At 70.9% G+C, this 53,119-nt stretch carries 64 protein-coding genes (2 of these 64 running past the window's edge); 36 read left to right on the top strand and 28 right to left on the bottom strand.

The genetic code is table 11. The features are described from left to right. Positions 1–268: the 3' portion of an MOSC domain-containing protein gene (locus tag E4K62_RS11940; RefSeq protein ID WP_135067713.1), read on the top strand. It extends 284 nt beyond the left edge of the window; only the last 268 of its 552 coding nucleotides appear in the window; the start codon falls outside the window, past its left edge; the stop codon is at positions 266–268. Positions 269–316: 48 nt separating this feature from the next. On the opposite strand, the gene fbaA is transcribed toward E4K62_RS11940, so the two are convergent. Further along, positions 317–1,348 carry a class II fructose-bisphosphate aldolase gene (gene fbaA / locus E4K62_RS11935; RefSeq protein WP_135067710.1) on the bottom strand — a complete coding sequence of 344 codons (1,032 nt, stop codon included), beginning with the start codon at positions 1,346–1,348 and terminating at the stop codon, positions 317–319. Positions 1,349–1,533: 185 nt separating this feature from the next. On the opposite strand from fbaA, the gene glpX reads away from it, so the two are divergent. Then, complete coding sequence (glpX, locus tag E4K62_RS11930) at positions 1,534–2,523, top strand: class II fructose-bisphosphatase (RefSeq protein ID WP_135067708.1); 990 nt, start codon at positions 1,534–1,536, stop codon at positions 2,521–2,523. A gap of 12 nt (positions 2,524–2,535) precedes the next feature. Here the strand turns inward: glpX and E4K62_RS11925 are convergent, their stop codons facing one another. After that, positions 2,536–3,858 carry an HNH endonuclease signature motif containing protein gene (locus tag E4K62_RS11925; protein WP_167747782.1) on the bottom strand — a complete coding sequence of 441 codons (1,323 nt, stop codon included), beginning with the start codon at positions 3,856–3,858 and terminating at the stop codon, positions 2,536–2,538. Positions 3,859–4,146: 288 nt separating this feature from the next. On the opposite strand from E4K62_RS11925, the gene E4K62_RS11920 reads away from it, so the two are divergent. Both E4K62_RS11920 and E4K62_RS11915 read left to right on the top strand, forming a co-directional pair. After that, positions 4,147–4,980 carry a CPBP family intramembrane glutamic endopeptidase gene (locus E4K62_RS11920; RefSeq protein ID WP_135067704.1) on the top strand — a complete coding sequence of 278 codons (834 nt, stop codon included), beginning with the start codon at positions 4,147–4,149 and terminating at the stop codon, positions 4,978–4,980. Between the two features lie 169 nt (positions 4,981–5,149). Next, positions 5,150–5,359 carry a UDP-N-acetylmuramyl pentapeptide phosphotransferase gene (locus tag E4K62_RS11915; RefSeq protein WP_135067702.1) on the top strand — a complete coding sequence of 70 codons (210 nt, stop codon included), beginning with the start codon at positions 5,150–5,152 and terminating at the stop codon, positions 5,357–5,359. Between the two features lie 20 nt (positions 5,360–5,379). Here the strand turns inward: E4K62_RS11915 and E4K62_RS11910 are convergent, their stop codons facing one another. Both E4K62_RS11910 and E4K62_RS11905 read right to left on the bottom strand, forming a co-directional pair. After that, a complete protein-coding gene (locus tag E4K62_RS11910) occupies positions 5,380–6,693 on the bottom strand; it encodes a DNA recombination protein RmuC (protein ID WP_187270459.1) in 1,314 nt (437 codons plus the stop codon). 34 nt (positions 6,694–6,727) lie between these two features. Beyond that, a complete protein-coding gene (locus E4K62_RS11905; protein ID WP_135067698.1) occupies positions 6,728–7,390 on the bottom strand; it encodes an exonuclease domain-containing protein in 663 nt (220 codons plus the stop codon). A 150-nt stretch (positions 7,391–7,540) separates the two neighbouring features. Here E4K62_RS11905 and E4K62_RS11900 point away from each other — a divergent pair, with 150 nt between their 5' ends. The 5 genes from E4K62_RS11900 to E4K62_RS11880 all read left to right on the top strand — a co-directional run bounded on the left by E4K62_RS11900 (position 7,541) and on the right by E4K62_RS11880 (position 11,380). Next, positions 7,541–8,290: a class I SAM-dependent methyltransferase gene (locus tag E4K62_RS11900; RefSeq protein WP_135067695.1), complete on the top strand. Its 750-nt coding sequence runs from the start codon at positions 7,541–7,543 to the stop codon at positions 8,288–8,290. Positions 8,291–8,473: 183 nt separating this feature from the next. Beyond that, on the top strand, positions 8,474–9,547 hold the full coding sequence (gene ychF, locus E4K62_RS11895; RefSeq protein ID WP_135067693.1) for a redox-regulated ATPase YchF: 1,074 nt from the start codon (positions 8,474–8,476) through the stop codon (positions 9,545–9,547). A 29-nt stretch (positions 9,548–9,576) separates the two neighbouring features. Next, complete coding sequence (locus tag E4K62_RS11890) at positions 9,577–10,026, top strand: AAA family ATPase (RefSeq protein WP_240742676.1); 450 nt, start codon at positions 9,577–9,579, stop codon at positions 10,024–10,026. A 162-nt stretch (positions 10,027–10,188) separates the two neighbouring features. After that, a complete protein-coding gene (locus E4K62_RS11885; RefSeq protein WP_135067691.1) occupies positions 10,189–10,791 on the top strand; it encodes a hypothetical protein in 603 nt (200 codons plus the stop codon). A gap of 235 nt (positions 10,792–11,026) precedes the next feature. After that, positions 11,027–11,380: a DUF1801 domain-containing protein gene (locus E4K62_RS11880; RefSeq protein WP_135067689.1), complete on the top strand. Its 354-nt coding sequence runs from the start codon at positions 11,027–11,029 to the stop codon at positions 11,378–11,380. A gap of 206 nt (positions 11,381–11,586) precedes the next feature. Here the strand turns inward: E4K62_RS11880 and E4K62_RS18720 are convergent, their stop codons facing one another. Together E4K62_RS18720 and E4K62_RS11875 are read right to left on the bottom strand one after the other, a co-directional pair. Beyond that, positions 11,587–11,727, bottom strand: a complete 141-nt coding sequence (locus E4K62_RS18720) for a hypothetical protein (protein WP_167747673.1) — start codon at positions 11,725–11,727, stop codon at positions 11,587–11,589. A 78-nt stretch (positions 11,728–11,805) separates the two neighbouring features. Continuing rightward, on the bottom strand, positions 11,806–12,447 hold the full coding sequence (locus tag E4K62_RS11875) for a DUF4386 domain-containing protein (protein WP_135067687.1): 642 nt from the start codon (positions 12,445–12,447) through the stop codon (positions 11,806–11,808). A gap of 68 nt (positions 12,448–12,515) precedes the next feature. Between E4K62_RS11875 and E4K62_RS11870 the strand changes: the two genes are divergently transcribed. Continuing rightward, the gene (locus E4K62_RS11870; RefSeq protein ID WP_135067685.1) at positions 12,516–13,184 is read left to right on the top strand and encodes a TetR/AcrR family transcriptional regulator C-terminal domain-containing protein; all 669 of its coding nucleotides are present in this window, start codon (positions 12,516–12,518) and stop codon (positions 13,182–13,184) included. Positions 13,185–13,195: 11 nt separating this feature from the next. Here the strand turns inward: E4K62_RS11870 and E4K62_RS11865 are convergent, their stop codons facing one another. Beyond that, positions 13,196–14,410, bottom strand: coding sequence for an MFS transporter (locus tag E4K62_RS11865; RefSeq protein WP_135067683.1), 1,215 nt, complete (start codon positions 14,408–14,410; stop codon positions 13,196–13,198). Positions 14,411–14,587: 177 nt separating this feature from the next. Between E4K62_RS11865 and E4K62_RS11860 the strand changes: the two genes are divergently transcribed. Beyond that, entirely contained in the window at positions 14,588–15,133 is a 546-nt protein-coding gene (locus E4K62_RS11860) for a hypothetical protein (RefSeq protein ID WP_135117358.1), read from the top strand. Positions 15,134–15,296: 163 nt separating this feature from the next. On the opposite strand, the gene E4K62_RS11855 is transcribed toward E4K62_RS11860, so the two are convergent. The 3 genes from E4K62_RS11855 to E4K62_RS11845 all read right to left on the bottom strand — a co-directional run bounded on the left by E4K62_RS11855 (position 15,297) and on the right by E4K62_RS11845 (position 17,639). Then, positions 15,297–15,980, bottom strand: coding sequence for an SDR family NAD(P)-dependent oxidoreductase (locus E4K62_RS11855; RefSeq protein ID WP_135067678.1), 684 nt, complete (start codon positions 15,978–15,980; stop codon positions 15,297–15,299). 133 nt (positions 15,981–16,113) lie between these two features. Continuing rightward, positions 16,114–16,719, bottom strand: coding sequence for a TetR/AcrR family transcriptional regulator (locus E4K62_RS11850; protein ID WP_135067676.1), 606 nt, complete (start codon positions 16,717–16,719; stop codon positions 16,114–16,116). Between the two features lie 101 nt (positions 16,720–16,820). Further along, positions 16,821–17,639: a GAP family protein gene (locus E4K62_RS11845; RefSeq protein WP_135067674.1), complete on the bottom strand. Its 819-nt coding sequence runs from the start codon at positions 17,637–17,639 to the stop codon at positions 16,821–16,823. A 119-nt stretch (positions 17,640–17,758) separates the two neighbouring features. Here E4K62_RS11845 and E4K62_RS11840 point away from each other — a divergent pair, with 119 nt between their 5' ends. The 5 genes from E4K62_RS11840 to E4K62_RS11820 all read left to right on the top strand — a co-directional run bounded on the left by E4K62_RS11840 (position 17,759) and on the right by E4K62_RS11820 (position 21,906). Continuing rightward, entirely contained in the window at positions 17,759–18,961 is a 1,203-nt protein-coding gene (locus E4K62_RS11840; RefSeq protein ID WP_240742675.1) for a sensor histidine kinase, read from the top strand. Then, a complete protein-coding gene (locus tag E4K62_RS11835) occupies positions 18,958–19,608 on the top strand; it encodes a response regulator (protein ID WP_135067672.1) in 651 nt (216 codons plus the stop codon). Before E4K62_RS11840 ends, E4K62_RS11835 begins: the two co-directional genes overlap by 4 nt. Before the next feature lie 18 nt (positions 19,609–19,626). Next, positions 19,627–20,316: an SDR family oxidoreductase gene (locus E4K62_RS11830; RefSeq protein WP_135067670.1), complete on the top strand. Its 690-nt coding sequence runs from the start codon at positions 19,627–19,629 to the stop codon at positions 20,314–20,316. Positions 20,317–20,364: 48 nt separating this feature from the next. Continuing rightward, entirely contained in the window at positions 20,365–20,955 is a 591-nt protein-coding gene (locus E4K62_RS11825; protein WP_135067668.1) for an IMPACT family protein, read from the top strand. Between the two features lie 84 nt (positions 20,956–21,039). Next, positions 21,040–21,906 carry an AraC family transcriptional regulator gene (locus tag E4K62_RS11820; RefSeq protein ID WP_205805755.1) on the top strand — a complete coding sequence of 289 codons (867 nt, stop codon included), beginning with the start codon at positions 21,040–21,042 and terminating at the stop codon, positions 21,904–21,906. A gap of 30 nt (positions 21,907–21,936) precedes the next feature. Here E4K62_RS11820 and E4K62_RS11815 read toward each other — a convergent pair whose 3' ends face one another. After that, on the bottom strand, positions 21,937–22,446 hold the full coding sequence (locus tag E4K62_RS11815) for a hypothetical protein (RefSeq protein WP_135067666.1): 510 nt from the start codon (positions 22,444–22,446) through the stop codon (positions 21,937–21,939). Positions 22,447–22,527: 81 nt separating this feature from the next. On the opposite strand from E4K62_RS11815, the gene E4K62_RS11810 reads away from it, so the two are divergent. The 9 genes from E4K62_RS11810 (at position 22,528) to E4K62_RS11775 (ending at position 30,077) form a co-directional block, all read left to right on the top strand. After that, positions 22,528–23,295, top strand: a complete 768-nt coding sequence (locus tag E4K62_RS11810) for an alpha/beta fold hydrolase (RefSeq protein WP_135067664.1) — start codon at positions 22,528–22,530, stop codon at positions 23,293–23,295. A 104-nt stretch (positions 23,296–23,399) separates the two neighbouring features. Further along, a complete protein-coding gene (locus E4K62_RS11805; protein WP_135067662.1) occupies positions 23,400–25,991 on the top strand; it encodes a helix-turn-helix transcriptional regulator in 2,592 nt (863 codons plus the stop codon). A gap of 205 nt (positions 25,992–26,196) precedes the next feature. Further along, on the top strand, positions 26,197–26,823 hold the full coding sequence (locus E4K62_RS11800) for a glycosyltransferase family 2 protein (RefSeq protein ID WP_135067660.1): 627 nt from the start codon (positions 26,197–26,199) through the stop codon (positions 26,821–26,823). Further along, on the top strand, positions 26,824–27,090 hold the full coding sequence (locus E4K62_RS11795) for a hypothetical protein (RefSeq protein WP_135067658.1): 267 nt from the start codon (positions 26,824–26,826) through the stop codon (positions 27,088–27,090). Positions 27,091–27,099: 9 nt separating this feature from the next. Beyond that, entirely contained in the window at positions 27,100–27,294 is a 195-nt protein-coding gene (locus E4K62_RS11790) for a hypothetical protein (protein WP_135067656.1), read from the top strand. A 29-nt stretch (positions 27,295–27,323) separates the two neighbouring features. Next, positions 27,324–27,491 (top strand): hypothetical protein, encoded by a 168-nt coding sequence (locus E4K62_RS18715; protein WP_167747781.1) that lies wholly within the window; start codon positions 27,324–27,326, stop codon positions 27,489–27,491. Positions 27,492–27,578: 87 nt separating this feature from the next. Continuing rightward, positions 27,579–27,797, top strand: a complete 219-nt coding sequence (locus E4K62_RS11785) for a PLDc N-terminal domain-containing protein (protein ID WP_135067654.1) — start codon at positions 27,579–27,581, stop codon at positions 27,795–27,797. 43 nt (positions 27,798–27,840) lie between these two features. Further along, positions 27,841–28,368, top strand: a complete 528-nt coding sequence (locus E4K62_RS11780; protein ID WP_135067652.1) for a hypothetical protein — start codon at positions 27,841–27,843, stop codon at positions 28,366–28,368. Positions 28,369–28,415: 47 nt separating this feature from the next. Beyond that, complete coding sequence (locus E4K62_RS11775; protein WP_135067650.1) at positions 28,416–30,077, top strand: ABC-F family ATP-binding cassette domain-containing protein; 1,662 nt, start codon at positions 28,416–28,418, stop codon at positions 30,075–30,077. Positions 30,078–30,093: 16 nt separating this feature from the next. On the opposite strand, the gene E4K62_RS11770 is transcribed toward E4K62_RS11775, so the two are convergent. Continuing rightward, complete coding sequence (locus E4K62_RS11770; protein ID WP_135067648.1) at positions 30,094–30,441, bottom strand: LysR family transcriptional regulator; 348 nt, start codon at positions 30,439–30,441, stop codon at positions 30,094–30,096. A gap of 155 nt (positions 30,442–30,596) precedes the next feature. Between E4K62_RS11770 and E4K62_RS11765 the strand changes: the two genes are divergently transcribed. The 3 genes from E4K62_RS11765 to E4K62_RS11755 all read left to right on the top strand — a co-directional run bounded on the left by E4K62_RS11765 (position 30,597) and on the right by E4K62_RS11755 (position 32,220). After that, positions 30,597–31,304: a hypothetical protein gene (locus E4K62_RS11765; RefSeq protein WP_135067646.1), complete on the top strand. Its 708-nt coding sequence runs from the start codon at positions 30,597–30,599 to the stop codon at positions 31,302–31,304. A 214-nt stretch (positions 31,305–31,518) separates the two neighbouring features. Then, a complete protein-coding gene (locus tag E4K62_RS11760; protein ID WP_135067644.1) occupies positions 31,519–31,767 on the top strand; it encodes a DUF2798 domain-containing protein in 249 nt (82 codons plus the stop codon). A 48-nt stretch (positions 31,768–31,815) separates the two neighbouring features. Beyond that, the gene (locus tag E4K62_RS11755; protein ID WP_135067642.1) at positions 31,816–32,220 is read left to right on the top strand and encodes a VOC family protein; all 405 of its coding nucleotides are present in this window, start codon (positions 31,816–31,818) and stop codon (positions 32,218–32,220) included. Here the strand turns inward: E4K62_RS11755 and E4K62_RS11750 are convergent, their stop codons facing one another. Continuing rightward, a complete protein-coding gene (locus E4K62_RS11750) occupies positions 32,221–32,439 on the bottom strand; it encodes a hypothetical protein (protein ID WP_135067640.1) in 219 nt (72 codons plus the stop codon). 187 nt (positions 32,440–32,626) lie between these two features. Further along, positions 32,627–34,018, bottom strand: a complete 1,392-nt coding sequence (locus tag E4K62_RS11745; protein WP_135067638.1) for an APC family permease — start codon at positions 34,016–34,018, stop codon at positions 32,627–32,629. 368 nt (positions 34,019–34,386) lie between these two features. Between E4K62_RS11745 and E4K62_RS11740 the strand changes: the two genes are divergently transcribed. The 3 genes from E4K62_RS11740 to E4K62_RS11730 all read left to right on the top strand — a co-directional run bounded on the left by E4K62_RS11740 (position 34,387) and on the right by E4K62_RS11730 (position 36,029). Continuing rightward, positions 34,387–34,848, top strand: a complete 462-nt coding sequence (locus tag E4K62_RS11740) for an Lrp/AsnC family transcriptional regulator (protein WP_135067636.1) — start codon at positions 34,387–34,389, stop codon at positions 34,846–34,848. Positions 34,849–35,015: 167 nt separating this feature from the next. Further along, entirely contained in the window at positions 35,016–35,606 is a 591-nt protein-coding gene (locus tag E4K62_RS11735) for a hypothetical protein (protein ID WP_308195157.1), read from the top strand. Between the two features lie 24 nt (positions 35,607–35,630). Further along, entirely contained in the window at positions 35,631–36,029 is a 399-nt protein-coding gene (locus E4K62_RS11730) for a VOC family protein (RefSeq protein WP_135067632.1), read from the top strand. Positions 36,030–36,039: 10 nt separating this feature from the next. On the opposite strand, the gene E4K62_RS11725 is transcribed toward E4K62_RS11730, so the two are convergent. From E4K62_RS11725 to E4K62_RS18710, 4 genes are all read right to left on the bottom strand, one after another. Then, complete coding sequence (locus tag E4K62_RS11725; RefSeq protein ID WP_135067630.1) at positions 36,040–37,836, bottom strand: thiamine pyrophosphate-requiring protein; 1,797 nt, start codon at positions 37,834–37,836, stop codon at positions 36,040–36,042. Continuing rightward, positions 37,833–38,021: a hypothetical protein gene (locus tag E4K62_RS11720; protein WP_135067628.1), complete on the bottom strand. Its 189-nt coding sequence runs from the start codon at positions 38,019–38,021 to the stop codon at positions 37,833–37,835. Before E4K62_RS11720 ends, E4K62_RS11725 begins: the two co-directional genes overlap by 4 nt. Then, complete coding sequence (locus tag E4K62_RS11715; protein ID WP_135067626.1) at positions 38,018–38,437, bottom strand: CBS domain-containing protein; 420 nt, start codon at positions 38,435–38,437, stop codon at positions 38,018–38,020. The genes E4K62_RS11720 and E4K62_RS11715 overlap by 4 nt, the downstream gene beginning before the upstream one ends. A 99-nt stretch (positions 38,438–38,536) precedes the next feature. Then, on the bottom strand, positions 38,537–38,713 hold the full coding sequence (locus E4K62_RS18710) for a hypothetical protein (protein WP_167747780.1): 177 nt from the start codon (positions 38,711–38,713) through the stop codon (positions 38,537–38,539). Positions 38,714–38,961: 248 nt separating this feature from the next. Between E4K62_RS18710 and E4K62_RS11710 the strand changes: the two genes are divergently transcribed. Both E4K62_RS11710 and E4K62_RS11705 read left to right on the top strand, forming a co-directional pair. Continuing rightward, complete coding sequence (locus E4K62_RS11710; protein ID WP_135067624.1) at positions 38,962–39,240, top strand: GlsB/YeaQ/YmgE family stress response membrane protein; 279 nt, start codon at positions 38,962–38,964, stop codon at positions 39,238–39,240. A 92-nt stretch (positions 39,241–39,332) separates the two neighbouring features. Beyond that, the gene (locus E4K62_RS11705; RefSeq protein WP_187270457.1) at positions 39,333–40,079 is read left to right on the top strand and encodes a formylglycine-generating enzyme family protein; all 747 of its coding nucleotides are present in this window, start codon (positions 39,333–39,335) and stop codon (positions 40,077–40,079) included. A 27-nt stretch (positions 40,080–40,106) separates the two neighbouring features. Here E4K62_RS11705 and E4K62_RS11700 read toward each other — a convergent pair whose 3' ends face one another. From E4K62_RS11700 to E4K62_RS11680, 5 genes are all read right to left on the bottom strand, one after another. Continuing rightward, positions 40,107–40,607, bottom strand: a complete 501-nt coding sequence (locus tag E4K62_RS11700) for a GNAT family N-acetyltransferase (protein ID WP_187270456.1) — start codon at positions 40,605–40,607, stop codon at positions 40,107–40,109. A gap of 9 nt (positions 40,608–40,616) precedes the next feature. Then, on the bottom strand, positions 40,617–41,087 hold the full coding sequence (locus E4K62_RS11695; protein WP_135067622.1) for a CinA family protein: 471 nt from the start codon (positions 41,085–41,087) through the stop codon (positions 40,617–40,619). Positions 41,088–41,166: 79 nt separating this feature from the next. Beyond that, positions 41,167–42,273 (bottom strand): hypothetical protein, encoded by a 1,107-nt coding sequence (locus E4K62_RS11690; RefSeq protein ID WP_135067620.1) that lies wholly within the window; start codon positions 42,271–42,273, stop codon positions 41,167–41,169. Positions 42,274–42,349: 76 nt separating this feature from the next. Then, positions 42,350–43,003, bottom strand: coding sequence for a response regulator transcription factor (locus E4K62_RS11685; RefSeq protein WP_135067618.1), 654 nt, complete (start codon positions 43,001–43,003; stop codon positions 42,350–42,352). Beyond that, the gene (locus E4K62_RS11680; RefSeq protein ID WP_167747779.1) at positions 43,000–44,202 is read right to left on the bottom strand and encodes a sensor histidine kinase; all 1,203 of its coding nucleotides are present in this window, start codon (positions 44,200–44,202) and stop codon (positions 43,000–43,002) included. Before E4K62_RS11680 ends, E4K62_RS11685 begins: the two co-directional genes overlap by 4 nt. A gap of 175 nt (positions 44,203–44,377) precedes the next feature. Between E4K62_RS11680 and E4K62_RS11675 the strand changes: the two genes are divergently transcribed. Continuing rightward, the gene (locus tag E4K62_RS11675; RefSeq protein WP_135067614.1) at positions 44,378–45,217 is read left to right on the top strand and encodes a DNA-formamidopyrimidine glycosylase family protein; all 840 of its coding nucleotides are present in this window, start codon (positions 44,378–44,380) and stop codon (positions 45,215–45,217) included. Between the two features lie 14 nt (positions 45,218–45,231). On the opposite strand, the gene E4K62_RS11670 is transcribed toward E4K62_RS11675, so the two are convergent. The 3 genes from E4K62_RS11670 to E4K62_RS11660 form a co-directional block, all read right to left on the bottom strand. Beyond that, on the bottom strand, positions 45,232–46,875 hold the full coding sequence (locus E4K62_RS11670; RefSeq protein WP_187270455.1) for an FAD-dependent oxidoreductase: 1,644 nt from the start codon (positions 46,873–46,875) through the stop codon (positions 45,232–45,234). Positions 46,876–46,919: 44 nt separating this feature from the next. After that, positions 46,920–47,471: a type 1 glutamine amidotransferase domain-containing protein gene (locus tag E4K62_RS11665; RefSeq protein ID WP_135067612.1), complete on the bottom strand. Its 552-nt coding sequence runs from the start codon at positions 47,469–47,471 to the stop codon at positions 46,920–46,922. A 100-nt stretch (positions 47,472–47,571) separates the two neighbouring features. Then, a complete protein-coding gene (locus E4K62_RS11660) occupies positions 47,572–49,071 on the bottom strand; it encodes an MDR family MFS transporter (protein ID WP_135067610.1) in 1,500 nt (499 codons plus the stop codon). Between the two features lie 188 nt (positions 49,072–49,259). Here E4K62_RS11660 and E4K62_RS11655 point away from each other — a divergent pair, with 188 nt between their 5' ends. Beyond that, a complete protein-coding gene (locus tag E4K62_RS11655; protein ID WP_135071289.1) occupies positions 49,260–51,158 on the top strand; it encodes an ABC transporter ATP-binding protein in 1,899 nt (632 codons plus the stop codon). A 105-nt stretch (positions 51,159–51,263) separates the two neighbouring features. Here the strand turns inward: E4K62_RS11655 and E4K62_RS11650 are convergent, their stop codons facing one another. Continuing rightward, entirely contained in the window at positions 51,264–51,857 is a 594-nt protein-coding gene (locus E4K62_RS11650) for a TetR family transcriptional regulator (protein ID WP_135067608.1), read from the bottom strand. A 94-nt stretch (positions 51,858–51,951) separates the two neighbouring features. Here E4K62_RS11650 and E4K62_RS11645 point away from each other — a divergent pair, with 94 nt between their 5' ends. After that, the gene (locus tag E4K62_RS11645; RefSeq protein WP_135067606.1) at positions 51,952–52,752 is read left to right on the top strand and encodes an SDR family NAD(P)-dependent oxidoreductase; all 801 of its coding nucleotides are present in this window, start codon (positions 51,952–51,954) and stop codon (positions 52,750–52,752) included. 81 nt (positions 52,753–52,833) lie between these two features. On the opposite strand, the gene E4K62_RS11640 is transcribed toward E4K62_RS11645, so the two are convergent. Beyond that, positions 52,834–53,119, bottom strand: partial view of a glycosyltransferase family 2 protein gene (locus tag E4K62_RS11640; protein WP_135067604.1) — the final stretch only. It continues 656 nt past the right edge of the window; only the last 286 of its 942 coding nucleotides appear in the window; the start codon falls outside the window, past its right edge — the gene reads right to left on this strand; its stop codon occupies positions 52,834–52,836.

Below are 53,119 nucleotides of genomic sequence, written 5' to 3'. Positions count from 1 at the left end.
CGCCGCCCGCATCGGCGAGGTGTGGCGCATCGGCGAGACCGTGGAGGTCGAGGTCACGATGCCGCGCACGCCGTGCGCGACGTTCGCCCGGTGGGTGGGCGGGGCCGAGGCGCGGGGATGGGTGCGCCGTTTCGCGCAGGAGCGCCGCCTGGGCCCGTACCTGCGGGTGCGCCGGGTCGGCGCCATCCGCGCCGGTGACCCGATCGAGGTGCTCTCGGTGCCCGAAGGCGCCCCCAGCATCCGCGACGTCTTCCGCGCCCCCGAGTGAAACGCCGGATGCCCCGACCGATCGGCCGGGGCGTCCGAGGTGCGGCGATTACGCGCCGAGCGACTTGCCGTGCGAGCCCAGCTGCTGCGTGGCTTCGACGACGCGCGCGGCCATCGCCGACTCGGCGACCTTGCCCCACGCGCGCGGGTCGTACTGCTTCTTGTTGCCGACCTCGCCGTCGACCTTCAGCACGCCGTCGTAGTTGCTGAACATGTAGCCGGCGATCGAGCGCGTGAAGGCGTACTGCGTGTCGGTGTCGATGTTCATCTTCACCACGCCGTTGCGCACGGCGAGGGCGATCTCCTCGTCGGTGGAGCCGCTGCCGCCGTGGAAGACGAGGTCGAGGGGCTTCGGGCCGGTGCCGAAGCGCTGCGCGATGCCCTCCTGGATCTCGCCGAGGAGCTCGGGGCGGAGCTTGACGTTGCCCGGCTTGTAGACGCCGTGCACGTTGCCGAAGGTCAGCGCGGAGATGTAGCGGCCGTTCTCGCCGAGTCCGAGCGCCTCGACGGCCTTGGTGACGTCGGCGACGGTGGTGTACAGGGCCTCGTTGGATCCTTCGTGCTGAACGCCGTCCTCCTCGCCGCCGACGACGCCGACCTCGATCTCGAGGATCGCGTTGATCGCCTTCATGCGGGGGAGGAGCTCTTGGGCGATCTGGATGTTCTCGTCCAGGGGCACCGCCGAGCCGTCCCACATGTGGGACTGGAAGATCGGGTTGCGGCCGGCCTTGACCTCCTCCTCGGAGGCTTCCAGCAGCGGCAGGACGAAGCCGGGGAGTGCGTCCTTCGGGCAGTGGTCGGTGTGCAGGGCGACGGTGATCGGGTAGTTCTTGGCGACCTCGGTGACGAACTTCGCGAACGCGATGGCACCGGTGGCGCGGCCCTTGACGGTGTGGCCGGCGAAGTAGTCGGCCCCGCCCGTGGTGACCTGCAGGATGCCGTCCGAACCCGCCTCGGTGAGGCCCTGCAGCACCGCGTTGATGGTCTGCGAGCTGGAGACGTTGATGGCGGGGTACGCGAAGCTGCCGGCCTTGGCGCGGTCGAGCATCTCGGCGTACTGGTCGGGCGTTGCGACGGGCATGGGGGCTCCTCTGTCGTGGAGTGGGGTTCTCGGTCACTCTAGCGAAGGGCCACGGTCGCCCGAGAGTCCCGGCGGCACCATCCGGGACCTGCGCTTCTTCCCAGCCGTAAAGAAACGCGAATCCTTCACGTCGGAACCGCAGTGATTCGCGCGGTTCGTGACAGCCTGCTGGATAGGCTGACCCCATGGTGAGTCTGACGGCCGACATGAGCCCCCTGCATCCCGACCGCAACCTCGCACTCGAGCTGGTGCGCGCGACGGAGGCGGCCGCCATCCGCGCGGTCCCGTTCATCGGACGCGGCGACAAGGAAGCCGCCGACGGCGCGGCCGTCGACGCCATGCGGGCGTTCTTCTCGACCGTCAACTTCGACGGCACGATCGTCATCGGGGAGGGCGAGAAGGACTCCGCCCCCATGCTCTACAACGGCGAGCGGGTCGGCAACGGGCGCGGGCCGCAGTGCGACGTGGCCGTGGACCCCATCGACGGCACGTCGCTCACGGCCGCCGGCCGCCAGAACGCCCTGTCGGTCATCGCGGTCTCGGACGCGGGGACGATGCTGGATGCCTCGACGGTGTTCTACATGGACAAGCTCGTCACCGGCCCCGCCGGCGTCGGGGTCGTCGACATCCGGCTGCCCATCGGCGAGAACATCCACCGCCTGGCCGCCGCGCTGGGCAAGCCCGTGGACGAGATCGTCGTATCGGTGCTGAACCGTCCCCGCCACGAGCAGCTGATCCGGGAGATCCGCGAGGCCGGTGCCGGTACCCGCCTCATGAGCGACGGCGACGTGGCCGGCGGCATCAACGCGGCACGCCACAACGCCCGCACCGACATGTGCGTCGGCATCGGCGGCAGCCCCGAGGGCATCGTGACCGCGTGCGCCATCAAGGCGCTGGGCGGCCACATCCAGGGCCGCCTGCGCCCGCAGAGCGACGACGAGAAGCAGAAGGGCATCGACGCCGGCTTGAAGTTCGACGACCACGTCTACGAGGCCGATGACCTGGTGAAGGGCAAGAACACGATCTTCGTGGCCACCGGCGTCACCGACGGCCAGCTCGTGGCGGGCGTGCGACGCGACGGCGACTGGGTCTACACCGAGAGCGTCGTGCTGCGCAGCGCCTCCGGCACGCTGCGGCGCGTCACCTCGGAGCACCTCACCTCGAAGTGGCTGTGACCGCCTGAGATCTCAGAAGGGCGGCGGGTCGCCGTCGCTGCGGAACACCACGCGCGGGGTCGGCTCATCGACATAGTCGCGCTGAAGCGGTGAGGTCCAGCGGATCGACCCGTCGGGCAGCTGCTCGGCCGTCCACTCCGTCTCGGTCTTGAGGGTGTGATGCCGTCGGCACAGGCACGCCATGTTGCAGACGTCGGTCGTTCCGCCCAGAGCCCAGTCGAGGTTGTGGTCGTGGTCGCACAAGCGCGCAGGCTGGCGACACCCCGGGAAGCGGCAGTGCACGTCGCGGGCGGCGAGGAAGCGTTCCATGGTGGCCCCGGCGCGGTAGCGATCGACAGCGAGAACCATGCCGGTCACCGGATGCGTGAGGATCCGATCCCACCCGGGGCATCCGGCCATCAGGCGCCGGGCCGTGTCGGCGTCGATGGGCGCCTTGCCTTCGATGCTGGCCCCCCGGTCGTCCTGGCCGGCGGCCGTGAGAACCGGGACGGTCACCTGGATCTCCGCGCGGATGGCACCCAGCCCACCGGGGAGGGTGTCTTTCGCCGGATCGATGGCCGGCTGGCCCGTCAGCAGCATGTCGCAGAAGAGATCGGCGCGGATCTGGTCGAGCGTGCGGGTGTCGCGCACCGTCGCGCTCTCTTCGGACGGCGATGAAGAGGTGTGCCCGTCCGGCTCCGTGGCGATCGCGCGGATGGCTCGGGCCTGCCTGGTCAAGCGGTCATGCACCGCGAACGCCTCCGCGGCCGGGAGGATGGCGCGGACCTCGGCCATCCCGTCGTCGATCTCGGCGACCGTGACTCTGCGCGTCTGGACCGCGCGCTGGAAGCGCACTGTGACGGACTCCGGCCGCATCCGCTCGGCCAGCGCCACGGCGAACGCCCTCGTACGCGCGGCCGTTTCCCGCTCCGCGCGGTCGAGCACGACGGTCTCGAAGGCAGCCCGCTCGCTCGGACCCTCGAGAACGGCACCGGCGTCGCAGATGGCCATCGCGTGCCGCAGGGTGATCCGCCCCGCCGAAAGGCCGTCGACGGTGGCGGGGAACTTCTCCGTCAACTCCAGCGCATCCCCCATGCGTCGCTGTACGGTGCGATCGTTCAGCCGCAGGGCCAGGCCGATCTCGGCGGCGACGGCTCGCAGCTCCATCTCGCGCGTCTGCTGCGGCCGCGGCCGGGTGGCCATCCGGTCGAGGGCGATGCGCATGCCCGCCGCGAAGTGCAGGACGGCCTCCGCTTCCAGTGCGGCGACGGCTTCCTGGTTCGCGCACAGCCCATCCACGATCCGGGCGAGTTCCACGCTATCGTTTCTATTTTCGCGAATGGCTGTGCTGGGCATGCATTGAGCCTCGCATATACCTCCGACATCGCGACCGGACGCACGAGTGCCGCTGCTGAACCCCGTCGTGATTTCGAGCTCCGTGCGCGCGGAGGTTGACCCTGTGCCGAGGACACGGTCTTCACTGGCGGGACGGGTGGGCACCCGGGTGCGCGAGAGACGCGACGCTGGCAGAAAGGTTGCTCCGATGAGCATGGAAACGACGGCTGTCGAGTACCACCGCGGGCTCGCGAACGGAAACGCCGTATCGGGCGAGGGATCCTCGCGATCGCTCTCCTCCTCGGCGGCATGCAGTTCTTCATCTTCGCGCTCGTGATCGTCGCCGCCCTCATCGACAGCGGCATCGGCACGGACGCGAGGGCGGGGTACACCCCGCTCGTCCACGCCGCCGGCGCGTTCTCGGTGGCCCTCCTCATCCCGTGGAGCATGCTGATCCAGCGGTGGCTCTACGGGGTGCGCGGCGGGTCGCTCTCGTCGGTGCTGTCCCGCTTCCGATTCGACATCCTCGGTCGCGCCCTCGTCGTCCTCCTGCCCGTGGTCGGCGTGTTCCAGATCGTGTACTACTGGACGCCGTTGCCGCAGACCGGCTGGGGATATCACGACACTCTTCTTCTCGTCGCGACGGCACTCGTCCTGACGCCGTTCCAGGCGGCGGGCGAGGAATACGGCTTCCGTGGTCTGATCCTCCGCGTCGTGGGCGGCTGGACGCGCAGCCCCCGCGCCGGACTCATCCTCGCCATCATCGTCTCGAGCGTGCTCTTCGCCCTGGTCCACTTCTCCACGAGCGGACTGCTGAACGTCTGGTACCTGGTCTTCGCGGTCGGCACCGCGTGGATCACGTGGCGCACGGGCGGGCTGGAGATCGCCGTCGTGCTCCACGCGGTGTTCAACGCCACGCAGTTCGTCATCGACGCGGCACTCCACGTCGACCCGGCCGCTGCGACGGACCGGTCCGCCGCGGCGGTGGATCCGAGTGCGCTCTTGCCGATCCCGCTCGTGATCGGCGCCGTCATCGTCGTGGCGATCCGAACGCGGCGGACGGGGACGGTGCTGACGCCTGGCACCGCTGCCGCCAACGCGGGCGTCGCCGGACGAACCGAGCGCGCCACCGCTACGACGTGACTCGCGGACGCGGAAGGGAGTCGAAGGCCCCGGTGATCACTGCGAATTCCGCAGCACATCGGCGCCGTGACCGAGTCGTGACGAACGCTTCCCAGGTTCGTCTGGCAAAATCGTGAGTGGTGTCGATGGGGATGCTGTTCTCAGAACCGATCATCGAGGGGTACGCCAGATGTCCGCCCAGACGAGCACGTCCGCGCCGAAGACCGGCGCCCAGGCCGTCATCGCCAACGCCGTCGACCCCGCACGTCGCCCCGACGTGCTCTTCCGTGTCCGGCGCGAAGAGGGCCAGCAGATCAGTGCCTGGTGGATGGTGGGCGCCTTCGTGCTCGTCTCCGGCGCCGTCATCACGCTGCTGAGTTTCGTCCCCGGCGGCGCCTGAGCGTTGACTCGAGGGGGCTCTCACTCCTTCGTATCGAGCTCGATGCGCTCCAGGTCGATGCGCTCGCGCACGTCGCCCAGGTCCGCGGCCAGAACAGCGTCGGTGGGTTCGGGGCTGACGAGCTCTGGTGCGCTCCAGCGCCGGACGGCCCGTTCGACGGGTGGGCGGGGGGCCACCGCATCCAGCTTCGTGTCGTCGATGCCCGGGAAACGCCGTGCGCTGGCGAGCACGCGCGTCTCCAGCGACCCGGCGAAGCGGTTGTAGCTGTCGACGGTGCGCTCGATTGCACGGCGCAGATCGTCCGCGTGCCCGGCGAGCGTGCCGATGCGCTCATACAGCTCACTGCCCAGGGCGAACAGCGCCCGGGCTTCCTCGGTGACGTCCTGCTGCGTCCACGTGTAGGCCACGGTCTTCAGCACGGCCCACAGGTTCACCGGTGAGGCCAGTGCCACGCGCTTGGAGAAGGCGAAGTCCAGCAGTACGGGATCTTCTTCGAGCGCGGCGGCCAGGAGCGACTCGCTGGGGATGAAGCACACCACGAACTCGGGGCTCGAGGGCAACCCGGCCCAGTACGTCTTCTTCGCGAGGGCCTCCACGTGGGCGCGGACGGCGCGCACGTGCTTGTCGAGCAGGACCTTCCGCCGCGCACCCTCCGCGCCGTCGGCGGTCAGCGGGATCGCGCTGGCTTCGAGGAAGGCATCAAGGGGCACCTTCGCGTCGACGGCGAGGGCCTTCCCACCCGGAAGGCGCACGACGAGGTCGGGCCTGGCCGTGCCGCCGGAGACGGTCGTGATAGTCGCCTGCGTGTCGAAGTCGACGTAGCGGAGCAGCCCCGCCGCCTCCACCACTCGCCGCAGCTGGGTCTCACCCCACACGCCGCGCGTGCTGCCCGAGCGCAGCGCCGACGCGAGCGATTCGGTCGTGGCCCGCAGCGACTCGTCGGCCTCGTGGGCGCGCCGCAGCTGCTCGCTGAGCGTGGCGAACTGACTGCCGCGGTCGCGCTCGAGCTCCTCCACCTTGCGCTGCATCGTGCCGAGGGTCTCGCGCACCGGCTCGAGGGCCCGCAGCACCGTCTGCTCCCGCCGTTCGCGCTCCTCGCGTGCGGCCTGCTCGGCCCGGGTCTGCCCCGCCAGCTCGCGGTACAGCAGCTGCTGGTGGTCCAGCTGCGCCTGGACGCCCGCGCGCGCCGCGTCGCTCGCGGCCAGGCGGGCGGTCAGTTCTGCGCGCTCGCCGATCCCGCGCGCCGCGGCACGCGCCGTGCCGACGGCGAACCCCGCCAGGGCGCCCACGAGCACGCAGGCGATCGCGACGAGGGGGAGTGCGAGTGCGTCCATACCGCTCATTGTGCGGGGAGCCGCCGACATCGCCTCACGCGACGGCGAGCATCGCCTCCGCGGCGGGGGCCGTGGCGGACGGGATGGCGGGCGCAGCGGGGATGGCGGGCGCGGCGGGGATGGCGGGCGCGGCGGGGATGGCGGACAGGCGCACGCCGGTCGTCTCGGCGAGGGCGGTCAGGTCATCGGCGGCGACGCGGCGGGCGGCGTCGATGACGATGTGCGCACAGGCCAGCGCATCCGCGAGGGCGTCGTGGTGGGCGAAGTCGGCGAAGCCGGCCGTGGTGGCCACGAGCGGCAGCCGGTAGGAGGGGAGTTCGTACGTACGCCGGGCGACCTGAAGGCTGCACAGGTAGCGGTAGGGCGGGCACACGTCGCCGGTGGCCTCGCACGCGCGACGCAGCACCGCCATGTCGAAGCCGGCGTTGTGCGCCACCAGGACGTCCGAGCCCGCGAACGCGGTGAGGCGATCCAGCTGCGCGCTCCATCCCGGGGCGTTCGCGACGTCTTCCGGGCGGATGCCGTGGATGCCGATGTTGAAGTCGTAGAACACGTCGTGCCCGGCCGGCGGGCGGATGAGCCATCCCGCCGTCGCCACGACCTGGCCGTCGCGCACGCGGGCCATTCCCACCGCGCACGCAGAGGCATTGCTGGAGTTCGCCGTCTCGAAGTCGATCGCGGTGAAATCCAGTGCCACGGTCCCAGGTTCTCCGTCGCTGTCCTCCGCGCCCGTCAGGCGCGCCGGGGGCGACGGTATCGCCGGGCGTGTCGAGGGCTCGCGGCGTAGGGGTCCCGGTGCCCTCCGCAACCCGTTCGTCCTGAGTTCTGCGCGGCGTAGGGTCGGGGAATGGCCAGCCGCGAAGAGATGTCCACGTCGTTCGGAGCCGCAGCCGACACCTACGAGGCCGGGCGCCCGTCCTATCCCGCGGAGGCGGTGGCGTGGATGCTGCAGCCCGTCCGCGGCGCGGGGCGCTCCCTGCGCGTGGCCGACGTGGGAGCGGGAACCGGCAAACTCACCCGCGCCATCGTCGAGCACGGGGCGGAGGTCGTGGCGATAGATCCCGACGCCGGCATGCTCGAGAATCTCCGTGCCAACGTCGCCGGCGTTCCCACGTTCGTCGGACGCGCCGAGTCCCTGCCGCTGCCGGATGCGGCGGTGGATGCGGTGCTCCTGGGTCAGGCGTGGCACTGGGTGGACGTGCCCGCCGCCTCGGCGGAGGCGGCCCGCGTGCTGCGGGCCGGGGGAGTGCTGGGCCTCGTGTGGAACGTCCGCGACGAACGCACCCCGTGGGTGCGGCGCATGACCGAAGCGATGCACGGCAGCCACGCGGAGGAGATGATGGCGGGCGGGGGGCCCGCCGTCGCGGCGCCGTTCGACGGGCTGGAAGACCGCACGTGGCGGTGGACGCGCCCCATGACCCGCGACGACCTGTTCGCCATGGCCCGCTCCCGCAGCTACGTCCTCACCGCCGAGCCGGCCGAGCGCGCCCGGATCGAGCAGGGGCTTGCGGCGGTGTGCGATGAGGTCGGAGCCGTCGGCGACGCCGTGGTCAACCTTCCCTACGTCACCCGTGCCTTCCGCAGCATCCGCCCCTGAGCCCCCGCCCCGCCCGCGCCCTTCCGGCCTCCCCACCGCCCGGCCGGCCGTCGAGACGCCACATCCCGTCCGAAACACCATGCGTCGCCGGGTGTCTCGGACGAATCGTGGTGTCTCGGCGCTGAGGGCGGGGAAGGAGCCGGACGCGGGGTCGCCGCATCCGCCCACGTAGACTGGACTCCCGTGGCTCTCACCATCGGAATCGTCGGTCTCCCGAATGTCGGCAAGTCGACCCTGTTCAACGCCCTGACCAAGAATCAGGTGCTCGCGGCGAACTACCCCTTCGCGACGATCGAGCCGAACATCGGTGTGGTGAATCTCCCCGACCCGCGGCTCGAGAAGCTCGCCGAGGTGTTCGGGTCGGAGCGGATCGTGCCCGCCGTGGTGTCGTTCGTCGACATCGCCGGCATCGTCCGCGGTGCGAGTGAGGGGGAGGGGCTGGGCAACCAGTTCCTCGCGAACATCCGCGAGGCGGATGCCATTGCGCAGGTCGTGCGCGGATTCGCCGACGATGACGTCGTCCACGTCGAGGGCGCCGTGAACCCCGCCAGCGACATGGAGACGATCAACGCCGAGCTGCAGTTGGCCGACCTCCAGACGCTGGAGAAGGCGATCACCCGGTACGAGAAGGAAGTGAAGGGCCGCAAGCTCGACCCGTCCGTCCTGGAGACCGCGCGTGCCGCTGAGGAGGCCCTGCAGAAGGGACAGCTCCTGTCGGCGTCGGGCATCGACATCACGCCGATCAAGGAACTGGGGCTGCTGACGGCCAAGCCGTTCATCTTCGTCTTCAACGTGGATGAGGCGGTGTTGACGGATGAGGCGCGCAAGGCCGAGCTCGCCGCCCTGGTCGCGCCCGCGCAGGCGGTGTTCCTGGACGCCAAGATCGAGTCGGAGCTCATCGACCTCGACCCCGAGGATGCCGCGGAGCTGCTCGCCTCGACCGGCCAGGAGGAGTCGGGTCTCGACCAGCTCGCACGGATCGGCTTCGACACCCTCGGCCTCCAGACCTACCTCACCGCCGGCCCCAAGGAAGCGCGTGCCTGGACGATCGGCAAGGGCTGGAAGGCTCCGCAGGCGGCCGGTGTCATCCACACCGACTTCGAGAAGGGCTTCATCAAGGCCGAGGTCATCTCCTTCGACGACCTCATCGAGGCCGGCTCGGTGCTCGAGGCGCGCGCGAAGGGCAAGGCGCGCCTGGAGGGCAAGGATTACGTCATGAAGGACGGCGACGTCGTGGAGTTCCGCTTCAACAACTGAATGGCCTTGTTCCTCCGGCAACGATCCCTATGCTGGCGCGCATGACACGCATCCTCGTCACCGGTATGTCGGGCGCCGGGAAGTCGACGTTGCTCGCCGAGTTGGCGCGGCGAGGACGCCTCACGGTGGACACCAACGACGACGGATGGGAATTGCCGGGCGGACTGTGGGACGAACGTCGTATGAGCGACCTCCTGGAGCGTTGCGACGACGTCGTGGTATCGGGGACGGTCGAGAACCAGGGGCGGTTCTACGACCGGTTCGATCACGTGGTGCTGCTGAGCGCGCCGGTGAATGTGCTGATCGAGCGCGTGGCTACGCGGACGAACAATCCCTATGGGCGTACGGCCGAGCAGCAGACGGAGATCCGCCGATATGCGACGGAGGTCGAACCATTGCTCCGTCGTGGCGCAACCATCGAGCTCGACGGGCGCCACGGCGTCGAAGAGCTGGCTGACGCGATCGAGGCGCTCGAATAGCGAGGTGAGCGCGCGGATCGTTCGATTTCTCCGCGCCGACTCTGGCCTCGCGGTGAGCGACGAGACGGCTGAGGTCGAGTTCGCGCGGACGCTGGTCGAGTAGTGGCGAGCTTCCGCCGGTTGGCAGGCGGTACCCGTGGGATGCGGCACGATGTTCGTGTGATGACCATCGGACGGCCTGGCGCCGTGACGGGCGTACGGGTGTTCCTCGTCGTCGCACTGGCTGTGGCCGCGGCTTGCGTCGTGTGGCTGCTCGTCGCGTGGGAGGTTTCCGGGCCGTGGGCGCCCGAGACCGTCCTGCCCGCAGTGATCGGCGCCGTCGCTCTCCTCGCGCTGGGCGTGGGCTCCGCCCTCTTCTCGCGATTCGCGGACGCCGCCGTCACGAGCGAAGGGCTCTCGATCCGCCCCGCGGTGGGCCGGAGCCGGACGGTGCCGATGACGGATATCGATGAGGTCGTGGTGCTGCGCTCCCTGCTCCTGCCGACTCGCGTCGCATCCACGCCGCCGCAGCGGGTGGTGCTTCGCTCGCACGGGCGCACGGTCGCCGGGTTCACGCCGCGCGATGCCGAGCTCGTCCGGCAGCTTGCGGCCGGGGGTCTCTCGCCGGAGGTCGTCGCCACTCCTCTCACTCCGCTCCAAGCCCATCGCCGCTATCCCGGATCGGTCAGCCTCGCCGAGCGCGGCGCGGTTCCCGCCCTGTGGGCGCTGGTGCTTCTCCCTCTCGTCGCCGCCGTCGTCGTCATGTGGGACGCGGTCGTGGGCTGAACGACGCGTCCTCCGGTGCGGCTCCTCGCTGGGGAAATCGCCTCTCCCGGAGCCGGCGGATGATCCGCTAATCTGACTGCGGTGGCACGGCCACCGACACGCTTCCACGTGACGACCACGTGAATCATCGCGGAGAGGCCTGAGCGGTTCAGGACATGTCCGGATGGGGTTGCGGCGCATGAGTGCGCCGACTTCATTCGCCGATGCGTGACATCGGCTGGCGAAAGGACATGGCATGTCGTCGAAGGACGAAAAGAACCTCGCACAGGTGATCGAGAAGATCTCCCACATGGACGAGCCGAGACGTTCGGTCATGCAGCAGGTGCACGACATCGTCATGGCTGCCGCCCCAGATCTGAAGCCGCGGATCTGGTACGGGATGCCCGCCTACGCGAAGTCGGCGAGCACACCCGCGCTCGTGACCCTGCGTAACGACGAACGGCTCAATCTCGCGATCACCGAGAAGGCGGACTTCCGGCCTGCGGGTGGCGTCGACGGGAACCTCATGCCGGCCGCGTGGTACTTCGAGACCGTCGACGCTGTCACGGAGAAGCGCGTCGCGGAGATCATCCGATCCGTGGCCGACTGAGCCCTGCGCGCGGCGGCCGCTCGGCCGCCGCGCGCGGTGGACGCCCGGGGTGTCAGCGGGCCGGCTGGCCGACTCGGCCGGGTCGTGCGACGACCAGCCGGTTGAGCCGCTCCGATATGAGCAGGCCGAGCACCACGAGGGCCACCGAGGAAGAACGGGAAGACCCACACGCCCGATCAATGTGGATGAGGCGGTGCGCTCGACCGTCACGAGGGTTCGGTCGCGCGCACGAGACCGCAGTTCAGGCACGACCACGCGACGAGGAAGCGCTCCTCGTCGAGGATCTCGAAACGCAGCGGATCGCCGCACGTGGGGCAGGCCCGGGGGTCGGGCGCCGTATCGATCACCTCACCAGCCTAGGAACGCCGCGTGGTCGGAGGGGCCGCGCACCCAGGGTCCTCATGCCGGTGGGGCGGTCCTCGTCCTCACGCGGGCGACGCCGTCCGCGCGGACGCAGGAGGAGACGCGACCCGGGCACGCAGACCCACCACGATGAGGTGGATCGCGAACCAGATCTCGAACGCGAACACCGGTACGGCGCACAATCCGGCGACCATGCCGCCTTGCGGGATCACCCCGAACAGCTGCGCCGCGTTGCTGGCGAGCACGACCGTGCCGCCGAGTATGCCGAGCACGGCGAGGGTGCGCGGCACGACGCGCGCGTCGAAGAGCAGCCAGCCCAGGATGATCGTGTTCACGCTGATGACCAGGCCCTGACCGACCAGGAATGCCGCGGTGTGCAGTGCGACCAGAGTCTCGCCCAGCGGCGGGCTCGGTGCCGTCCACAGCAGCACGAGCATCGGCAGCGTGCCGGCCGCGATGACGGCGGCTTCCAGTGCGCGCAGCCCGGCGAAGGCGGCAGCACGAGCCTGGCCGACGTCGCGCAGCAGCAGCCACAGCAGGATGCCGGTGCCCAGGCATCCCGCGGCCAGCACCAGTTCGAGGGTCACCCCCAGGGCGATGCCGCCCGCCGCGTAGGCGGCGACCGCGGTGACCGAGGTGACGTGCGTGGTCAGATACAGAATGCCGGCGGTGCGGGCGTAGTAGGTGGGAAGGCTTCTGGTCATGATGTGCCGATCTAGGAAGGTATACGCCGTATACCGGCGTGAGATCACCTTAGGTATACGCTGTATACGTGTCAACTCCAGCGCCGCGCCACGCTCTCGATCGGGAGCGCGTTCTGGATGCCGCCATCGCGCTCGCCGACGAGGCCGGCCTCGAGGCCACCAGCATGCGGAAACTGGCCGACGCGCTCGGGGTCACCGCCATGGCGCTGTACAAGCACGTCGCGAACCGGGAACAGCTGATCGACGGCATGCTCGACCGCCTCGTGCTGAGCATCGAGGTTCCGGCGCCGGGGCTCGGGTGGAAGGACGCGTTGCGCGCCCGCATCCGGTCGGCCCGAGCCGTGATGGCCGCCCACCCGTGGGCTCAGACGGCCATCGAGACGCGGACGAACGCGAGCCCCACGGTTCTGGCTTACATGGACTCCCTGATCGCGATCATGTTCGAGGGGGGACTGTCGCCTGACCTCGTGCACCACGCGATGCACGCGCTGAGCACCCGGATGTGGGGGATCACGCGGGACGTGCTGCCCACGCCCGCGGTCCCGGACGATCCTGCCGAGCGCGCGCGGGCGATGACCGGGTTCGCCGCCTCCTACCCGGCCATCGTGCGGATGGCGACCACCGCCCCGCATGCGGGGGAGGCTTGCGACGACGACGCGGAGTTCGCCTTCGCGCTGGACATCCTGCTCGACGGCTTCGAGCGGCTGCACGCGGAGGGATGGACCTCCGGCGGCTGAGACGGCGACGCTCAGGGCGTCCGCGCGGGCTGCTCGACCCGTCCGCGCCGGGCGACGAGCCGGTTGAGCCGCTCCGACATGAGCAGCCCCAGCACCACGAGCGCGCCGAGGAACAGCGGGAAGACCCACATGCCGGTCCACGCGGAGAGCGCGCCGAAGAGGGGCGGGGCGAACGTGGAGCCGGTGTACGCCGCGGCCATCTGGATGCCGATGATGGCCTGCGAGTTGCGCCGGCCGAAGTTGACCGGCGTGGAGTGGATGATCGCGGGGTAGATCGGGGCGCAGCCGAGCCCCGCGAGCACGAGGCCGGTGAGGGCGAGGGCGTCGGTCTGCACGGGGAGCGCCAGCAGCACGACACCGACCCCCACCGTCGCGAAGCCGCCGCGGATCAGCTGACGATCACCCACCCGATCGGCGAAGAAACCGGCCAGGAACCGCCCCGCGGTGATGCCCAGGAGGAACAGCGACGCGAACGCGGCCGCCGTCGCCGCGGCGACTCCCCGGTCGGTGACCAGCCAGGTCGACGCCCACAGGATCACGGTCGTCTCCAGCGCGCAGTAGGCGAAGAACGCGACCAGGATCGACACGACCCCGGGGATGCGGAGCGCCCGCGCCAGCGGCACGTGCGCACTGCCCTTGCCCGACGGCTCGACCGTGTGGTCGTCGGGGCTGATCTGGTTGACCTTCCCCCACAGCGGGAGGCTGATGAGCAGCACGAACGTCAGGGCCGCCTGGATGAGACCGACGATGAGGTAGGCGCTGGACCACCCCAGCTCGGCGGTCAGCGCGTAGCTCATGATGAACGGGCTGATCGATGCGCCCAGGCCCCAGAAGCTGTGCAGCCAATTCATGTGCCGCGCGGCGTAGTGCAGGGCGACGTAGTTGTTCAGCGCAGCATCGACGGCACCGGCTCCGAGCCCGAAGGGGATCGCCCACAGACACAGCATCCAGAACGAGCCAGAGACGGAGAATCCGACAAGGGCTGCCGCCGTCAGCCCGACACTGACCGCTGTGACGAGACCGGCCCCGAACCGGCGGGTGACCCGCTCGGAGGCGAGGCTGGAGAGGATCGTGCCGCCGGCGATGATCATCGTCACGATGCCGGCGAAGGCCACGGGAACATCGAGATCCCGGTGCATCACGGGCCAGCCGGCACCGATGAGCGAATCGGGGAGGCCGAGGCTGACGAAGGCGACGTAGATGATCGCGAGGAGGAGCGAGTACACGGCTCGGCGGTCTGCCTTTCAGGGGGAGGTGGTGCGGGGGCACGCGGATGCGCCGGCACAACGTAGACGGTACCGGCTCGAGATCCGCCGTCTCGTCCGAGCGCCGGTCACCCGCTGCCCGGGGCTTCGGTGGGAGGGGGATAGGGTCGTGATCGGCTGTGGTTGGAGGGGGCGTCGATGCAGCGCGTGCGCAGATGGATTCTCGCGAACAAGGTGGTCTGGGTGCCCCGTCTCGTGGTCGCCTGGGTGGGCGGCTGGGGGTTGTACATCGCCGTGTCGCGACTGGTGCGGGCCGCCTCGGCGCTCGAGCGCGACCGGGTGCGCCTGAACCTGATGAGTCGCGGTGTCGGCGACAAGTCGCCACTGGGGGATGTCCCGGCATTTCCTCTCTTCGTCACGGCGCTCGTGCTGGTTGTGACAGCCCTCGTGTGGGTCGCGTGGCTGCTCATCCGCGGACACGGTCCGGGGTGGTTCGTCGCCGGCCTGCCCACCGTGGCCGTCGCGATCGACAGTGGCGCAGGCGTCGTGCTCCTCGCCGGCCAGCCCGACGTGTCCGGATGGGGTATCGCCGGGGGCGTCTTCAACGCGCTGCTGATGATCATCCTCGTGGGAGGGGTCACTCTCTCGGCGTGGCTGGGCCTGCGGGCGCTGCGGGAGGGTAAACCCGCGCCGGACGAGCCCGTCCTTCACCGCAGTCTCCCCGACCGCCGCACGGTGGAGTAGCGTCCTCCCCGACTGGGTATCTCCGACCTGTCGGCGTGGTTCTTCGGGCCGCTGATCGTGTGGCTCACGACGGCGTTGTCGACGTGGCTGCTCGGGTCGCTCCTGCTGCGCAGGCGCGGCGGTTCCGCGTCCCGCCCCGCGTAGCAGGGCGGGACGGCGCAGGTCACCAGGCGAGCAGTCCCCGCTCGTCGTGGAAGGTGCCGCTCGGGCCGCGTTCGCGCGTGGCCAGGCCGACGATCACGGCGGCGCTCTCAGCCGCCGGACGTCCGCCGCCGAGGGACGCGGTCATCTCGGTGTCGGTGAAACCCGGCTCGATCGCGGTGAAGCCGACGCCGGGGTGTGCCTTCGCATACTGCACCGTGAGCATGTTGGCCGCGGCCTTGGATGCGGCGTACAGGGCGTTGGGCAGTCCGTGCTCGACGCGCTCGGGGTTGGTCACCGCCCAGAACGATCCCATGCTGCTCGTGACATTGACGACCGTAGGTCGCTCGGAACGCCGCAGAAGGGGGAGGGCGGCCTCGGTGACGCGAATCAGTCCCACCGCGTTGATGTCGAACGAGCGCAGCGCTCTCGGACCGTCGACGTCGCCCAGATCGAGGACGCCCGCGTTGTTGACGAGCACATCCAGACGACCCTCCGTCGCCTCGATGGTCGCGACCGCCCCGGCGACGGATGCGTCGTCCGTGACGTCGAGCTCCACAAACCGTGCGCCGATGGTCTCCGCCGCGCGCCGGCCCCGGTCAATGTCCCGCGCACCGAGGTAGACCTCGTGCCCGCGCTCGCGGAGCTGTCGTGCTGTCTCGTAACCGATCCCTCGGTTGGCGCCGGTGATCAGGGTGATCGTCATAGTCGTCCTTGTGTGCCGTGGTGCGTGATGCGCGCAGCCGGATGTGCCCGCGCAGACGCCGGAGCGTCCACGGGTGGAACGTCGTACACGGAGTTCTATTCCGAGCGGTAAAGAATTGCCTGCGCGTCGCGCGTCAGTGCGGCCAGGCCTGGAGTGCGACGCTCGCCACCTCGTCGAGGTCTGCGCGGGCGACGCCGTCGGCAGCCTGCACGGCGATCCCGAATCCCACGGTCATGATGTACCGGGACAGCTGAGCGGGGTCGGCGGAGCGAGGAAGGTCGCCCTCGGCGGCCGCGCGACGGAAACGCTCCTCCAGCTGCCGTCCTGCGTCGTTGCGCCAGCGCACGAGGAGGTCGAAGGCAGCGGCCGATCCCTCGCTGGAGGTGAGCGCACCCTGCACGGTCAGGCATCCGCCGAACCCATCCGGCATCGTGGTGGTGCGCACGGCACCTCGGAGCATCGCCTCGGCGACTTCCCGCGCGGTCGGCTCCTCCAGCGCCCGCGCGGTGTAGGAGGCAGGCCCCTCGACGTAGCGCTCGAGGACGAGGCGGAACAGCTCGTCCTTCTTGCCGAACGCCGCATACATGCTGGGTTTGCTGATGCCCATCGCCTCGGTCAGCGTGGCGAGGCTCGCACCCTCGTATCCGCGCTGCCAGAAGACCAGGAGCGCCTGGTCGATGGCCGCGTCCACGTCGAATTCCCTCGGCCGGCCGACCGGCGCGCTGCGCGTATCCGCCATGCCACGACCCTACGCTCCGCAGACGCCGGCGGACCGCCGCCGGTCCCGCAACGCAGCACCGTGTCCGGTGTGCGGCGCCGGGCCTTCGACGTCCGTGCGGCTCAACCCAGCTGCGCCAGCCCGTCGAACAGACCGAGCTCGTTCGCCGCGGCGCGCGCGATGAAGAATCCCACGATGCCGACGATCCAGGCCGTGTTCTCGCGGCCGGTGCGCTCCATCCATGCGGCCAGGCGTGCCAGCGGACGCTCGACCAGCGGAGCGGCGATGATCCGCAGCGCCAACAGCACGAGGGCGGGCAGCACCATCACGGCGCAATAGCCCGCCAGCGAGGCGAACCGCACGGGCATGGCGAGCGGCGCTTCGGCCAGCATCCCCATCGCCACGAGGTAGGGCAGCATCGTGGCGATCTCGATGACCCCGGCGCCGACGGCGACGGCCATCACGGCCCCCGGCGACGCGTCGCGGGAGAGCAGCCGGTCCCGCCAGCGGGCGAGTCGTGCGCTCTTCACGGTCGCCGTGGCGGTGCCGCCGGACGAGGGGGATGACACCTCCCCGGATCGCTCACTGCTGTCGGCCCGGGCCGCGGCGGCGGCGGTCTTCTTCGGCCCTCCTCCGCCCATGACGATCGCGGTCACCAGGAGTCCGCCGCCCACGACCAGCTGGACCACTTGCCCTGCCGATGAGGACAGGACGTCGTGCGCGACGTCGACGAGGTTCACCAGGCCGAGCGTGAAGAGGACGCCCGCGGCCAGGTAGAAGACCGCGATCGTGACGAGGTAGAGGAGCACCCGGTCGCCGCGCACGCGGCCGGGAGCGAGCAGAAGGAACACGGGGATGAGCAGCGTTCCGATGCTGAGCCCGTCCACGAGCGCGAGCACGGTGAGCGTGATCGCAAGAGGCGCGTCCGAGACGATGTCCATGTTCCCACGCTGGCCGCTGCGGCGCGGGAGCGGATCGGGCGGAAGGGCGAAGCAGTGGCCGCACCCGGTCGTCCTTTCGACGGATATCGCCGGCGGGGCCGACATGGTTGCATGAGAGGGTGAGCGAGAGCCCTGCCGGTACCTGGGCACCCGTCATCGCATGGGTGCGGGCGCACCGTGCCGTGGCGGAGCCGCTGGCCTACGCCGCGTTCACTCTCGCGGCGGCCGCGCTCGGATTCGTCGGGCTGTGGAGCCTGTTCTCGGTGCTTCCCGAACCCGTCTCGCCGTGGTGGTCGCTGCTCACGGGGCTTCCCGCCTGCGCGCTGGTGGCGTTCCGCTCGCGGGCGCCGCTGGCGCTTCTCGGCGTCGCCCTCGTGCTGTTCCTGATCGATCTGCTGACGGTCGGTGGCGTGGTGACCCTCATCGTCGTGCTCGATCTCCTCTACGCAGCCACGGTGGCCGCCTCGCCGTCTCGCCGACGCGGCATCCTGGTGGGCATCGCCGTCGCGGTGGCGGGGATGACGGCGGCGTCGCTGACGCGGGTGGACGACGTCCGGGTCGGCATCCTGATCGGACTGCAGCTCGGCGCGCTCGCCGGCATGGACTACTGGTACGCGACGTCGGTCGCACAGGCTCACGAACTCGTCGCGCTGCATCGTGAACGTGCCGACGAAGCTGCCAGGCAGGGCCTGCGCGAACGCGGCGAGATGGTGCGCCGGGAGCGCGAGCAGATGGCGCGCGAGCTGCACGATGTCGTGGCGGGAGACGTGTCGGCGATCGCGATCCGCGCCGAGGCGGCGCTCTCGGTCGACGGCTCACCCGACTCCGATCGCGCGGCGCTGCGCGCGGTGCGCGACTCCAGCCTTCAGGCGCACGAGGCGCTGCGATCCATGATCGCCGTCCTGCGCAACGGCGAGGGTGACGTCGCCGCCCGGGGCCGGGACGCACTGCCCGCCCTCGTGACGGAGGCCCGTCGGCGCGGACTGAGGGTGACCGTCGACGACTCGTTACCGCAGGGGATCCCGTCACCGGTCGATCACGCCGTGACGCGCATCGTCCAGGAGTCACTGGCGAACTGTGCGCGTCATGCCGCCGGTGCGGACGTCGATGTCGTGCTGAGCGCGGGGAGCGAGGGGGATGTGCACGTGCGAGTGGACTCGCGAGGCGGCGCTGCCGTGACCACCCCGCCCATTCAGGGAAACGGATGGGGGCTGGAGCTGCTGCGTGAGCGGGCGCGGGCCCTGGGCGGCCGGTTGGAGGCGGGACCCGACGGCGACGGATGGTCGGTGCGGGCCACGTTGCCGACCCAGGTGCCGGCATGACCGGCGGCCAGCCCCGCGTCCTCCTCGCAGACGATCACGGCGCCATCCGCGAGGCTCTGCGGATCATGCTGGAAGCCCACGGAGTCGTCGTCGTCGGCGAGGCCGCCGACGGTGCGGTCGCCGTCCGCAACGCCGCCGCCCTGCGGCCGGATGTCGTACTCATGGACCTGCGGATGCCGGGGACGGACGGCGTGTCGGCGACGCGGGAGATCGTGGACGCGGGATGGGCGCACGTGCTCGTGCTCACGAGCTTCGACGAGGACGAGCTCGTGGCCGGAGCCCTCCGCGCCGGCGCCGCCGGTTTCCTGCTGAAGACGGCGGATGCCGCGACCCTCATCGACGCGGTGCGACGCGTCGCGGCGGGGGAGGGTGTGCTCGATCCCCGGGTCACGCGACGGGCGCTGGCCCTGATCCCGCGAGGCGACGACGTTCCGGCCCCGGGCGCCGATCGGCTGAGCATGCTCACCGCCCGGGAGTGCGAGGTGCTCGAGGCGATGCGAGCCGGCCGCTCGAACTCGCAGATCGCCGACGAGCTCGGCATTTCGCTGGCGACGGTCAAGACGCACGTGTCCAACGTGTTGTCCAAGCTCGGCGCGCGCAGCCGATCCCACGCTGTGGCGCTCGCCGCCGGAGCCGCCGACGGGTGAGCGTGCCACGATGGCTTCATGAGTGTGCATCTCCTCACCGGCGCCGGTTCCGGCATCGGGTCCGCGCTCGCGACGCGTCTGCGCGCCCGCGGCGACGACCTCGTGCTCCTCGCGCGCAGCGCGGCTCGCGCCGCGGACCTCGAGCAGCGGTTCCCGGGCGCACGGACCGTCGTCGCCGATCTCGCGGCTCCGGCCGACCTCGCGGCAGCGCTGGCGCGACAGGAGCTCCCCGCGCGGCTGGACTCCGTCATCCACGTCGCCGGCGTGGTGGATCTCGGACCGGTGGCCGAGATGCCCGTCGCACTGTGGACATCGCAGCTGAACGTCAACCTCGTCGGGCCGGCGGAGCTGACCCGGCTTCTGCTCCCCGCCGTGCGGGCGGCGCGGGGCCAGATCCTGTTCGTCAACTCGGGGGCCGGCCTGCGCGCGGCTCCCGACTGGGCCGCCTACGCGGCATCCAAGCACGGGCTCAAGGCGCTCGCCGATTCCCTGCGGGCGGAGGAGGCCCCGCACGGGGTGCGGGTGTCATCGGTCTTCCCCGGGCGCACGGCGACGGCGATGCAGGAGCGGGTGCATGAGCAGGAGGGCAGGCCCTACGACCCCTCGGTGTTCATCGATCCGGAGTCGGTGGTCACGAGCATGCTCACCGTGCTCGACCTCCCGCGTGACGCGCAGATCCCGGAGCTGACGATCCGACCGGGCGTCTGACCCGGTTCCACGCGGACCGCCGCGGGCGCACCTATCGTGGAGCTGCCGATGCCGTTCACTCTTGCCGCTCCCGTCCACAGCGAACTGCTCATCAAGAAGAGCAGGTTCCTCGGATGCGTCGAGCCCGTCGCCGGCCGAGAGGACGCGGTCGCGAGGGTCGGCGAGCTGCGTGCACAGCATCCGGACGCCCGGCACGTCTGCTGGGCGCTGATGGCCGGCGGGCACTCCGCCGCGAACGATGACGGCGAGCCCGGCGGCACCGCGGGACGCCCCATGCTCGACGTGCTGCGGCATCAGGAGCTGGAGGGTGTGCTCGCCACTGTCGTGCGCTATTTCGGCGGAGTGAAACTGGGTGCCGGCGGACTCGTGCGCGCCTACACGGATGCGGTGGCTCAGGCCCTCCTCGGCGCCGAGCGCGTGCCCCTCATCCGCACGCAGACGCTCCGCCTGCGGGTGCCATACGCGTTCGAGGGGGTGCTGCGCCGTGAGCTCGCCGTCCACGACGCAGACCTGGCGGACGTGCGCCACGGGGCGGACGTCGAGATGGCGTTCGAGGTCCCCGCGGACCGGGTCGAGGATGTCATCGCCCGCATCGACGACGTGTGCCAGGGTCGTGCCGTGTGGATTCCGACGGCCTGAGCCCGCTCGCCCGATCGAATCGGACGTGAACTGTCGGGCACGCGGATCCGTGGGCGACGAACCTTGATCGGGAAGGGAGCCACCGTGATCGAAGTCCTCAACCGTCTGGTCGACGAGGTGGAAGCACACCTTGACGACGAGCTCGACGTCGACGCGCTTGCGCGGCAACTGGGGACCACCGGCTACCATGCGCGGCGGATGTTCGCGTCGCTGGCCGGAATGCCGGTCTCGGAGTACGTCCGCCGTCGACGGATGACCGTCGCGGCCGCCGACGTCATCGGTGCGGAGGATCTCCTGGCCATCGCCGTCCGCTACGGATACGGATCGACCGAGGCATTCGGTCGCGCATTCCGTGCGGTGCACGGCGTGAGCCACGGGGACGTCCGTCGCGACGGCGGTCCCCTTCGCAGCCAACCGCAACTCAGGTTCCGCCTGACCGTCGAAGGGACTACGCCCATGGACACCCGCATCCTCCAACGCCCCGCTTTCCGCCTCGTCGGCCACGCCGCGCGTGTGCCGCTTCAATACGAGGGGGTCAATTCCGCCATCCAGGAGCACATCGCGTCGCTGCCCACGGCCGAGCACCAGCGGCTGAAGCTGTTGAGCAGCACCGAGCCGGCCGGACTCCTGCAGGTGAGCGCTGACGTCGACCCGGATCACGAAGAGGGCAGCGAGTTCACCTATCTGCACGGCGTCGCCGTCGAGGCGGGGACCGCCGTCCCTGATGACCTCGACGCGATCGACGTGGAAGCGGGGGAGTGGGCGGTCTTCCGGACCTCCGGCGAGCACCCCGCCGCGCTGCAGGCAGCGTGGGCCGCGACGGCCACCGAGTGGTTCCCCTCGAACCCGTGGCGGCTGCGACCGGGACCCTCCCTCGTCGCCGTGCTCGAGCGGGCGCCGGACTTCCGCACCGCCACGTGCGACCTGTGGCTGCCGGTCGAGCATGCCTGAGCCGGGCCGGCGTGCCACGGCCGGACGGGTTCAGGCGTAGAAGCGGCTGACGCGAGTCGTGCCGGCGGCATCCGTCCACTCCACCAGGAGCGCGGTGACGGCCGGACCGGCGAGCTGGTCGCGGAGGGTGAAGCCGAGGTCTTCCCCCGGCCCGACGCCCGCGGGGAGCGCGGCCGAGAACGTCAACGTCTTCCCGCCGGAGGGCACGTGCACTCCGATGACGGAGACCGTCTCCGCTCCGAGGTTGCGCAGGACGCCCTGCCCGCCCCGGACCGTGAGCTCCAGGCGCGGGTCGTCCCCAGGATCGTCGCCGGAGCGACCGCGCACCGGCCATACGGTGGGTCCTCCGTCGGAAGCGGGGGACCCTCCGGCCCGCGGTACCTCGATCGTCGAGGTGGCCGCCCCTGCCACCTCCCGCAGGCCCGCGCGCGTCCGGATATCTCGGACGAACGCGGCCACGGCGACCGCGCTGGCGGCGATGGAACCCAGGGCGCCCAGGTACGCGGGAAACGTCGTGCTCCAGAAGTCCGGCCACGTCATACCTGCACGCTAGTGGCGCCGCGTGCCTGCGCAAGGGCGTCCAGTGCCGGCGCGTGCTCCGCGATCCGGGAGAATGGAAGCATGACGCTCGCGACGCCCCAGACCTTCGAACCCGATGGCCGCGCCATCCCCTTCGTCGACGAGGGCGAGGGGCCGGCGGTGGTGCTGCTGCCCGGCCGGGGGCTGAACATTTCCTACCTCGGCACGCTCGCCCACGTCCTGGTCGAAGAAGGCTTCCGCATCGTGCGGATCGGCTCCCGCACGCCGGTATCGGATGCCGCGGTCACGATGCACGACCTGGCGCAGGACGTCGTCGACGTACTCGATCAGCTGAGCCTGGACTCCGCGTGGATCGGCGGGCACGCGTTCGGCGGCGCGGTCGCCCGCACGGTCGCGCTGGATCACCCCGACCGCACCGAGGGGATCCTCCTGCTGGGTGTGGAGGGCGGCGAGCCGGTGGCCGCCGACGTCGCCGAGGCGCTGCAGGCCGCGTTCACGGATGCGGCGCCCCTGGAGGCCATGCCCGTTCTGGCCGGCGGCGGCGTCGATCCGACGTGGGCGTGGAACGTCTTCTCCCGCGCGCGCGCGAACGCCGTCGAGCCGATGCAGACGGCGGCCCTGGCCGCCACCGCGGAGGAGGAGTGGGTGCCGCTGGCCCCGAGCCTGCCGGTGCTGATCCTGCAGGGCACAGACGACCGCGTCACCGTGCCGGCGAACGGCGATCGGCTGCAGGCATCCGCCGCCGACCGGGCCAGCGCGGCGCGCATCGACGGGGGCGGCTACCTGTTCCCGATGACGCACCCGGGGGAGATCGGCATGCAGATCGAGGACTACCTCGCCTGGGACTGACCGTTCCCCCACACCGACCCCGGAGCCTGTGCACCGTCCGGAAGCCGTGACCGGGACGTGCGCGACCCTTATGCCCGGGGCGTTCTCACCCGCATAGTGGGGTGATGGCGCGCCCAGACCTCCGCTCGGCCGTGACCGACAGTGTCAGCGAGGCCGTCCAATCCCGCGCCTCCGTCGTGGCCGTGGGTCTTCCCGGGTCGGGGCGCCGGTGGCTGCTCGCCCGGGTCCGCGAACGATTCGAGCGCCGCGAGTGGAGCGTCATCGAGGTGCCCGGCGCGCGGGGACGCCCGCTGGAGTCCCTCGCACTCGCCGGCATCGCCGCATCCACGATTCCGGGTGCCGGGCCCTTGGCGGGGCTCGCCGCGACCGTCCAGGCGCTGTCGGCGCGGGCGGCGACAGGGCCCGCACTGCTGCTCCTGGAGGATGCCGACCTGCTCGATGAGACCTCCGCTGGTGTCATCGCCGCCGCGCTCTCGCAGCATGACATCACCGCGGTCGCCACGGTCCGGCCCCCCTTTCCCGGGGCGTCTGCGCTGGACGTGCTCACGGGCCGCGTGGAGACGACGGCGCTGTGGCTGCCCACGCTCCCGTTCGAGGATGTGCATCATCTCGTCGCGGATGCCCTCGGCGGGGATGTGCAGACGGATGCGGCGGGGCGCATCTACGCCCTGTCGGGCGGCCTGCCCGGCATCGCGCGCTCGATCGCCGTCGAGGCACGCCGCGAGGGGAGGCTGGTCTTCGACGGTTCCTCCTGGTCGGCCGGTGAGGACCTGTGGACCCCGGCGCTGGCCGTCGTCGTCGGACGCCTGACCCAGGGGCTCACCGACGAGGAGAAGGACGCGCTGCGCGTGCTCGCCGAGGCCGGGCCGACCGATGTCGAGTCGGTCCGCGACGTGGTGCCGTGGCATGTCGCGACCAGCCTGGACGATCGCGGACTGTTCCGCTTCGTCCAGGAGGAGGACCGCATGCTGGGTGCGCTGTTCCCGCCGCTGCTGGAGGACCACCTCCGGCACGACCCGCACGGGGTGCGGCGCCGACGTGCGGCGGAGGTCGCCGCCGCGGCTCTGCGGCGAAGCGCCCCCGGGCCGCACGACCTGCCTGCCCGCCCGCTCGTCCGCAGGCCCCTGCGCTGGTCGTCGTCCCCGGAAGCCGCCGCCATCCTCGGGCGAGTGCTGCGCGAGAACACCGCCGCGCGCGTCGCGCGCTGCCGCACCGAGTGGGAGACCGATCCGACGGATGCCACGGCCGTGCTGTACGTGCACGCCCTGCTCGACCACGCGGCGCCGCCCGACGAGATCGAGAGGGTTCTCGCCGCCGCACGCGCGCACCCGTCCGAACTCGACATGGTGCGTCTGGCCGGGTGGGAGGCGATGTATCGCGCGCTCGTGGCGGGCGATGTCGGTGCCGGCGCGGCCGTGCTCGCTCGCGCCGAGCAGGCGGTGCCACGCGCGGGTGCGGTCCTCGCCGCGATCGGGCAGCACATCGGACTGATCGCCGGGGCCGGGCAGGCCGCAGTACTGCCCGCCCTGCCCGAACCGGGACCGGCAGCGGCGACGGGGGAGGGCGACGCGCTCGGGCTGCCCGCGCTGACCGCTGTCGATGTGATCCGCATGGTGCGCGGGGAGATCCTCCTCGCCGGCGGGCGGGTGGACGATGCCGCCGCCGAGTTCTCCGGTGTGTCACCCACCGATCCGACCCGGTACGACCCCGACGCGCTCGTTCCCCTCGGTCAGCTGTGCGCCGGAGACATCGACGGGGCGATCGGTCGGGCGGCCCGTCAGCTCGACATCGCACGAGGGACGCTCGACCGCGCCCTGATCGAGCCGCACGGGTATGTCCTGGGGCTGGGGCTGCTCCTGCAGGGCCGGCTGTCGAGCCTGCGCGCCCAGCTCACCGGGCTCTTCGCCATCAACGCTCCCGCGCCGCTGCGACCGGCCTCTCGTGCCGGGCTGCTGACGCTGGCCACCCTGCTGTCGCTTCTGGAGCGGAACCACCGCAGCGCACGTTCGATGATCGCCCAGCTGGAGGGCGCCGCCGGCGGGCCGTTCCCCCTGACGGCGGCCGAACCGGCGTCCGCGGCGCTCGCCGTCGCCGAGGGGCAGCCGGCCGCTGCCGCGACCCAGCGTGCGTGGCGGCGGGTGGAGACCCTCATCGACGAGGGGCACTTCCTGGCCGCGGCCTTCGACGGTGCCTGGCTCATCGATCTCCACGTCGACGACGAGCGGGCCGCACGCCTGATCCAGGTGGCCAGGGCAGGCCAAGGTCTGATCCTGCCGGCCATCGCGGAATATCTGGAGAGTGCCGCGGCCCGCTCCCCGCGCGGTCTTCTGCGCAGCGCCGACCTGCTCCGCTCCCGCGGCCTCGTCCTGCACGCCACCCGCGCCCGCGCCCGGGCGATCGAGCTTCTCCGGGAGGCCGGCGACGCCGAGGCGGCCGCGTCGGCGTCGGCCGACCTGCGCCGGCTCGTCCGTGACTACGGCGATGACCTGCGGCTGCTCGCACCGGACGTGCTCGCCCCCGAGGCCCAGCTGACGGCGCGCGAACTCGAGGTGGCGCGTCTCATCGTCGAGGGACTCAGCAACCGGGAGGTGTCCCGACGGCTCGTGGTGAGCGAGCGCACCGTCGACAACCACGTCTACCGCATCTTCCGCAAGCTCGGCATCACCTCTCGCGACGAGCTCGCCTCGCTCCTCTGACCGGCCGCGGCTCCGCCGCATCCGTCGAATCCGCGTGCCGTGCACACCGCGCCCGCACCCGGTGCTCATCTCCCGCGCGGCAGTGCTGGTGCGTGCCCCTCCCGGTACTCCATCAGGTGCTCCCACCACGAAGCCGCCTCCCTCGCTGCGTTGAGATCTATGTCGCGAAAGACGCGGATCAGTCTCAGAACAGGAGGCGTGTGGGATGGTTGCGAGGGTCGCCGGCAACGTCCTCACGGTGCTCATCCCCGCGCACAATGAGGAAGACGCCCTCGGCCCCACCCTGCGGGCCCTCCAACGGCAGACGGCCGCTCCCGAGCGCGTCATCGTCGTGGCCGACAACTGTGACGACGGCACCGCCTCGGTCGCCGAGGACCTGGGTGCGGAGGTGATGTGCACCGTGGGGAACACCCACCGCAAGGCGGGCGCGCTCAACCAGGCGCTGGCCCGGCTCGAGGCGGCACCGCCCCGGTTCGTGATGGTCGTCGATGCCGACACGCGGCTGTCGCCCCGTTTCATCGAGACGGCGCTGCGTGAGGTCGCGCGTGATCCGCGGATGGGTGCCGTCAGCGGGCTGTTCGTCGGAGAGAAGCCGTCGGGCCTCCTCCAGCAGTTCCAGGCGAACGAGTACATCCGTTACCGGACCCAGATCGAATCGACCCACCGCGTCAGCGTCGTGACGGGCACGGCGTCGGTGTTCCGATACAGCGCTCTGCGGGACGTCGCCGCCCACCGCGGATCCGACATCCCCGGCACCGCCGGTGACGTGTACGACCGGTCGGCCATCATCGAGGACTCGGAGCTGACCCTCGCCCTCAAATCCTGTGGCTAAATGATGACGGCACCGGCCGCGTGCACGTGCACCACCGAGCTCATGCCGACGTGGGGCGACCTGCACCGTCAGCGGGTGCGCTGGTACAAGGGGATGCTGGACAACCTCCGCGAATACGGCGTGACGCGTGTCACCCTCCGCTACATCGGACAGCAGCTGATGATCGGCACCGGCATCATCACGATCGCGCTGCTGCTCGCCCTCACCGGCCTGGCGCTGACCAGCGGCACCTTCACAGTGCGGCCGTTCTGGCTCGTCATCGGATGATGCATCTTCGTGGTCGAACGCCTTGTGACGGTGTGGCCCGTCGGGGCAGAGGGCCGATGGGTGGCCGCAGCGGTGCTCCCCGAGATCGGATACGACATCGCCCTCCAGACGGCCTTCGTCCACGCCGCGATCCTCAGCGTGCTTCACCGGGACACGGCGTGGAACCACGTGACGCCGGCCCCGGCAGCCGTCTCGTCCGCCTGACGGACATCCGCACCGAAAGGAGATCCACCATGTACCAGTTGAACGCGACCAGCCTCGGCGTGCTCGCCACCACCGGAGCGACGGTGGCCCAAGGATGGGTGTCGGCCTGGACCCTCGTGGTCGCCGGGCTCGCCCTCCTCTCCATCTCGCGCGTCGTGCGCGTGCGTCAGGAGAAGGCCGCCGCAGCGGAGGAGTGAGGGCTGCGCCGGACCGTGTTTCGGGCAGGAGTGCGTATCCCGCGTTCAGGGGGCAGGATGGAAGAACCCACGACGGGAAGGCGCACGATGACCAAGACACACACCCGGCTGTCCACCGGAGCGAAGATCGGCGTCGGAGCCCTGGGCGTCGTGCAGGTGGCGTTCGCGTTCCTGGCGTTCTGGGATCTCGCGTTCCGCGACGCCGACGAGGTGCGCGGGCCCAAGCAGGCATGGATCCCCGCCATCCTGGTGAACTGGATCGGGCCGCTGGCCTACTTCAGCGTCGGCATCCGCCACCGCCGCTGAGCGTCGGGCGCGCCGCCGGGCGCCGCTTTGACACAATGGGGCGATGCGTACGGCGCGGCGGTGGCTCTCCGCGAACGTGCGCGTCTTCGCCCCCCGCGTGCTGATCGGCTGGCTGGGTGGCGTGGGGCTGGCGTACGCGGCCGCGAATGTCGCCGTCGCCGCGGCTTCGTTGAGCGCCGGACGGGTCGGGGTCACCCTGCTCTCGCGGCGCGGGGGCGGTGAGGTCCTCGGAGCGGTCCCCGCCCTCCCGCTCCTGCTCACGTCGATGCTGATGCTCGGCGCCGCCGTCTTCTGGATCCTGTGGCTCACCGTTCGCCGGTCGCCTGACCTGTGGGTCGTGGTCGGCGTGCCCACCGCGGCTCTCGTGATCGACCGGGCAGCCGCAGCGGTGCTCGTGATGCTGCAGCCCGAGGCGTCCGGATGGAGCGTCGCGGGGAGCGTCTTCAATCTCGTCGCGCTCACCGTCCTGGTCGTCGGGTTGAACGCGGGCGCGTGGGTGGGTTTGCGGGAGCTGCGGCCCGGTCAGCCCATTCCCCGTCGGCGAGCCACCGCCCCGACGTGGGATTCGTAGGGGTGCCGCGGACGGCTGCACGGGCGTGCGGGTGACAGGATCGAAGGATGACCGCAACACTCGTCGCCTCGAACCTTGCCGGCGGGTACGGCCACCGCACGCTCTTCGACTCCCTCGACCTGACCGTGGCACCCGGGGATGTCGTCGGAGTCGTCGGTGCGAACGGCGCCGGCAAGTCCACGCTGCTGCGACTGCTCGCGGGCATCGACGAGCCGCAGGCCGGCACCGTCTCGCTCACGCCGGCCGACGCCTTCGTGGGCTGGCTGCCGCAGGAGCACGAGCGCGTACCCGGGGAGACGGTCTCCGCCTACATCGCCCGCAGGACGGGGTGCGCGGAGGCGACGAGAGACATGGATGCCGCAGCCGCAGCGCTCGGCAATCCGTCTCTGGCTGAGCCCGGCGTCGATCCTTCCGATGCGTACTCCAGCGCCCTGGAGCGCTGGCTTGCCAGCGGTGCCGCAGACCTGGACGAGCGACTGCCCGTCGTGCTCGCCGACCTGGGCCTGGACCTCGGCGGTGCGCCGGAGAACGCCCTCATGACCTCGCTCTCGGGCGGCCAGGCGGCCCGCGTCGGCCTCGCCGCGCTGCTGCTCTCGCGCTTCGACATCGTGCTGCTGGACGAGCCCACCAACGATCTCGACCTGGACGGGCTCGAGCGCCTCGAGTCATTCGTGCGGGGACTGCGGGGCGGGGTGGTGCTCGTCAGCCATGACCGCGAGTTCCTCGCCCGGTGCGTGACGCGCGTGCTGGAGCTCGACCTCGCGCAGAGCGCCAACCGCGTCTTCGGCGGCGGCTACGACGCCTACCTGGAGGAGCGCGCGACCCTCCGGCGGCACGCGCGGGAGAAGTACGACGAGTTCGCGGAGAAGAAGGCCGATCTCGTCTCACGGGCGCGCACCCAGCGCGAATGGTCGAGCCAGGGTGTGCGCAACGCGATGCGGAAGGCTCCGGACAACGACAAGATCCGGCGCAGGGCCGCGACCGAGTCCAGCGAGAAGCAGGCCCAGAAGGTGCGGCAGATGGAGAGCCGTATCGCGCGCCTGGACGAGGTCGAGGAGCCCCGCAAGGAATGGCAGCTGGAGTTCACGATCGGTGCGGCGCCCCGTTCCAGCTCCGTGGTGTCGGCCCTCGGCGGCGCGGTCGTGCGGCAGGGGGACTTCACGCTGGGCCCCGTGTCGCTGCAGGTCAACGCGGGGGAGCGCATCGGTATCACCGGACCCAACGGCGCCGGCAAGTCGACGCTCCTGCGCGTGCTCCTGGGCAGGCAAGCGCCCGACGAGGGAACGGCGAGCCTCGGCGCGAGCGTGCAGATCGGCGAGATCGACCAGGCCCGCTCCCTGCTGGCCGGCTCCCAGCCCCTGGCCGCGGCGTTCGAGTCGCTCGTCCCGGAGATGGCATCCGGTGAGGTGCGCACGCTGCTGGCCAAGTTCGGGCTCAAGGCCGACCACGTGAACCGTCCGGTCGACGAGCTGTCACCGGGCGAGCGCACGCGCGCATCCCTCGCGCTGCTCCAGGCGCGCGGGGTCAACGTCCTGGTCCTGGACGAACCCACCAACCACCTCGACCTCCCCGCCATCGAGCAGCTCGAGCAGGCGCTGGAGTCCTACGAGGGAACGCTGCTGCTGGTCACCCATGACCGGCGGATGCTGGCGACGGTGCACACCGACCGGCACTGGCGGGTCGAGGACGGACGCGTCACCGAGGCGTAGACGGGGATGCGGCGCTTCAGCGCCCCTGCCGCTTCTTGAACGGCTTCGGCTGACCCTTCACGACCGGGGCGCGACCCCGGCCCTTGGACGCCTTGGCCTTGCCTCCGGCCGGAGCGACGGGCTTGGCCGCCGGCGGTGGCGCCGCCGCGATGCGCTCGGTCGCCTCGGCCAGCAGAAGGGTGCCGGCCTTGGTGAGCTGCGTCTTCCCCTTGCCGCGGGCGAAGAGGGGCTGGCCGACCTCCTCCTCCAGCTTCTCGATCGTGGAGTAGAGGGCGGCGAGCGGGATGCCCAGCTGTTCGGCCGCGCGCGGGAAGTGCAGTTCCTCCGCGACGGCGACGAACCGTCGGAGTGAGGTGATGTTCACTGTGCGCCTTCCCTCGCCCGCCGTGCGGGCTCATCCCAGGCTAGCCGGGGTCTGACGGGACCCCACGCGCTGCCGCCGTCGCGGCAGCTGCGCTGCATGCGTCCCGGGGTCGCTGCTCCCTGTCCCGTGGCCGTCGGGAGGTGCACAATGTCGGCATGAGCGAGGCATCGCCTTCCGATGACACGCCGCCCGAATCCGACGCCGTGCTCAGCCGCCGAGCACAGATCCTCGCCACCGAGCACTGGGGGCTGCTGGCCGCGCGCGGCACGGCGCAGAGCGAGGTGCTCACGCGCATCACGATCTTCCTCACGCTCGTGTCGGCGGGGCTCGTCACGATCGGGCTCCTGCGGCAGGCCTCCGAATTCGCGGGCGGATTCGCGACCGCGATGCTGGCGATCCTTGCCTTCCTGTGCCTCATCGGGTTCATGACGGTGGTGCGCGTGATGAACGTCGCCGAGGAGGACATGATGTACGTCGTCGCGATGAACCGGCTCCGCGGTGCGTATGTCGACCTCGATCCGGCGGTGCAGAAGTATCTCCTGGCTGCGAGCGCAGACGACCAGGACGGGATGAAGCAGACCTATTCGTTCCTCCGCCGCCGGGGACCGAGCGTGCTGATCGGGAGCTCGTCCATGCTGCTGTTCGCCGTCGAGGGCTGCGTCCTGGGGCTGTTCGCCGGCGCCCTGGTCACGGTGGGCGGGGGATCGGTCGGCTGGGCGCTGGGCGTGGGCGTCGTGGTCGGTCTCGCGCTGTTCGGTGGGCTCGTGTGGTACTCCGGCTACGGCTACGTGAGTGTGTGGCGCACGTACATCCCGCTGCGGCGCACCCGTGCGCCCCGGCCGTTCCTCCGGCCGGATCATTGAGACAGCGGCTGCCTGCGTGACATCGGCCGGCGCGGTCGTCGCGATAGAATCGGGAGGCCAGAAAGATTCAGGCTGGTGTGGTTATTCCAGCCCTCGGTCCTCCTGAGATGACGTCGCGCATCCGCGCGAACCCGTGGCGCCTGATCCATCAACGATGTGGACGGTGGCGCCGCGACCCCCGTCGGCTTCGTCGTCCCGGACAAAGGAACGGACGATGAGCAAGAAGCACATCTTTCTCTCTCAGGTCTTCATGACCTTCATCATGGCCGCCTGCATGTCGGGCATCATGGGCCTGATCTTCGCGGGGTTCTCCCTCGAGTGGCTGGCCGCGTGGCCGCTGCAGTTCCTCATCGCGTGGCCGATCGCGTTCGCCCTGACGATGGTCGCGTGGCCGGCGTCGATGAAGGCGGCTGCCGCGGTCCTGCGCCCGCGCGGCGGAGGCGGTCCGGCGAAGTCCGCCTGACGGCATCCGGCCCTTTCCGGCGTCGGAGGGCATCGTGATAATCGGTGCATGCCCCTTCTGGACCATCTCGGCATCACCGTCGAAGACCTCTCGCGCGGGATCGCGCAGTTCGACCCCGTGCTGCAGGCGCTCGGCTGCACGCGCTACGACGCCGACGGCTCGGTGTCGTGGTACCGGGAGGGGGAGACCGAGCTGATCCTCTTCCCCGCACGAGAGGAAGGCACCGGGCCGCACCGGCACGGCCGCGTGGGATGGCAGCATCTCGCGTTCGCCGTCGACTCCCGGGATGAGGTCGACCGCCTGCACGCGGTCGCCCTCGCCGCCGGCTGGTCAGCAGTGCGCGATCCCAAGGTGTACCCGCGCTTCTCGGAGCGCTACTACGCCTCGTTCGTGGAAGACGACGACGGGATCCGGATCGAGTTCATGCACCATCCGCCTCCAGCCGAGAGCTGATCAGATCGAGGCGTCGGTCTCGATGTCCTCGGCGAGGTCTTCGATCTTCTCCGGGCGCAGGTGCACGCCGGCTTCGTCCAGCCGCTCCGCCAGCACGTGCGTCACATCATCCTCCACGTGCCCATGACGGATCTCGTCGCGCACGTCCTCGGCGATGTGCTCGACCACCTCGGCGTCGTCGGCCTCCGAAGCCTCGAGGGGGTTCCCGTTCGATGTCATGGTTCGAGGGTGCACCCCGCCGTGTTCGACGCGATGCCCCTTGACGCCGCACCTCCGATCGGTCAGTGCTGAGGTCGCCACACGCACATGCGCAGAACTCAGGAAGATCGGTCGTCCGGGTGCGCCCGGGCGGCGCGCCGGCGGCGTTTCTCCTGAGTTCTGCGCATGCGGCGGCGCCGCGCCGGGGTCACTCCGGATCGGATGCGGCGGCGCCGGGAGCGGTCGCGGCGTCCTCGCGCGCGCTGGCGCGGTCGTCGCCGCGCTTGCGCGTGTAACGGGCGACGAGGAAGAGGGCCGAGCCGACCGCGATGTAGGCCAGGGCTCCCAGCCACACCGTCCACGACTGCTGCGTCAGCAGCACGATGCTGGCGATGATCGCCAGGATCGGCACGATCCGCGGCACCGTGAAGTGCGGATGGTCGACGGGATCCTTCTTCTTCAGCACCAGGACGCTGACGTTGGCCGAGAGGAACACCAGCAGCAGGAGCAGCACGGTCGTCTCGGCCAGGGTCGCGACATCGCCGATGAGGCTCAGCAGGATGGTGGCACCGGCCACGGCGAGGATCGACACCCACGGAGTGCGGCGCTTGGGCAGCACGCGCTCGAACATGCGGGGGAGAAGGCCCGCCGTGGCCAGCCCGTAGCTCACGCGGCTGGCCATGACCATGAACAGCAGCGCACCATTGGCGATGGCGACCAGGGCGATGAGTCCGAACAGCCAGTTCGGCACGCCCAGGCCGCTGGCGGCCACGACGTCCAGGAGCGGGCCGGTCGACTCGGCCAGGTCCGCCGGCGGCAGCACGATGACTGCGCCGATGGCGATGAGCAGGTAGACCACGGCCGCCGTGATGATGGCGCCGAACAGCGCGCGAGGGTAGGCCTTCGACGGGTTCTTGACCTCCTCGGCCATGTTCGCGGCCGCTTCGAAGCCGAGGAAGGAGAAGAACGCGACGATGGATGCGGCGAAGGCCCCCTGCAGCGGCGGCACGTCGGGGGCGAACTCGAAGATGCGCGCCGGCTCGCCGCTTCCGCTGCCCAGCACGATGGCCGCGATGACGATCACGATGACCAGTCCGGTCACCTCGATGACGGAGGCGACCAGGTTGGCTGCCAGCGATTCCCGCACGCCGCGGAGGTTGATCAGCGTCAGCAGGATGATGAAGACGATCGCCGTCGGGATCTGGGGGACGTCGATGAGCGCGCCGAGATAGTCGCCGGCGAACGCGTTCGCGAGGGCGGCTGCCGTCGTGATGCCCGAAGCCATCATGAGGAAGCCCACGAGGAACGACAGATAGGGGACGTTGAACGCGCGATCGACGTAACGGGCGGCGCCGCCGGCGTGCGGGTACTTCGTGATGAGCTCGGCGTACGTCCCCGCCGTCAGCAGCGCCACCACGAGCGCGATCAGCAGCGGCAGCCAGATGACACCACCCACATCGTCGGCCATCGTCCCGACGAGGGTGTAGATGCCCGCTCCAAGCGTGTCGCCGACGATGAAGGCGAAGAGGAGCGGCGTGCCGACAGCACGCTTCAGTCCCACCTTCGCACCCGGCGCGGGCGGTGCGATGTCTTTGGTCATCGCACCACTCCAGTGCCCGCAGTCCCGCTGTGCAAGCCCCTCCCGGAACAGAAGGAACGGTCCCCTAAAATGCGCGCGTCCGCGTCGTCGTGGTGTCGCGGGCCCCGCACTGCGCAGACGGGAGAAGCGCCCCCGCGGGGGCGCTTCTCCGGTACGGGCCGGGCAGAGCGCCGGTGGAGCGCGAGCCCTTTCACGAAGGGGTCGCGGAGCGGGGTGTGCTCGCCGATCCCGACGCTCGCTGCTCGTGGCGGCGTGCGCTCGTGTGTGCAATGATCACAACACCCACCGCGCAATCAGTGCAATAGCGCCGCGATCGACTAGTCGATCTGATCAGTTGTCTCCGCGCACGAAGAAGAGGATTGGACAGTATGAACGGCCTGGACGAGACCGACCGGCGGATCCTGCTCGCCCTCGACGACGACCCCCGCCTCCCCGTCGCACTCCTGGCACAGCGGCTCTCCTTGGCGCGCGGCACCGTGCACGCGCGGCTGGAGCGTCTCGCGTCCTCCGGTGTGCTCCGACCGCACAGCGCCCGCGTGCGACCGGCCGCGCTGGGGCGAGGTGTGGCCGCATCCATCCGCGTCGAACTCGACCAGCATTCGATCGCCGACGCCATCGAGGCGCTGCGCGGGGTGCCCGAGGTGCTCGAGTGCTTCGCGCCCGCCGGTGATACGGACCTGCTGCTGCGGGTGGTCGCGAAGAGCCCGGACGACCTGTACCGCGTGGCGGAGGTCATCCGCCTGTGCCCGGGTATCCTGCGGACGTCGACGAGCCTCTTCCTGCGTGAAGTGATCCCCTACCGGGTGAGTGAGCTGCTCAAGGCCGAGTGACAGGGGAGCGCGCGGGCCGGGGCAGGTTACGCGGGTCCGGCCCCGAGGGCAACCGTGTGCAGTGAGGGGGCGGCCGGACCTACCTTCGGCCCATGAGTGCAGACAACGCAGATCGCCGGGATGCCGTGCCACCCCGAGGCTCGGACCCCCGAGATGAGCCCCGGGTCGTGGCGGACGCGCAGCATGACACGCTCCACCGCGACGTTCTCGCTCGCGAGAAGGAGCGTTTCGGTGGTTTCAAGTTCGGCGCCGCGTTCTTCGGCTGGCTCACTGCGATGGGGGCCGCGGTCCTTCTCGCGGCGCTGGTCGCCGCGGTCGGAGCGGCCATCGGGGTCGGTTCCGGGACGTCGGTGGAGGAGGCGGCCGACGCCGCGGCCGAGAACAGCGATGCGGTCGGCATCGGCAGCGCCATCGTCCTGGCCGTGGTGCTGTTCATCGCCTACTTCGCCGGCGGATACGTCGCCGGCCGGATGGCTCGGTTCAGCGGAGCCAAGCAGGGCCTCGCCGTGTGGCTGTGGGCGATCGTGATCGCCGTGGTCGTGGCCGTCGTGTCGGCCATCGCGGGCAGCCAGTGGGACATCCTGGCGAACCTCGACGGCTTCCCGCGCATCCCGGTCACGCCCGAGTCAGCGACGGCGACCGGCATCCTGACGGCCGTGGGCGCGGCGATCGTGACGCTGGCGGGCGCGATCCTCGGCGGTATGGCGGGCATGCGCTATCACCGCAAGGTCGATCGCGTCGGACTCGAGCGGCCGTAGCGGTCGGGGCACTAACGTGCCGGCATGACCGCCCCGGCGCCCTACGTCTTCTTCCCCGGCGTCGCCGCCGACGCGCTGCGGTTCTACCGCGGCGTGTTCGGCGGCGAGCTCAGCCTGCACACCTTCGCCGACTTCGGCCGGGACGATGGACCCGGCGAAGCGATCGCGCACGGGATCCTGGCGGGCCCGGTCGACCTGTTCGCCGCGGATGCGGCGCAGGGCGAGCCGACGGTGGCCGTGCAGGGGATGCTGCTGTCACTGCTGGGCGCGGCTCCGGCGGGCACCCTCGAGGGGTGGTTCGCGGCGCTGTCGGAGGGGGGAACCGTGGTGGACCCTCTTCAGGCGCGCCCGTGGGGCGCCAGCGACGGAACCGTGCGGGATCGATACGGCCTGACGTGGCTGATCGGGTACGAGCCGGAATGAGCCGGCAGACCTAGCGCTCCTCCTCGTCGATGGCGAGGTAGGCGTCCAGCAGTTCGACGGCGGCACGGCCGTGCTCGCCGCCGGCGTCGGCCTCCGCGCGCAGTGTCTCCCACAGCTGCGCGACGTCCACCTGCGAGGGGGGTACGAGTGGGGCAGCGGGATCTGTCCGCAGGTGCACCACGCATGGACGCTCGGCGGCGAACGCCCGGGTCCACGCCTCCTCGACCTCATCCGGTGAGCCCGCGGTGACCCCGTCCAGCCCCAGCAGCCGGGCATAGGCGGCATAGTCCACCGCCGGCAGCTCCTGGCTCTCGCGGAACCTCGGCGCCGATTCCATCTCGCGCTGCTCCCAGCTGACCTCGGCGAGGTCGCGGTTGTCCAGCACGGCCACGACGAATCGCGGGTCGCGCCAGTCGCGCCACCGCGCCGCGACCGTGAGCATCTCGTTGAGCCCGGTCATCTGCATGCCGCCGTCGCCGGCGAGCACCAGCACCGGTCGGGCGGGGTCGCTGAGCTTGGCAGCGAGGCCGTAGGGCACGCCGCATCCCATGCTCGCGAGAGTCGAGGAGAGGTGCACGTCGACATCGGAGGGCACGACGAGCTGGCGCGCGTAGGCGTAAACGACACTCCCGACGTCCAGCGCCACCCGCATCCCGGAGGCGACGTGCGGTCGAAGCGCCCGCACGGCGTGCTCGGGATTGACGCCGCGCATGGGCACCTCGGCGCGGCGCGCGGCGATGCGGTGCCACCGGGCGACGCGGTCGCGGACGCGCTCGCCCCACGACGCATCCTGCGCCTGCGGGATGCGGGCGAGCAGGTGCACGAGGGCGTGGTGAGCATCGGAGACCACCGGCACCTCCACCGGGTAGCGGTTGCCGATCTGGGCGGGATCGATGTCGATCTGGACAGCCCTGGCCTGCCCGGGGGCCGGGTAGTACTCCGTCCAGGGATCGTTCGCCCCGACGATGAGCAGCGCGTCGCAGGCCTCCAGCACATCCGCGCTCGCGGTGGTGCCCAGGTGGCCGAGCGTCCCCGCGCACAGCGGGTGGGCCTCGTCGACGAAGGTCTTGCCGCGCAGACTGGTCACGATGGCCGCCCCCATCCGCTCGGCCAGGCGGGAGAGGACGTCCCGGCAGCCCCGCGCTCCCGCCCCGGCGAGGATCACTGGGCGCTCCGCGCCGGCCAGGACGTCGACGGCGCGTTGGAGCTGGTCGTCGGTGGCCGCAACCGATCCGCTTTCGAAAACGGCCGAGGTGTGCACCACGCCATGAGCGTGTCGCGGCGGATCGGCCGGGGCGACCTGCACGTCATGCGGAACGATGACGACGGCGGGCGCGCGCCGGGCCAGTGCGCTGCGGAACGCGCGGTCCACCAGCATGGGGATCTGGGCGGGATCGGACGCCTCGCCGAGGAACGCGCTCGCCACGTCGCCCATGAGTGCTCGCAGGTCGATCTCCTGCATGTACCCGGAGCCCAGGGCGCTGCGTCGCTGCTGTCCGACGATCGCCACGACGGGGACGTGGTCGAGTTTGGCGTCGTACAGGCCGTTCAGCAGGTGCACCGCCCCCGGACCCTGCGTGGACATGACCACGCCGACGCGCCCGGCGAACTTCGCCTCCCCGACGGCCATGAAGGCGGCGTTCTCCTCGTGCCGGGCCTGCACGAAGGCGATCTTCGGATCCGCGCGGCGCAGCGCGTCCATGACGCCGTTGATCCCGTCGCCGCTGTACCCGTAGACCCGCTCCACGCCCCACGCCCGAAGACGCTCCACGATGACGTCCGAGACCGTCGCCTGATCTGCGCTCATCCTGCCCTTTCGCTTCTTTCCGTATCGTCGATGAGATGGCGGCTGTGCAGCACCATGGCCAGCACCTGGCCGGCGTGCAGCGCCTCCATGCGGGTGGGGAAGGTGCGGCTGTGCCCCGGGCTCCCCTCCACGACCACGCGCCACGCGCCGTCCACGGCGCGGGTGTGCACATCCCGGGTGGTCACGGCAGGTCGGCGGAGATCTCCTCCACCGTCGCGCCGGTCGCCTCCGACGACATCGTCTGGGCGATGTCGGCCTGGCTGATGATGCCGACCAGGCGGTGGTCGTCGATGACGGGGATGCGGCGCACCTGCTCCTGCATGAGCTCCAGCACCGCCTCGATGGCGTCTTCGGCACGGGCCGTGATCACCGGACCCTCCGCGAGGGAACCGGCGGTCGTCCGTGCCGGATCGCCGCCCTGGGCGATGCACTTCACGACGATGTCGCGGTCGGTCAGCATGCCTTTGAGACGTTCGTCCTCCCCGCAGATGGGGAGGGCGCCGACGTCCAGGCCCGCCATCAACCGTGCCGCGTCGACGAGGGTGTCCTTCTCGCCGACGCACTGGGCGTTCGGCGACATGATGTCGCGTGCAGAGACCATTGTCCCGATCCTCTCTTGGGTAGGGGCTGACACGGTACGTCCGCCGCATGGCGCAGCGGTGAGGGGTTGACAGCGGCGCGGCGGCGTTGTGGGAACAGCTCAGACGAGATCCATGAGCGCAGAACCGAACACGACGGCGGCGCCCGCGAGGGTGAGGAGGCCTGCGACGAGGATGACGCCCACCACGAGCACGTTCCCCGCGATGGCGAGGAGACCCGCAGTCAGCGGCGAGAGCTCGCGGCGGGGAGAGGATGCGGTGGCGATGGCATGGGTCATGTCTTCGACGCTACGAAGCTTCCGCCGACGGGGCGTCGGCCCTCAGACCGATCCGCATCCGCCGTCAGGATGATGATGGTCGATCGGCTTCGGGCCTTCCCGCGGACGCGAATCTTATTCCGCGACGGACGCGATGACAAGAGCGCAGGCCCGATTCGTGACGAAGAGTCAGCATCCGGTTAGCTGGAGCGGTCACCGCGGGTGCCGCGCACACCGGCCGGCGCCCACCGACGAAAGAGAGAAAACCAATGCTCTGGACCATCCTCGGCCTCATCCTGGTCGGCCTCATCGCCGGCTTCATCGCTCGTGCCGTGATCCCCGGCAAGCAGAGCATGAGCATCGTGATGACCATCGTCCTCGGAATCGTCGGGTCGTTCGTGGGAGGTTTCCTCGGCTTCCTGATCTTCGGCGCCGACCCCGCCGGCGGCTTCCTGCAGCCGGCCGGCATCATCGGCTCGATCATCGGCGCGATCATCGTGCTCGCGATCTATGTCTTCGCGACTCGCCGCGGCGCGCGCACGCGGTGATCGACTGAGGTCACGCGGGCCAGGGTCCGCTGAGAACGTGACGACGGGGCTGTGCGATCCGCACAGCCCCGTCGTCGTGCGAGACTGCCTCGGTGGCTGACCTCGAGATGGCGCGCATCCCCGCGGGCAGTGTGCAACTGCACGACGCGCGGCGCCGTGTCCGATGGGACGTTGAGCTGGAACCGTTCGAGATCGGTGCGTTCCCGGTCACGCAGGAGCAGCTGGGGCAGGCGATCGGCGAGCCGGCGCCGCATCCGCACCGGCCCGCGGTCGAGGTCAGCTGGTTGCGAGCCATCCGCTTCTGCAACGCCGCGTCCGAGTGGGAGGGCTTGGACCCGGCCTACACGTTCGACGGTGAAGACGTGACGTGGCACGTGGATGCGGACGGGTACCGCCTGCCGACGGAGGCGGAGTGGGAGTACGCGTGCCGGGCCGGCTCGACCGGCCCGCACTACGGGCCGCTCGCCGAGATCGCCTGGACGAGCGCAGACGGAGTGAGCACTCCGCAGGACGTGGGGCTCAAGCTGCCGAACCTCAACGGCCTCTTCGACATGCTGGGCAATGTGTGGGAGTGGTGCTGGGATCTTCTCGACCCCGCACGCTACGACGATTACCGCGTCTTCCGCGGGGGCGGTTTCGCCGACGACGCGTGGAGCGTGCGCGCGGGCACCAGGCGCGGCGGGCCGCCTCGCGTGCGTCATGACGACGTCGGATTCCGAGTCGCCCGCGGAGGCTTCGCGACCGAGGGAGCCGCGCAGGGCTGGTCGGCGCGCGCCGACCGCGACCGGGCGGATGGTGCGGGAGGCCCCCTGCCGACGGGGTGGACCCCGCGTCGCTGACGTGCCGGTACGGTCAGCGTGCGGCGGTCAGCGGGCGGCCAGGGCGGCGAGGGCTTCGCCGGTCACGCGCTGCGTGGTCCACTCCTCCATCGGTGCCGCGCCCAGGGCGCGATAGAACGCGATCGAGGGGGCGTTCCAATCCAGCACGGTCCACTCCAGGCGGGAGTACCCGCGCTCGATGCACAGCGCCGCCAGGGAGGCCAGCAGGGCACTGCCGTATCCCGCCCCGCGCCGGTCGGGGTCGACGAACAGGTCTTCCAGCCAGATGCCGTGGCGCCCCGTCCACGTGGAGTACGTCAGGAACCACACCGCGATGCCCACGATGTCGCCCTCGCGCTCCACCACGTGCGCGAACACGCGCGGATCGGCGCCGAACAGCGACTCCCGAAGTGCCCCGACGGTGTTCTCCACCGCATCCGGCTCGCGTTCGTAGACCGCGAGGGCCACGATGCAGGCGAGGATGCCGGCTTCGTCGCCCGGTCGGGCCGGCCGCAGCACGGCCCCGTCGGCCAGGGTGCGGGCGTCCATCGGCTCAGCCTAGCGCTGGCCGGCGAGCGCTCCGGCGCGGTCGAGCAGCACGTGGAGCGCGGCATCCACGCTCTGCGCGATGACCGCTGCGGGGTCGCCGTCGAATCGGTGCAGGCCGGCATCCGTGCCATCGGGGTCGGACACTCCGATGTAGACGGTTCCGGGCTCGTGGCCGTCCTCGGGATCGGGGCCGCCGACGCCCGTGATGGAGACGGCCAGGTCGGCTTCCAGCAGCTGCCGGACTCCCCGGGCCATCTGCGTCGCGCACGCGGCGGAGCACGGATCGATGTCTGCGTCCACGCCCAGCGCGGTGTGCTTGGACGACACCTGATATGCCACGACGCCCCCTGCGAACCACTCCGAAGCGCCCTGCCCACGACCGATCGCCGAGCTGAGCGCACCGCAGCTGAGCGACTCGGCCACCGCGATCGTGACACCGCGCGCCGCCGCCACCTCTGCCAGTCGTTCCACCAGATCCATCGGAGCTCCTTCCCTCGCATCGAATCTAGAAAAGGCGCGGGCCGATCGCGTTCGGGATTGCGGTGACCCGAGCGTCCTGCTAACCCGCCGCCGCCCTGCGGTGCAGTGCGTAGCCCCACGTCGCCAGGCCCAGCAGCGGACCCCACAGCCAGAACGGCAGGACGAGGGCGATCGTCCAACTGGCCTCACCCAGCGGTGCGATGCCGCCCAGCGAATCGACGGCCAGTCCGACCCCGCCGAAGGTGAACAGCGCGGCCACCACGAGCGCCGGCGTCACAGCGAGGGGCACAGGGATCGGCGCGCCCCCGAGCGGCCCCATCCACCTCGGGAACCGCTCGCCCCAGGGGAGGATGAGACCGAGGGTCAGGATGCCGCCCAGGGCCATGGCGGTGCCCAGGGCCAGCCCCATGACCAACACACCCGCCCTCTCATCCGCGGGGAAGGAGGCCGGTGAACCCAGCAGCGGCCACGGCGTGAGCCAGCTCAGACGTGAGAACACGTAGGGGAGCGCGCAGGCGGCGGCGGCGATCGTGAGCGGGACGCGCCGGCGCAGGACCGCGCGCGCGAGCGGGCCGTCTCCCCACCCGCGCGTGGCGGCCAGCATCCACACCCCCGTGAAGGCGATCGCCGAGAGGGCGGAGCCGGCTTCGATGCCCCCGTCCTTCAGTGCCGAGGCGAACCGGACGGCGACATCGCCGATGGGGAAGAGCCCCGATGCCTGACCCACCATCGCCAGTGCGACGATCACGACGGCGATCCCGGTCGCCGCCCACGGATGGCGCCGGGCGAGCAGGATCAGGGCGGTGAGCACGGCGAGGGGGACAATCCCGACGAGGGCGTATCCGGCGAAGGCCAGGCTGGTGAACCCGAGGAACCCGAAGCCGGCGCTGATCGTGAGCACGGCGGCCACGACCGCGAGGACCCTGCCGCCGCGCACGGGCGGGGCGAGGTGCAGTGCGGCCAGGGCCATGCCGGCTGCTCCCAGGGCGAGCTCGAGACCGGCAGCGGCCGACGGGCCCAGTGCCGCGGCGATCGGCGCGGAGGAATCGACGCGGAAGGGGCTGGCCGCTGGGAAGGCGATCCAGGCCAGGGCTTGCGCGCCCAGCACAGCACTCACCGTGAACATGGCGGCGGTGAGGGCGATGGAGGGCCGCGTCGCCGCGCGGGGAGGAGAAGACGTGTCCATGCCCACGAGGGTCCTCCGTCGTGCGCCGTGGCGCCTCGCCCGCGGGGGCGGCACCGCTCACCCCCACGGGTGATCGTCAGCGCCCGGCGACTCCGTGCTCGTAGGCCCAGATGACGACATGGATGCGGTCGGGGAGCCCGAGCTTGGCGAGGATCGACTTCACGTGGGTCTTCACCGTGTTGGTGGTCAGATAAAGCCGCGCGCCGATCGCGTCGTTGGAGGCGCCCGCCGCCAGCAGAGCCACGACCTCCCGCTCACGGGGTGACAGTGCGCCCAGCGCTGCCTCGGCCCCGGACGGGTCACCAGGGCCGGTGCGCACGTACGACAGCAGCGACCGCGCCGCACGAGGGGCCACCACGGCGTCGCCGTCGGCCACGCGGCACACCGCCTCGACGATCTCCCGGCCCGGAGAGTCCTTGGTCAGGAAACCTGACGCACCGGCGCGGATGGCCGCGAACACGTACTCGTCGAGGTCGAACGTCGTGAGGATGAGGACGCTCGTGCGCGGGCTGACCTGCAGGATGGCGCGCGTGGCGTCGATGCCGTTCATCCGCGGCATCCGCACATCCATCACGACGACATCCGCCGGGTGCTGCCGGCACGCCTCCACCGCCTGCATCCCGTCGGCCGCCAGACCCACGACCTCGATCCGCGGATCATCGCCCAGCACGGTCGCCAGCGAGGTGCGGATGAGTTCCTGGTCGTCGACGACGAGGACGCGTACGGTCATCCCGCCACCGGCATCGTGGGGAACCGTGCCCGCACCCTCCACGCCGGCGAGCGATCGATCTCCAGCGTGCCGCCTGCTCGCGTGACCCGCTCGCGCATGCCGATGAGCCCGCGTCCGCTCCCGGTGCGGTTCGGTTCGAGAGGCCCGCTGCCGCCGTCATCGGCGATCTCGAGGGTGAGGTCTGCGGGCGACCAGCGGAGGGCGACCTGCACGCGCACGGGCGGGCGCACATGCCGTACGACATTGGTGAGAGCCTCCTGCACGGTCCGGTGCACGGCCAGTTCCGCGTCGCGCGCGAGCCGGCCCCGGTGCCCCGTCTCGATCAGCGAGATGGCCCGTCCGGGGCCGGCGGCACCGTCGACGAGGGCGGTCAGATCGTCGATGGCGGGGGAGGGGCTCAACGCGGCGGCATCGCCGCCCTCGCCCAGGACGTTCAGCAGCGCGCGCATGTCGCGCATGGACTCCCGTCCCGCGTCGGCGATCCGGGTGAGCGCCTGCGTCGAGGCGGCCGGATCGTGTCGGCCGGCGACGATGCCGGCCTCGGCCTGAGCGACCATCACCGTCATCGAGTGGGCCACGATGTCGTGCAGGTCGCGTGAGATGCTGCGCCGCTCAGCGGCGATCGCGTCCCGCACGTGCTCGGCCGCACGCTCGCTCGCGCGTTCGTCGCGGGCCCGCATGAGACGCCCCACCGCCCACACCGCCACCACCGCGGCGGTCAGGCCGGCGAAGGCGAGCAGGTCGACGAGGAGATCGTCGTGCAGCGGGCCGGCCGACACAACGACACGATGCGCCGCCACGATCAGGAGGGCGCCGGCCACTCCCAGTGCCAGCCCCGCCCTGCCCAGGGCCGCGTCCGGATCGCGTGCCGCGCCGAACACGATCAGGAGGTACGCCAGGCTCGAGGGCAGCATCGCTGCGGTGGTCGTGGCATCCAGCGGGAGGAATGCCAAGGCGAGCATGATGGCCGAGCCGGCGACCAGGGCGGAGCGGGTGCGGCGCGACCACAAGAGCGACGTCGCATGCAGCCCCGCGAAGAGCGCGATCGTCGCGGGCTCCGTCCACACCCACGGCTCGTCCGAGGCCTGCACGACCGCCGCCACGGTGACCGGGAGCAGGAACACCCCGAGCGCCAGGCTGCCGAGCACGTCCGGGCGCACGCGCCCGAGGCCCGACGTCGCCGCGCCCATGTGCGTCATGTCAGCAGTGTCGCAAGCGATCGCGGCCGCCGCATCCCCCGCGCGAGTGGCACTGCGCGGCCCGCCCCGACTCGCGGCGGGCGGTGGCGTCGGAAGGCGGCCAGTCCGTAGCATCGGGGCAGCATCCATCGTCGAGGGCGCAGCGCGATCCCCGACCGAGTCGGAGGACCACGCCGTGCCCGAATCCCCCGAGGTCGATGCGCTCGCCGCATTCCTCCGCGACACCCTGCGCGGCGCGCAGGTCGGCGACACCGACCTCGCGGAGTTCCGGGCGCTGAAGACCCGTGACCGCCCGCTCACGCAGGTGAGCGGCCACGTCGTCGCCGAGGTCCGCCGATACGGCAAGCACATCGCCCTGCTCACCGACGGCCCGGTACTGGTGATCAGCTTCGGCCGCGCCGGCTGGGCGACGTGGGCCGCCGGCTCCGGCGCGCCGGCCGATCCCACCGCCGAGGCGCCTCCCGTCATCGCCACGCTCGACTTCCCCGGCCGCGGTGTCCTGGCGCTGACGGATGCGGGACAGTGGCTCTCGCTCGGGCTGTCGGTCGTCGATGAACCCGCCGACGTGCCCGCGATCGCCAAGCTCGGGCCCGACCCGACGGCAGAGGACTGGTCGCGCGCCGACCTCGAGCGCGTTCTGGGAACGCGGCGCAAACAGGTCAAGGCGCTGCTGCAGGAGCAGGAGAGTCTCGCAGGCATCGGCAACGCCTACTCCGACGAGATCCTGTTCACCGCGCGGATCTCTCCGCTCGCGCACGCGGCCGATCTCACCCCGGATGACCGCGGGCGCCTGTACGACGCCATCCGTTCGGTGCTCGGCGAGGCCTTCGCCGACCGCCGCGGCGTGCCCCCCGACCGGCAGAAGGCCGAGAAGGTGGCATCGATGCGGGTGCACGGCCGCACCGGTGAGCCGTGCCCGCAGTGCGGGGGCGAGGTGGCGGACGTGCCTGGCTCCAAGGGGGCGGCCCAGTACTGCCCGCAGTGTCAGACCGGCGGGGTGCCCCAGCCGGTCTGAGGCCCGCCTGGGGGTCAGCCGGCCAGAGCGCGGTGCACCGACGCGACGGCGCTGGAGCCTTCGCCGACGGCGGCGGCCACCCGCTTCATCGAGCCGCGACGCACATCCCCGGCGGCGAAAACGCGGGGCACCGACGTTTCGAACGGGAGCGGCTCGCGGCCCAGGCGCATCCATGGGCCGTCCAGGCGCTCCTCGGGGATGTCGGTGCCCGTGCGCAGGAACCCGCCCGCGTCGCGGTCGAGCTCGTCGAGCCATCCGGTGGCCGGGTCGGCGCCGATGAAGCAGAACAGTCCGCGGGCATCCACCTCGCCGGCGGCGTCGATGCGCACGCGCTCGAGTGAGCCGTCGCCTTCCAGGGCGGTGATGTTGGCCCCTGTGAGCACCTCGATCGCCGGGTCCTCCTGCAGACGGTCGACCAGATATGCCGACATGCGCCGGCCGAGGTCGTCCCCGCGTACGACCAGGCGCACCGGCGAGCCGTGCGAGGAGAGGTACAGCGCCGCCTGGCCCGCGGAGTTCGCGCCGCCGACGACCACGACGGGCGAATCGACGACATGGCGAAGCTCGAACTGCGTCGCGGCGTAGTAGATCCCAGCCCCCTCGAATTCGTCCCAGCGAGCCAGGGGGAGGCGCCGGTAGGCGGCGCCGGAGGTGACGATGGCAGTGCGGGCGTGGATGACACGGCCGTCGGTCAGCGTGACCTCCAGGCCGTCCTCGCTCGAGCGCAGTCGCGCCGCTTCGCACGGCGCGTACACCCGCACGCCGAACTTCAGTGCCTGCAGGGACGCCTGACCGATGAGCTCTCCGCCGCTGACACCGAACGGGAAGCCGAGGAAGTTCTCGATGCGCGACGTCGCGGCGGCCTGCCCGCCGGGGGCGACCGCGTCCAGCAGGACCGTGCTGAGGCCCTCGGATGCGCCGTAGATGGCGGCGGCGAGGCCGGCCGGGCCGCCGCCGATCACGACGAGATCGACGACCTCATCGGAGTCGCCGCTGTAGCTGAGCCCGAGGCGGTCTGCCACCAGGCCTGGCGTCGCGCGCAGGATCGGCTCGCCCTGGATGAACGCGATCGGCAGGTCTTCCGGGGCCACGTCGTGGTGTTCGAAGGCGTACGGGTCACCGGGCTCGATCTCGAAGGCGGTGTGCACGAGGTCCAGCCGCTCGGCGAAGCGGCGCAGGGACTCGAAGTCCTTCGACGCCGGGGACCCGACGAACTTCAGGGTCAGGGCCGCGGGGCCCTTCCGCAGCGCTTCGCGCCGCTGCCACAGGGTGCGCAGCAGCAGGTCGCACAGTTCGTCGTCTTCGCTCATGACCTTGCGCAGCCCGGCGCGCGGAACCCGGTACACACGTCCCGCCCTGGATGCCCGTGCCGACAGGAACGCCCCCTGGCCGTTGAGCAGCCCGAGCTCGCCGGCGAACGTGCGCGCGCCGTTCACGGCGAGCACCGACTCGTCCAGCCACCACAGGCTGTCGCGCACAAGCTCGACCTCCGCCGTGTCGACGAGGATCAGGTCGTAGTCGCGTTCGCCCGAGCGGAAGAGGTAGTCGCCGGCTGCCACCTCCTCAGGCGTGCCGAAGAGGACGATGCGCTGCCACTGTTCGTCCGTCAGCGGCTGCGGCCCCGGCAGCGGCTGACCGACAGGTTCCGTCGATCCCACGGGGGAAGGCTACGCCCCCCGCGGGACCGACGGGCCCGGAATCGTCAGGTCGTCTGCCCGGAGTGTTCGCCCTCGGCGATCTCCTCCACGAGCTTGTCGTTGAAGGCGGGCAGGTCGTCCGGGGTGCGGCTGGAGACCAGGCCGGCATCCACCACCACCTCTTCGTCGACCCACGTGGCGCCGGCGTTGCGCAGATCGGTCTGCAGGCTCGGATAGCTGGTGAGCGTCCGGTCGTGCAGAACGTCGGCGTCGGCGAGGATCCACGCGCCGTGGCAGATGACGCCCACCGGCTTGTGCTGGGCGAAGAAGTCGCGGGCGAAGCCCACCGACGCCGTGTCCATGCGGAGGTGATCGGCGTTCACGACGCCACCGGGGAGGACGAGCGCGTCGAACTCCGCCGCATCCGCTGCGCCGGAGGCGAGGTCGACGGACTGCTCGTGGCCGTTCTTGCCCGTGACGCTGCCATCGGCCGGCGACACGAGGACGGCCGTCGCGCCGGCGCCGGTCACGGCCTCCCAGGGCGAGGTCAGTTCACTGTCCTCGAAGCCGTCGGTCAGCAGGAAGGCGACGCGCTTGCCGTTGAGGTCTTCGGTCATGATGCTCTCCTCACGTGTTCGTTCGGTGTCTCCACGCTAGGAAGAACGGCCGAGCCGCCGCCGGGGGTTGCGGCTGCGACGCGACCGCGCTACCTCGGAGTCAGTGCGCGATCGGAGCGTCGCCGCGCGGCGCAGCGGGATCGTCGGCCGGCTTGCGGATGAGGAAGGCGCCGAGGATCGTCGGCAGCGACAGCAGCGCGGCGATCAGGTACGCCGTCTGGGTGCCCTGCTCGTCGACCGTGCCGGCGGCTCCCGAGGCGGCGCTTGCCGAGGACATGACCGTGATCAGCAACGCGATCCCGGCCGCGCCGGCCACCTGCTGCACGGTGCCCACCACGGCGGAGCCGTAGGAGTAGAACCGCGGCTGGAGTGAGGCCAGCGACGCCGTGAACAGCGGGGTGAACGACATCGCCAGACCCAGCGACAGGATCGACTGCAGCACGACGATCAGCCAGATCGGGGTGGTCGCCCCGACCGTGGTGTACATCCACAGCATCCCGCTCGTGATGATGGAACCGGGGATCAGGAGCACGCGGGTGCCCCACCGGTCGTAGACGCGGCCGATCAGCGGGCCGGCGAAGCCCATCGCGAGCGAACCGGGCAGGATGATCAATCCCGTCTCCAGCGCCGAGACCCCCCGTACGTCCTGCAGATACAGCGGCAGGAGGGTGATCGCCCCGAAGAAGGCCATCGACATGATGCCCAGGTGCGCCACCGAGAGCGAGAAGTTCGTCGAGCGGAAGACCCGCAGATCCAGCAGCGCGGAGTCCGAGCGCTGCTTGACCAGCTGGCGCCACACGAACAGGGCGAGACCGACGGCACCGATGACGAGGGAGACCACGAGGGTCGTCGTGGACATCGCATCCGCCGCTGCCGCACCCGGTCCGGAATGCCCGCCCCCGCCGATCTGGCTCAGGCCGAAGACGAGGCCGCCGAACCCGAACGCCGACAGGATCACGGAGGGCACGTCGATCGGCGCCTTGCGCGTCTCGCCGAGGTTCGTGATCCACCGTGCGCCCACGAACAGCGCGACCAGGGCGATCGGCAGCATGATGCCGAAGTTCCAGTGCCAGCCCAGGGTGTCCAGGATGATGCCCGACATGGTGGGTCCGATGGCGGGAGCGAGGGCCATCACGATGCTGACGCGGCCCATCATCCGGCCGCGCTGGTGCGCCGGCACGATCGTCATGAGCGTCGTCATCAGCAGGGGCATCATGATCGCCGTGCCCGACGCCTGGATGACGCGTGCTGCAACGAGCGCGGGGAAGCCGGGGGAGAGGAAGGCGGCGAGCGTCCCCAGCGAGAACAGCGTCATCGCCGCGATGAACACCTGCCGCGTGGTGAATCGCTGCAGGAGGAACCCCGTGATGGGGATGACCACCGCCATCGTGAGCATGAAAGCCGTCGTCAGCCACTGCGCCGCAACAGCGGTGATGCCGAGGTCGACGATGAGGCTCGGGATCGCCACGCCCATCGTCGTCTCGTTGAGGATCGCGACGAACGCCGCCACGAGCAGGAGCCAGATGACGCGGCTCTCTTGCGGGGTGATCTCCGCGGGCGGCGCCGGAAGGCGGATGCTGTCGGTGTCAGTGGCGGCCACGGGTGCTCCTCGAGAGTTCTTGGGGAAAGCCAGGTCGCCAGCCCCGGCGGTGGCAAGCGACGATAACGGTGGCCTCCGACGTGGTATTCCCCCATCGGGCCGCGTGCGTGCGCGTCCCGGCGTCCGGCCCCGACCTGCCACCCTAGCCCGGGGCCCGGGCGCACCGACATAGGCTGGCTCGCATGAGTATGGGTGGCCGGGGCGCTGGTGGCGGCGGCGCCGCGTTCCGCGGGGTCGACATCCAGGCCCAGCGTCGTCTGAACGCGCAGGCGCCGCGCGTCGCGCACCTGGGCAGGCGCGTGGTGGAGCTCTTCCGCCCGTACCGGGGGCGCATCATCGTGACGGCGATCCTCGTCATCGCCGGCGCCGCGGTCGCGGTCATCCCCCCGCTGTTGGTGCAACGGATCTTCGACGACGCACTCTTCCCCGTCGATGGCGGATCGCCTGACCTTGCGCTGCTGCTGCGCCTCGTGGCGATCATGATCGGGCTGTTCCTGCTCTCGGCCGTTCTCGGGGTCGTCCAGACGTGGCTGACCTCCACCGTCGGAAACCGCGTCACCGGCGACCTGCGCGTGCGCCTGTTCGACCACTTGCAGGCGATGGAGCTGGGCTTTTTCACGCGCACCAAGACCGGCGTCATCCAGTCGCGCCTGCAGAACGATGTCGGCGGGGTGTCGGGCGTGCTGACCAACACCGTCACCAGCATCCTGGGCAACGCGGTCACGGTGGTGGCCTCTCTCGTGGCGATGATCCTCATCGACTGGCGGCTCACGATCATCGCGGTCGTGATGATGCCGGTGCTGATCCTCGTGCAGCGGCGCGTCGGGCAGGTGCGGGCGCGCATCGCGGGGGAGACCCAGGAGTCGCTGAGCGAGCTGACCTCCATCACGCAGGAGACCCTCAGCGTGTCGGGCATCCTGCTGTCCAAGTCGTTCAACCGCCAGCGCACGGAGTCGGAGCGGTTCGCCACCGAGAACGTCAATCAGGTGCGCCTGCAGGTGCGGCGCGCGATGAGCGGCCAGGGGTTCTTCGCCGTCGTGCAGGTGATCGTGTCCAGCGTTCCGGCGCTCATCTACCTGGTCGCGGGATACCTCGTGACCGGCGGTGTCGACACCATCACCGCCGGCACGATCGTGGCGTTCACGACCGTGCAGGCCCGGCTGCTCATGCCGCTCATGGGCCTCATGCGCGTCTCGCTCGACCTGCAGACCTCCGCGGCCCTGTTCGCCCGCATCTTCGAGTACCTCGACCTGGTGCCGGCGATCCGCGACGCGCCCGACGCCATCGCCGTCGCGGACGCCCCCGGTCCGCTCGGACGCATCGAGTTCCGCGACGTCGTGTTCCGCTACCCGGATGCCTCGGCGGAGACCCGTGCGACCCTCCACGGCGTCTCGTTCGTCGCCGAGCCCGGCTCGCACGTCGCCTTCGTCGGGCCTTCCGGGGCGGGGAAGACGACGATCCTGTACCTCACGCCGCGGTTGTACGAGGCATCAGAGGGATCCGTGCTGTTCGCCGGCGCGGATGTGCGGCGGCTCCAGCAGGCGTCGATCATCGATGAGATCGGCATCGTGTCGCAGGAGACGTATCTCTTCCACGCCACGATCCGCGACAACCTCCGCTACGCCAAGCCCGACGCCACCGACGCGCAGCTGGAGGAAGCCTGCCGGGCGGCGAACATCCATCACGTCATCGCCGGCTTCGAGCGCGGCTACGACACGATCGTGGGCGAGCGGGGGTATCGCCTGTCCGGCGGGGAGAAGCAGCGCATCGCGATCGCCCGCGTGCTGCTGAAGGACCCGCCCGTGCTCCTGCTGGACGAGGCCACCAGTGCGCTGGACACCGTGTCCGAGCGCATCGTGCAGGAGGCGCTGGATGCCGCCGCGCGCGGCCGCACGACCCTCACGATCGCGCATCGGCTGTCCACCGTGATCGGAGCCGACGTCATCCACGTCGTGGACGCCGGCCGCATCGTGGAGTCGGGCACGCACGCCGAACTGCTCGCGCGCGAGGGGCTGTATGCGAGCCTGGCCGCCGAGCAGCTCGCAGCCAGCCGCATCCTCACCGAGGAATCCGCCGCCGAGTCCTGACCCGCCCGCCGCGCCGCCGTGCCGCGGAAGTGCACCACCCCGGCGAGAGTGCACCGGATGTGGTGCGGATTCGCCGGGGTGAGGCACTCTGGGCGTAACGCGTGGTCAGCTGCGCACTGCGGAGACGGCGCGGTCCCAGAGGTCGGCGATGTCCTCTCGGCCGTCACCGCGAGTCCAGAACTCGCCCACGACATCGAGGCACGTGAGTACGCAGGCGACGATGGCGTGGGCGCGAGGATCGTCGTGGTCCTGCGAGGGGATGCCGAGTCGCCGCTTGACGTCGGGAACGAACAGGCGTTGCCAGCCGAGGTGCTTCTCGATGCTGCGGGCGCGCAGCGACGGCGTCTCGTGGATCATCCGCCCGATGGCCAGTTGCTCCTCACGCGTGCGGCCGAGGGGACGCAGCGTCAGCAGTGCTGCGCGCAGTGCCTCCCATGGACCTTCCTCCGCAGGGCGGGATTCCAGCGCATCGCGGATCGCCTCGCCCTGCGACGACAGTCCGCCCAGGACGACGTCCTCCTTCGTGGAGAAGTAGCGGAAGAACGAGCGCGGCGATATGCCCGCGGCCGCCGCGATCTGGTCGATCGTCGTCGCGTCGAATCCCTGCTCGAGGAACAGACGCATCGCTTCGGTCGCGATGTGCTCGCGCGCACCGTCGCGGGCCCGCTCTCGGAGGCTCTTGACCGCGGATTCAGGCATGTCGCCATCCTAATCACGTGACGTGGAGAGACATTCTTGACAGACGCTGCCATAAACGCATTGACTGTCAGGACATATCCACGATCGGAGGGCCATGAGCGCTGTCGACTATCGCACCGAGCGCGTGCTGATCACGGGCGCCAGCTCCGGCATCGGCGCCGAATTCGCCCGCCGGCTCGCCGCGCGCGGCGCCGACCTCGTCCTGGTGGCTCGGCGCGGAGACCGCCTGGAAGCTCTCGCGGCGGAACTCACGACGGCCCACGGCGTGCGCGTGACGCCCCTTCAGGCCGACCTCAGTCGTCCGCAGGCCGGCGCGCAGCTCCGCGACGTGCTGGCAGCGCGGAGCATCACGGTCACGAGCGTCATCAACAACGCCGGCTTCGGCACGGAGGGTCCGTTCCACGACGAAGACGGTGTGAGACTGCAGGATGAGATCGCGCTGAACATCTCCGCCGTGGTCGATATCAGCCGCACCTTCATCGAGGACATGCGCGGGCGCGGCCGTGGTTTCCTGATCAATGTCGCCAGCATGGCCGCCTACCTGCCCGGCCCCCGGATGGCCGTCTATGCGGCCAGCAAGGCGTTCGTGCTGCACTTCACCGAGGCGCTCTGGTTCGAATATCGCGGTAGCGGTCTGCAGGTTTTCGCGCTGTCGCCCGGAGCGACGCAGACGGAGTTCTTCGAGGTGCTCGGCAACGATGCCGCCGACGGGGGAGCGCAGCGTCAGACGCCTCAGGAGGTCGTCCGGGCGGCGATGCGGGCGCTGGATGCCGGAGCGCCGGAGCCCAGTGTCATCTCGGGGCGGCGCAACCGGGCTGCGGCGGCGCTGGCGCGAATCCTGAGCCGGCGGCACGCCGTGATGCTCATGGGAAGGATCACCGCCCGCGCCGCGTGACGGCGAAAGTGCACCCTCCCGGCGAGAGTGCACCGGATATGGTGCGGGTTCGCCGGGACGGTGCACTGTCGGCGAAGCGGGCTACCAGAGCAGGGCGGCGGCGACCGGAGGCGGCGGCGGGGCGGACGGGGCCGACAGCGCGTGGATGTCGCGGACGAACGCCCCCAGCGCACGCCGGTAGGCGTCGTCGCGGTGCGTGCGGGCGATCTGCACGAGCGGAGGAACGTCCATCGCGAGGATCAGGCGCACGCGATGCTGCACGGCCGCGTGCATCCCCGCGGCCTCGAGCACGTCGATCCCGCCGCGCATGGCCGCGAGGTACTCCTGCAGCACGGGGAGGGCGTGCCGGCCCTGGGTGATCGAGGTG

This window comes from Microbacterium wangchenii, assembly GCF_004564355.1.
Classification (GTDB): Bacteria; Actinomycetota; Actinomycetes; order Actinomycetales; family Microbacteriaceae; genus Microbacterium; species Microbacterium wangchenii.
This window is presented reverse-complemented; position numbering and strand designations above follow the sequence as displayed.

Bases quoted from the DNA above. Each gene is read 5' to 3' on its own strand.
- E4K62_RS11825 (WP_135067668.1), top strand. From the start codon at position 20,365: ATGCCGTTCACTCTTGCCGCTCCCGTCCACAGCGAACTGCTCATCAAG.
- E4K62_RS11890 (WP_240742676.1), top strand. From the start codon at position 9,577: ATGCTGGCGCGCATGACACGCATCCTCGTCACCGGTATGTCGGGCGCC.
- E4K62_RS11900 (WP_135067695.1), top strand. From the start codon at position 7,541: ATGGCCAGCCGCGAAGAGATGTCCACGTCGTTCGGAGCCGCAGCCGAC.
- E4K62_RS11795 (WP_135067658.1), top strand. From the start codon at position 26,824: ATGATGACGGCACCGGCCGCGTGCACGTGCACCACCGAGCTCATGCCG.
- E4K62_RS11910 (WP_187270459.1), bottom strand. From the start codon at position 6,693: ATGGACGCACTCGCACTCCCCCTCGTCGCGATCGCCTGCGTGCTCGTG.
- E4K62_RS11695 (WP_135067622.1), bottom strand. From the start codon at position 41,087: ATGGATCTGGTGGAACGACTGGCAGAGGTGGCGGCGGCGCGCGGTGTC.
- E4K62_RS11725 (WP_135067630.1), bottom strand. From the start codon at position 37,836: ATGAGCGCAGATCAGGCGACGGTCTCGGACGTCATCGTGGAGCGTCTT.
- E4K62_RS11800 (WP_135067660.1), top strand. From the start codon at position 26,197: ATGGTTGCGAGGGTCGCCGGCAACGTCCTCACGGTGCTCATCCCCGCG.
- E4K62_RS11745 (WP_135067638.1), bottom strand. From the start codon at position 34,018: ATGACCAAAGACATCGCACCGCCCGCGCCGGGTGCGAAGGTGGGACTG.
- E4K62_RS11780 (WP_135067652.1), top strand. From the start codon at position 27,841: ATGCGTACGGCGCGGCGGTGGCTCTCCGCGAACGTGCGCGTCTTCGCC.
- E4K62_RS11685 (WP_135067618.1), bottom strand. From the start codon at position 43,003: ATGACCGTACGCGTCCTCGTCGTCGACGACCAGGAACTCATCCGCACC.
- E4K62_RS11815 (WP_135067666.1), bottom strand. From the start codon at position 22,446: ATGACGTGGCCGGACTTCTGGAGCACGACGTTTCCCGCGTACCTGGGC.
- E4K62_RS11850 (WP_135067676.1), bottom strand. From the start codon at position 16,719: ATGGCGGATACGCGCAGCGCGCCGGTCGGCCGGCCGAGGGAATTCGAC.
- E4K62_RS11785 (WP_135067654.1), top strand. From the start codon at position 27,579: ATGACCAAGACACACACCCGGCTGTCCACCGGAGCGAAGATCGGCGTC.
- E4K62_RS11805 (WP_135067662.1), top strand. From the start codon at position 23,400: ATGGCGCGCCCAGACCTCCGCTCGGCCGTGACCGACAGTGTCAGCGAG.
- E4K62_RS11920 (WP_135067704.1), top strand. From the start codon at position 4,147: ATGCAGTTCTTCATCTTCGCGCTCGTGATCGTCGCCGCCCTCATCGAC.
- E4K62_RS11715 (WP_135067626.1), bottom strand. From the start codon at position 38,437: ATGGTCTCTGCACGCGACATCATGTCGCCGAACGCCCAGTGCGTCGGC.
- E4K62_RS11645 (WP_135067606.1), top strand. From the start codon at position 51,952: ATGAGCGCTGTCGACTATCGCACCGAGCGCGTGCTGATCACGGGCGCC.
- E4K62_RS11880 (WP_135067689.1), top strand. From the start codon at position 11,027: ATGTCGTCGAAGGACGAAAAGAACCTCGCACAGGTGATCGAGAAGATC.
- E4K62_RS11665 (WP_135067612.1), bottom strand. From the start codon at position 47,471: ATGACCGAAGACCTCAACGGCAAGCGCGTCGCCTTCCTGCTGACCGAC.
- E4K62_RS11775 (WP_135067650.1), top strand. From the start codon at position 28,416: ATGACCGCAACACTCGTCGCCTCGAACCTTGCCGGCGGGTACGGCCAC.
- E4K62_RS18715 (WP_167747781.1), top strand. From the start codon at position 27,324: ATGTACCAGTTGAACGCGACCAGCCTCGGCGTGCTCGCCACCACCGGA.
- E4K62_RS11830 (WP_135067670.1), top strand. From the start codon at position 19,627: ATGAGTGTGCATCTCCTCACCGGCGCCGGTTCCGGCATCGGGTCCGCG.
- E4K62_RS11915 (WP_135067702.1), top strand. From the start codon at position 5,150: ATGTCCGCCCAGACGAGCACGTCCGCGCCGAAGACCGGCGCCCAGGCC.
- E4K62_RS11810 (WP_135067664.1), top strand. From the start codon at position 22,528: ATGACGCTCGCGACGCCCCAGACCTTCGAACCCGATGGCCGCGCCATC.
- E4K62_RS11710 (WP_135067624.1), top strand. From the start codon at position 38,962: ATGCTCTGGACCATCCTCGGCCTCATCCTGGTCGGCCTCATCGCCGGC.
- E4K62_RS11765 (WP_135067646.1), top strand. From the start codon at position 30,597: ATGAGCGAGGCATCGCCTTCCGATGACACGCCGCCCGAATCCGACGCC.
- E4K62_RS11855 (WP_135067678.1), bottom strand. From the start codon at position 15,980: ATGACGATCACCCTGATCACCGGCGCCAACCGAGGGATCGGTTACGAG.
- E4K62_RS11925 (WP_167747782.1), bottom strand. From the start codon at position 3,858: ATGCCCAGCACAGCCATTCGCGAAAATAGAAACGATAGCGTGGAACTC.
- E4K62_RS11760 (WP_135067644.1), top strand. From the start codon at position 31,519: ATGAGCAAGAAGCACATCTTTCTCTCTCAGGTCTTCATGACCTTCATC.
- E4K62_RS18710 (WP_167747780.1), bottom strand. From the start codon at position 38,713: ATGACCCATGCCATCGCCACCGCATCCTCTCCCCGCCGCGAGCTCTCG.
- fbaA (WP_135067710.1), bottom strand. From the start codon at position 1,348: ATGCCCGTCGCAACGCCCGACCAGTACGCCGAGATGCTCGACCGCGCC.
- E4K62_RS11885 (WP_135067691.1), top strand. From the start codon at position 10,189: ATGACCATCGGACGGCCTGGCGCCGTGACGGGCGTACGGGTGTTCCTC.
- E4K62_RS11740 (WP_135067636.1), top strand. From the start codon at position 34,387: ATGAACGGCCTGGACGAGACCGACCGGCGGATCCTGCTCGCCCTCGAC.
- E4K62_RS11655 (WP_135071289.1), top strand. From the start codon at position 49,260: ATGGGTGGCCGGGGCGCTGGTGGCGGCGGCGCCGCGTTCCGCGGGGTC.
- E4K62_RS11860 (WP_135117358.1), top strand. From the start codon at position 14,588: ATGCAGCGCGTGCGCAGATGGATTCTCGCGAACAAGGTGGTCTGGGTG.
- E4K62_RS11750 (WP_135067640.1), bottom strand. From the start codon at position 32,439: ATGACATCGAACGGGAACCCCCTCGAGGCTTCGGAGGCCGACGACGCC.
- E4K62_RS11680 (WP_167747779.1), bottom strand. From the start codon at position 44,202: ATGACGCACATGGGCGCGGCGACGTCGGGCCTCGGGCGCGTGCGCCCG.
- E4K62_RS11835 (WP_135067672.1), top strand. From the start codon at position 18,958: ATGACCGGCGGCCAGCCCCGCGTCCTCCTCGCAGACGATCACGGCGCC.
- E4K62_RS11690 (WP_135067620.1), bottom strand. From the start codon at position 42,273: ATGGACACGTCTTCTCCTCCCCGCGCGGCGACGCGGCCCTCCATCGCC.
- E4K62_RS11845 (WP_135067674.1), bottom strand. From the start codon at position 17,639: ATGGACATCGTCTCGGACGCGCCTCTTGCGATCACGCTCACCGTGCTC.
- E4K62_RS11730 (WP_135067632.1), top strand. From the start codon at position 35,631: ATGACCGCCCCGGCGCCCTACGTCTTCTTCCCCGGCGTCGCCGCCGAC.
- glpX (WP_135067708.1), top strand. From the start codon at position 1,534: ATGGTGAGTCTGACGGCCGACATGAGCCCCCTGCATCCCGACCGCAAC.
- E4K62_RS11755 (WP_135067642.1), top strand. From the start codon at position 31,816: ATGCCCCTTCTGGACCATCTCGGCATCACCGTCGAAGACCTCTCGCGC.
- E4K62_RS11875 (WP_135067687.1), bottom strand. From the start codon at position 12,447: ATGACCAGAAGCCTTCCCACCTACTACGCCCGCACCGCCGGCATTCTG.
- E4K62_RS11700 (WP_187270456.1), bottom strand. From the start codon at position 40,607: ATGGACGCCCGCACCCTGGCCGACGGGGCCGTGCTGCGGCCGGCCCGA.
- E4K62_RS11650 (WP_135067608.1), bottom strand. From the start codon at position 51,857: ATGCCTGAATCCGCGGTCAAGAGCCTCCGAGAGCGGGCCCGCGACGGT.